General features: G+C 59.6%; 52 protein-coding genes (2 of these 52 cut by a window edge). 35 read left to right on the top strand and 17 right to left on the bottom strand.

Going from position 1 to position 57,671, the window contains the following annotated elements; translation table 11 throughout:
* The 7 genes from xylA to ACTJK7_RS16465 all read left to right on the top strand — a co-directional run.
* A protein-coding gene (gene xylA / locus ACTJK7_RS16495) for a xylose isomerase (protein WP_323151330.1) crosses the window boundary here: on the top strand, positions 1–760 show its 3' portion. The gene continues 557 nt to the left of window position 1, outside the view; 760 of the gene's 1,317 nt are visible here — the last part of the coding sequence; the start codon falls outside the window, past its left edge; its stop codon occupies positions 758–760.
* A 142-nt stretch (positions 761–902) separates the two neighbouring features.
* Positions 903–1,904 (top strand): D-xylose ABC transporter substrate-binding protein, encoded by a 1,002-nt coding sequence (gene xylF, locus ACTJK7_RS16490; RefSeq protein WP_323151329.1) that lies wholly within the window; start codon positions 903–905, stop codon positions 1,902–1,904.
* 78 nt (positions 1,905–1,982) lie between these two features.
* Positions 1,983–3,539 (top strand): D-xylose ABC transporter ATP-binding protein, encoded by a 1,557-nt coding sequence (xylG, locus tag ACTJK7_RS16485; protein WP_323151328.1) that lies wholly within the window; start codon positions 1,983–1,985, stop codon positions 3,537–3,539.
* Entirely contained in the window at positions 3,540–4,676 is a 1,137-nt protein-coding gene (locus ACTJK7_RS16480) for a sugar ABC transporter permease (RefSeq protein WP_323151327.1), read from the top strand.
* Between the two features lie 109 nt (positions 4,677–4,785).
* Complete coding sequence (locus ACTJK7_RS16475) at positions 4,786–5,775, top strand: zinc-dependent alcohol dehydrogenase family protein (protein ID WP_440780537.1); 990 nt, start codon at positions 4,786–4,788, stop codon at positions 5,773–5,775.
* A gap of 221 nt (positions 5,776–5,996) precedes the next feature.
* Complete coding sequence (locus ACTJK7_RS16470) at positions 5,997–6,260, top strand: hypothetical protein (RefSeq protein ID WP_108561443.1); 264 nt, start codon at positions 5,997–5,999, stop codon at positions 6,258–6,260.
* The gene (locus ACTJK7_RS16465; RefSeq protein WP_323151325.1) at positions 6,257–6,994 is read left to right on the top strand and encodes a Fic family protein; all 738 of its coding nucleotides are present in this window, start codon (positions 6,257–6,259) and stop codon (positions 6,992–6,994) included. Before ACTJK7_RS16470 ends, ACTJK7_RS16465 begins: the two co-directional genes overlap by 4 nt.
* 77 nt (positions 6,995–7,071) lie before the next feature.
* Here ACTJK7_RS16465 and ycaC read toward each other — a convergent pair whose 3' ends face one another.
* Positions 7,072–7,704, bottom strand: coding sequence for an isochorismate family cysteine hydrolase YcaC (ycaC, locus tag ACTJK7_RS16460; RefSeq protein ID WP_440780538.1), 633 nt, complete (start codon positions 7,702–7,704; stop codon positions 7,072–7,074).
* Positions 7,705–7,924: 220 nt separating this feature from the next.
* On the opposite strand from ycaC, the gene ACTJK7_RS16455 reads away from it, so the two are divergent.
* From ACTJK7_RS16455 to ACTJK7_RS16445, 3 genes are all read left to right on the top strand, one after another.
* Positions 7,925–9,526: a sensor domain-containing diguanylate cyclase gene (locus ACTJK7_RS16455; RefSeq protein ID WP_440780539.1), complete on the top strand. Its 1,602-nt coding sequence runs from the start codon at positions 7,925–7,927 to the stop codon at positions 9,524–9,526.
* A 121-nt stretch (positions 9,527–9,647) separates the two neighbouring features.
* A complete protein-coding gene (msrA, locus tag ACTJK7_RS16450; protein ID WP_064381985.1) occupies positions 9,648–10,154 on the top strand; it encodes a peptide-methionine (S)-S-oxide reductase MsrA in 507 nt (168 codons plus the stop codon).
* 88 nt (positions 10,155–10,242) lie between these two features.
* Positions 10,243–10,815 (top strand): eCIS core domain-containing protein, encoded by a 573-nt coding sequence (locus ACTJK7_RS16445; RefSeq protein ID WP_108561436.1) that lies wholly within the window; start codon positions 10,243–10,245, stop codon positions 10,813–10,815.
* 58 nt (positions 10,816–10,873) lie between these two features.
* On the opposite strand, the gene gabP is transcribed toward ACTJK7_RS16445, so the two are convergent.
* Positions 10,874–12,280, bottom strand: a complete 1,407-nt coding sequence (gabP, locus tag ACTJK7_RS16440; protein WP_108561434.1) for a GABA permease — start codon at positions 12,278–12,280, stop codon at positions 10,874–10,876.
* A gap of 382 nt (positions 12,281–12,662) precedes the next feature.
* Positions 12,663–13,589, bottom strand: coding sequence for a transcriptional regulator GcvA (locus ACTJK7_RS16435; RefSeq protein ID WP_064381988.1), 927 nt, complete (start codon positions 13,587–13,589; stop codon positions 12,663–12,665).
* A gap of 140 nt (positions 13,590–13,729) precedes the next feature.
* On the opposite strand from ACTJK7_RS16435, the gene ACTJK7_RS16430 reads away from it, so the two are divergent.
* From ACTJK7_RS16430 to ACTJK7_RS16405, 6 genes are all read left to right on the top strand, one after another.
* A complete protein-coding gene (locus ACTJK7_RS16430; RefSeq protein ID WP_218190062.1) occupies positions 13,730–15,022 on the top strand; it encodes an aminotransferase class I/II-fold pyridoxal phosphate-dependent enzyme in 1,293 nt (430 codons plus the stop codon).
* 26 nt (positions 15,023–15,048) lie between these two features.
* Complete coding sequence (locus ACTJK7_RS16425) at positions 15,049–15,921, top strand: TauD/TfdA dioxygenase family protein (protein WP_440780542.1); 873 nt, start codon at positions 15,049–15,051, stop codon at positions 15,919–15,921.
* Positions 15,918–16,952, top strand: a complete 1,035-nt coding sequence (locus ACTJK7_RS16420; RefSeq protein ID WP_084776995.1) for a hydroxyacid dehydrogenase — start codon at positions 15,918–15,920, stop codon at positions 16,950–16,952. Before ACTJK7_RS16425 ends, ACTJK7_RS16420 begins: the two co-directional genes overlap by 4 nt.
* A 15-nt stretch (positions 16,953–16,967) precedes the next feature.
* Positions 16,968–17,390: a DoxX family protein gene (locus ACTJK7_RS16415; protein ID WP_064381990.1), complete on the top strand. Its 423-nt coding sequence runs from the start codon at positions 16,968–16,970 to the stop codon at positions 17,388–17,390.
* A 96-nt stretch (positions 17,391–17,486) separates the two neighbouring features.
* Positions 17,487–18,965, top strand: coding sequence for a UbiD family decarboxylase (locus ACTJK7_RS16410; RefSeq protein ID WP_440780543.1), 1,479 nt, complete (start codon positions 17,487–17,489; stop codon positions 18,963–18,965).
* Positions 18,952–19,149 carry a flavoprotein gene (locus tag ACTJK7_RS16405; protein WP_440780544.1) on the top strand — a complete coding sequence of 66 codons (198 nt, stop codon included), beginning with the start codon at positions 18,952–18,954 and terminating at the stop codon, positions 19,147–19,149. The genes ACTJK7_RS16410 and ACTJK7_RS16405 overlap by 14 nt, the downstream gene beginning before the upstream one ends.
* A gap of 273 nt (positions 19,150–19,422) precedes the next feature.
* Here ACTJK7_RS16405 and ACTJK7_RS16400 read toward each other — a convergent pair whose 3' ends face one another.
* Positions 19,423–20,796: an MFS transporter gene (locus ACTJK7_RS16400; protein ID WP_440780546.1), complete on the bottom strand. Its 1,374-nt coding sequence runs from the start codon at positions 20,794–20,796 to the stop codon at positions 19,423–19,425.
* A 101-nt stretch (positions 20,797–20,897) separates the two neighbouring features.
* Here ACTJK7_RS16400 and ACTJK7_RS16395 point away from each other — a divergent pair, with 101 nt between their 5' ends.
* The 4 genes from ACTJK7_RS16395 (at position 20,898) to ACTJK7_RS16380 (ending at position 23,423) form a co-directional block, all read left to right on the top strand.
* Positions 20,898–21,824, top strand: a complete 927-nt coding sequence (locus tag ACTJK7_RS16395; protein ID WP_170928993.1) for a LysR family transcriptional regulator — start codon at positions 20,898–20,900, stop codon at positions 21,822–21,824.
* A gap of 156 nt (positions 21,825–21,980) precedes the next feature.
* Positions 21,981–22,592: a glutathione transferase GstA gene (gene gstA, locus ACTJK7_RS16390; protein WP_323151318.1), complete on the top strand. Its 612-nt coding sequence runs from the start codon at positions 21,981–21,983 to the stop codon at positions 22,590–22,592.
* A gap of 65 nt (positions 22,593–22,657) precedes the next feature.
* The gene (locus ACTJK7_RS16385; RefSeq protein WP_064381993.1) at positions 22,658–23,029 is read left to right on the top strand and encodes a Rid family hydrolase; all 372 of its coding nucleotides are present in this window, start codon (positions 22,658–22,660) and stop codon (positions 23,027–23,029) included.
* Positions 23,022–23,423, top strand: coding sequence for a nuclear transport factor 2 family protein (locus tag ACTJK7_RS16380; protein ID WP_139831627.1), 402 nt, complete (start codon positions 23,022–23,024; stop codon positions 23,421–23,423). The genes ACTJK7_RS16385 and ACTJK7_RS16380 overlap by 8 nt, the downstream gene beginning before the upstream one ends.
* A gap of 115 nt (positions 23,424–23,538) precedes the next feature.
* On the opposite strand, the gene ACTJK7_RS16375 is transcribed toward ACTJK7_RS16380, so the two are convergent.
* The gene (locus tag ACTJK7_RS16375) at positions 23,539–24,753 is read right to left on the bottom strand and encodes an aldose 1-epimerase family protein (protein ID WP_323151317.1); all 1,215 of its coding nucleotides are present in this window, start codon (positions 24,751–24,753) and stop codon (positions 23,539–23,541) included.
* 571 nt (positions 24,754–25,324) lie between these two features.
* On the opposite strand from ACTJK7_RS16375, the gene ACTJK7_RS16370 reads away from it, so the two are divergent.
* From ACTJK7_RS16370 to ACTJK7_RS16350, 5 genes are all read left to right on the top strand, one after another.
* Positions 25,325–25,687 carry a DUF6124 family protein gene (locus ACTJK7_RS16370; protein WP_074690741.1) on the top strand — a complete coding sequence of 121 codons (363 nt, stop codon included), beginning with the start codon at positions 25,325–25,327 and terminating at the stop codon, positions 25,685–25,687.
* Between the two features lie 159 nt (positions 25,688–25,846).
* Positions 25,847–26,302, top strand: coding sequence for a GNAT family acetyltransferase (locus ACTJK7_RS16365; RefSeq protein WP_440780547.1), 456 nt, complete (start codon positions 25,847–25,849; stop codon positions 26,300–26,302).
* 135 nt (positions 26,303–26,437) lie between these two features.
* Positions 26,438–26,938, top strand: a complete 501-nt coding sequence (locus ACTJK7_RS16360; protein WP_440819229.1) for a DUF3916 domain-containing protein — start codon at positions 26,438–26,440, stop codon at positions 26,936–26,938.
* A 185-nt stretch (positions 26,939–27,123) separates the two neighbouring features.
* The gene (locus ACTJK7_RS16355; RefSeq protein WP_440780549.1) at positions 27,124–27,702 is read left to right on the top strand and encodes a hypothetical protein; all 579 of its coding nucleotides are present in this window, start codon (positions 27,124–27,126) and stop codon (positions 27,700–27,702) included.
* A 149-nt stretch (positions 27,703–27,851) separates the two neighbouring features.
* Positions 27,852–28,928: a hypothetical protein gene (locus tag ACTJK7_RS16350; RefSeq protein ID WP_440780550.1), complete on the top strand. Its 1,077-nt coding sequence runs from the start codon at positions 27,852–27,854 to the stop codon at positions 28,926–28,928.
* Between the two features lie 168 nt (positions 28,929–29,096).
* On the opposite strand, the gene ACTJK7_RS16345 is transcribed toward ACTJK7_RS16350, so the two are convergent.
* Together ACTJK7_RS16345 and solA are read right to left on the bottom strand one after the other, a co-directional pair.
* Complete coding sequence (locus ACTJK7_RS16345; protein ID WP_440780552.1) at positions 29,097–30,308, bottom strand: glycosaminoglycan attachment site; 1,212 nt, start codon at positions 30,306–30,308, stop codon at positions 29,097–29,099.
* A 236-nt stretch (positions 30,309–30,544) separates the two neighbouring features.
* Positions 30,545–31,705, bottom strand: a complete 1,161-nt coding sequence (gene solA / locus ACTJK7_RS16340) for an N-methyl-L-tryptophan oxidase (protein ID WP_440780553.1) — start codon at positions 31,703–31,705, stop codon at positions 30,545–30,547.
* 193 nt (positions 31,706–31,898) lie between these two features.
* Here solA and ACTJK7_RS16335 point away from each other — a divergent pair, with 193 nt between their 5' ends.
* Positions 31,899–33,230 carry an amidohydrolase gene (locus ACTJK7_RS16335; RefSeq protein WP_440780554.1) on the top strand — a complete coding sequence of 444 codons (1,332 nt, stop codon included), beginning with the start codon at positions 31,899–31,901 and terminating at the stop codon, positions 33,228–33,230.
* A 35-nt stretch (positions 33,231–33,265) separates the two neighbouring features.
* Here the strand turns inward: ACTJK7_RS16335 and ACTJK7_RS16330 are convergent, their stop codons facing one another.
* The 4 genes from ACTJK7_RS16330 to ACTJK7_RS16315 form a co-directional block, all read right to left on the bottom strand.
* Positions 33,266–33,499 carry a DUF7683 domain-containing protein gene (locus ACTJK7_RS16330; RefSeq protein WP_064382000.1) on the bottom strand — a complete coding sequence of 78 codons (234 nt, stop codon included), beginning with the start codon at positions 33,497–33,499 and terminating at the stop codon, positions 33,266–33,268.
* A gap of 8 nt (positions 33,500–33,507) precedes the next feature.
* Positions 33,508–33,762, bottom strand: a complete 255-nt coding sequence (locus tag ACTJK7_RS16325) for a colicin E3-like toxin immunity protein (protein ID WP_064384113.1) — start codon at positions 33,760–33,762, stop codon at positions 33,508–33,510.
* An 8-nt stretch (positions 33,763–33,770) separates the two neighbouring features.
* Positions 33,771–34,997: an S-type pyocin domain-containing protein gene (locus ACTJK7_RS16320; protein ID WP_440780556.1), complete on the bottom strand. Its 1,227-nt coding sequence runs from the start codon at positions 34,995–34,997 to the stop codon at positions 33,771–33,773.
* A gap of 91 nt (positions 34,998–35,088) precedes the next feature.
* Positions 35,089–36,012 carry a LysR family transcriptional regulator gene (locus ACTJK7_RS16315; protein WP_440780558.1) on the bottom strand — a complete coding sequence of 308 codons (924 nt, stop codon included), beginning with the start codon at positions 36,010–36,012 and terminating at the stop codon, positions 35,089–35,091.
* Between the two features lie 105 nt (positions 36,013–36,117).
* Here ACTJK7_RS16315 and ACTJK7_RS16310 point away from each other — a divergent pair, with 105 nt between their 5' ends.
* From ACTJK7_RS16310 to ACTJK7_RS16295, 4 genes are all read left to right on the top strand, one after another.
* Positions 36,118–38,085, top strand: coding sequence for an alkyl/aryl-sulfatase (locus ACTJK7_RS16310; RefSeq protein WP_440780559.1), 1,968 nt, complete (start codon positions 36,118–36,120; stop codon positions 38,083–38,085).
* Positions 38,086–38,238: 153 nt separating this feature from the next.
* Entirely contained in the window at positions 38,239–38,877 is a 639-nt protein-coding gene (locus ACTJK7_RS16305; protein ID WP_064384114.1) for a response regulator transcription factor, read from the top strand.
* Positions 38,878–39,104: 227 nt separating this feature from the next.
* Complete coding sequence (locus ACTJK7_RS16300) at positions 39,105–39,359, top strand: transmembrane sensor/regulator PpyR (RefSeq protein ID WP_285355141.1); 255 nt, start codon at positions 39,105–39,107, stop codon at positions 39,357–39,359.
* Between the two features lie 82 nt (positions 39,360–39,441).
* Entirely contained in the window at positions 39,442–39,918 is a 477-nt protein-coding gene (locus tag ACTJK7_RS16295) for a phage infection protein (RefSeq protein WP_440780561.1), read from the top strand.
* Positions 39,919–39,934: 16 nt separating this feature from the next.
* Here ACTJK7_RS16295 and ACTJK7_RS16290 read toward each other — a convergent pair whose 3' ends face one another.
* On the bottom strand, positions 39,935–41,503 hold the full coding sequence (locus ACTJK7_RS16290) for a winged helix-turn-helix domain-containing tetratricopeptide repeat protein (protein ID WP_064382005.1): 1,569 nt from the start codon (positions 41,501–41,503) through the stop codon (positions 39,935–39,937).
* A 252-nt stretch (positions 41,504–41,755) separates the two neighbouring features.
* On the opposite strand from ACTJK7_RS16290, the gene ACTJK7_RS16285 reads away from it, so the two are divergent.
* From ACTJK7_RS16285 to ACTJK7_RS16265, 5 genes are all read left to right on the top strand, one after another.
* Entirely contained in the window at positions 41,756–42,511 is a 756-nt protein-coding gene (locus ACTJK7_RS16285) for an SDR family oxidoreductase (protein ID WP_085655403.1), read from the top strand.
* Between the two features lie 30 nt (positions 42,512–42,541).
* The gene (locus ACTJK7_RS16280) at positions 42,542–42,955 is read left to right on the top strand and encodes a cupin domain-containing protein (protein ID WP_064382007.1); all 414 of its coding nucleotides are present in this window, start codon (positions 42,542–42,544) and stop codon (positions 42,953–42,955) included.
* Positions 42,956–43,121: 166 nt separating this feature from the next.
* Entirely contained in the window at positions 43,122–43,637 is a 516-nt protein-coding gene (locus ACTJK7_RS16275) for a GNAT family N-acetyltransferase (RefSeq protein WP_064382008.1), read from the top strand.
* 37 nt (positions 43,638–43,674) lie between these two features.
* Positions 43,675–44,715, top strand: a complete 1,041-nt coding sequence (locus tag ACTJK7_RS16270) for a GSCFA domain-containing protein (protein ID WP_440780564.1) — start codon at positions 43,675–43,677, stop codon at positions 44,713–44,715.
* The gene (locus ACTJK7_RS16265; protein ID WP_440780565.1) at positions 44,684–45,373 is read left to right on the top strand and encodes a hypothetical protein; all 690 of its coding nucleotides are present in this window, start codon (positions 44,684–44,686) and stop codon (positions 45,371–45,373) included. The genes ACTJK7_RS16270 and ACTJK7_RS16265 overlap by 32 nt, the downstream gene beginning before the upstream one ends.
* 45 nt (positions 45,374–45,418) lie before the next feature.
* Here the strand turns inward: ACTJK7_RS16265 and ACTJK7_RS16260 are convergent, their stop codons facing one another.
* The 5 genes in view from ACTJK7_RS16260 to ACTJK7_RS16240 are tightly spaced (at most 15 nt apart) and all read right to left on the bottom strand, a layout consistent with a single transcriptional unit that may run on beyond the window.
* On the bottom strand, positions 45,419–46,288 hold the full coding sequence (locus ACTJK7_RS16260; RefSeq protein ID WP_440780566.1) for a TauD/TfdA dioxygenase family protein: 870 nt from the start codon (positions 46,286–46,288) through the stop codon (positions 45,419–45,421).
* 15 nt (positions 46,289–46,303) lie between these two features.
* On the bottom strand, positions 46,304–46,510 hold the full coding sequence (locus tag ACTJK7_RS16255; RefSeq protein WP_064595662.1) for an MbtH family protein: 207 nt from the start codon (positions 46,508–46,510) through the stop codon (positions 46,304–46,306).
* A complete protein-coding gene (locus ACTJK7_RS16250) occupies positions 46,503–47,192 on the bottom strand; it encodes a hypothetical protein (protein ID WP_440780567.1) in 690 nt (229 codons plus the stop codon). The genes ACTJK7_RS16255 and ACTJK7_RS16250 overlap by 8 nt, the downstream gene beginning before the upstream one ends.
* Positions 47,189–56,284 carry an amino acid adenylation domain-containing protein gene (locus ACTJK7_RS16245; RefSeq protein WP_440780568.1) on the bottom strand — a complete coding sequence of 3,032 codons (9,096 nt, stop codon included), beginning with the start codon at positions 56,282–56,284 and terminating at the stop codon, positions 47,189–47,191. The genes ACTJK7_RS16250 and ACTJK7_RS16245 overlap by 4 nt, the downstream gene beginning before the upstream one ends.
* A protein-coding gene (locus tag ACTJK7_RS16240; RefSeq protein WP_108561394.1) for a non-ribosomal peptide synthetase crosses the window boundary here: on the bottom strand, positions 56,284–57,671 show its end. It continues 2,725 nt past the right edge of the window; 1,388 of the gene's 4,113 nt are visible here — the last part of the coding sequence; its start codon lies off the right edge, out of view — the gene reads right to left on this strand; the stop codon is at positions 56,284–56,286. The genes ACTJK7_RS16245 and ACTJK7_RS16240 overlap by 1 nt, the downstream gene beginning before the upstream one ends.

Here is a 57,671-nt window from a genome sequence, read left to right as displayed (position 1 = left end):
GTGGGGCGGTCGCGAGGGTTACGAAACCCTGCTCAACACCGACTTGAAACGCGAGCGCGAACAACTGGGCCGCTTCATGCGCATGGTGGTCGAGCACAAGTACAAGATCGGTTTCAAAGGTGACCTGCTGATCGAGCCCAAACCGCAGGAACCGACCAAGCATCAGTACGATTACGACAGCGCCACCGTGTTCGGTTTTCTCCAGCAGTTCGGTCTGGAAAAGGAAATCAAGGTCAACATCGAGGCCAACCACGCCACTCTGGCCGGTCACAGTTTTCATCACGAGGTGGCGACGGCCGTCTCGCTGGGCATTTTCGGCAGCATCGATGCCAACCGGGGCGACCCGCAAAACGGTTGGGACACCGATCAATTCCCCAACAGCGTCGAGGAGATGACCCTGGTCACCTATGAAATCCTCAAGGCCGGCGGTTTCGGCAATGGCGGGTTCAACTTCGATTCCAAGGTGCGCCGCCAGAGCCTCGATGAGACCGATCTGTTCCACGGTCACGTCGGTGCCATGGACGTCCTCGCCCTGTCGCTCGAGCGGGCCGCCGCCATGGTCCAGAACGACCAGCTGCAACGGCTCAAGGACCAACGCTATGCCGGCTGGCAGCAGCCCTTCGGCCAGTCGGTGCTGGCGGGTGAGTTCAATCTCCAGTCCCTGGCCGAGCACGCCTTCGCCAACGAACTGAACCCGCAGGCCGTCAGCGGTCGGCAGGAAATGCTCGAAAACGTCGTCAACCGGTTTATCTATCGCTGATCGCCAAAGGGGACTGTGGGCGCTGTGACATTTGCGCGACAAATCTGTAGTCCGTTTCGCCGACTGATTCTCTACAGTTCCACCAGCCCGATATTCATCGTCAGGCCGTGTCTTTCAAACAAAAATAAAAGGACGCACCACCATGAAGAATGTAAAACGCACGCTGTTTGCCGGCGCCCTGGCGTTGCTTTCGCTGCCGGTTATGGCCGATGCTGCCCACCCGAAAATCGGTTTCTCCATTGATGACCTGCGGCTGGAACGCTGGTCACGGGACCGGGATTACTTCGTTGCCGCAGCGGAAAAAATGGACGCCAAGGTCTTCGTGCAGTCGGCCGATGCCAACGAACAGAAGCAGATTTCGCAAATCGAAAACCTGATTTCCCGTGGCGTCGATGTCATCGTCATCGTGCCCTTCAACGCTACCGTGCTGACCAATGCGGTGGCCGAAGCGAAGAAAGCCGGGATCAAGGTCGTGTCCTATGACCGTCTGATACTCAACGCCGATATCGACGCCTACATTTCCTTCGATAACGAAAAGGTCGGTGAAATGCAGGCCAGCGGCGTGCTGCACGCAGCGCCCAAGGGCAATTACTTCCTGCTGGGTGGCGCGCCCACCGACAACAACGCGAAAGTGTTGCGCGAAGGTCAGATGAAGGTGCTGCAACCGGCCATCGACAAGGGCGATATCAAGATCGTCGGCCAGCAATGGGTGAAGGAATGGAACCCGACCGAGGCGCTGAGCATTGTTGAAAACGCCCTGACCCGCAACAACAACAAAATCGATGGCATCGTCGCCTCCAACGACGCCACGGCCGGCGGCGCCATTCAGGCCCTGGCCGCTCAGCAATTGGCCGGCAAGGTGCCGATCTCCGGGCAGGACGCGGACCTCGCAGCGGTCAAGCGGGTGATCTCCGGCACTCAGACCATGACGGTGTACAAGCCGCTGAAACTGATTGCCTCCGAAGCCGCCAAACTCTCGGTGCAACTGGCGCGCAACGAGAAACCCGCCTACAGCTCGCAATACGACAACGGCAGCAAAAAAGTCGACACCATCCTGCTCACCCCGACCCCGCTGACCAAGGACAACATCGAGCTGCTGGAACAGGACGGCTTCTATACCAAGGCGCAGATCGCCGGACAGTGACACTCACTGAGTGATGCCCCCGCAGGCGTTCCGCTCCTGCGGGTTCATTCCCGTATCTGCCGCTTATGAGTCTCTGCCATGTCCGACTACCTGCTGCAAATGAACGGCATCGTCAAAACCTTCGGCGGTGTCAAAGCGCTCAACGGCATCGACCTCAAGGTCCGGCCGGGTGAGTGCGTCGGGCTGTGCGGCGAGAACGGCGCCGGCAAGTCCACGCTGATGAAAATCCTGTCGGCGGTCTACCCCCATGGCACCTGGGACGGTGAAATCCTCTGGGACGGTCAACCGCTCAAGGCGCAATCGATCAGCGAAACGGAGGCCGCCGGCATCGTCATCATTCACCAGGAACTGACGCTGGTTCCCGACCTCTCGGTGGCCGAAAACATTTTCATGGGTCATGAGCTGACGCTGCCGGGTGGGCGGATGAATTACCCGGCGATGATCCACCGCGCCGAAGCCCTGATGCGCGAACTGAAAGTGCCGGACATGAACGTGTCGCTGCCGGTTTCGCAGTACGGCGGCGGGTATCAGCAACTGGTGGAAATTGCCAAGGCCCTGAACAAGCAGGCACGCCTGCTGATCCTCGACGAGCCGTCATCAGCCCTGACCCGTTCGGAAATCGAGGTGTTGCTGGACATCATCCGCGACCTCAAGGCCAAGGGTGTCGCCTGCGTCTACATCTCCCACAAGCTCGATGAAGTGGCCGCCGTGTGTGACACCATTTCGGTGATCCGCGACGGTCAACACATCGCCACGACCGCCATGGCGGATATGGATATTCCACAGATCATCACCCAGATGGTCGGTCGGGAAATGAGCAGCCTCTACCCCACCGAACCCCACGATATCGGCGAGGTGATTTTCGAGGCGCGCCACATCACCTGCTACGACGTCGACAACCCCAGACGCAAACGGGTCGACGACGTTTCGTTCAGCCTCAGACGCGGGGAAATCCTCGGCATCGCCGGGCTGGTCGGTGCAGGCCGCACGGAGCTTGTGACCGCGCTGTTCGGCGCCTACCCCGGTCGCCACGAAGGCGAAGTCTGGCTGGACGGCCAACTCATCGACACCTGCACGCCGCTCAAATCAATCCGCGCCGGCGTGTGCCTGGTACCCGAAGACCGCAAGCGTCAGGGGATCATTCCCGACCTGGGTGTCGGCCAGAACATCACCCTGGCGGTGCTGGACAGTTTCTCGAAACTGACCCGCATCGACGCCGAAGCCGAACTGGGCAGCATTGATCGGGAAATTTCGCGCCTGCACCTCAAGACAGCGAGCCCGTTCCTGCCGATCACCAGCCTGTCCGGGGGCAATCAACAAAAAGCCGTGTTGGCGAAGATGCTGCTGACCCGGCCCCGGGTGCTGATTCTCGACGAGCCGACCCGAGGGGTGGACGTCGGCGCCAAGTACGAGATCTACAAGTTGATGGGGATGCTGGCCGCCGAAGGCGTGTCGATCATCATGGTGTCTTCGGAACTGGCCGAGGTGCTCGGCGTTTCCGACCGCGTCCTGGTGATCGGCGAAGGCCGGTTGCAGGGCGATTTCATCAACCGCGAACTCACTCAGGAACAGGTGCTCGCCGCCGCACTCAGCCAGCCTGACAGCCATAACAATAAAGCTCGGAAATCCGCGTAAATGAATCAGGTCAAACAACTCTTCACCCGCTACAAGATGCTCGCACTGGTGTTTGCCGTGGCGCTGATCTGGCTGTTCTTCAGCTGGCAGACCGAGGGCGGATTCCTGACACCACGCAACCTCTCCAACCTGCTGCGCCAGATGTCCATCACCGGGATCCTCGCCTGCGGCATGGTGCTGGTGATCATCAGCGGCGAGATCGATCTGTCCGTCGGCTCCTTGCTGGGCCTGCTCGGTGGCGTAGCAGCCATTCTCGACGTTGTCTATCACATACCGCTGCTGGCGAACCTGAGCCTTGTGGTGGTGTGCGGACTGCTGATCGGCCTCGCCAATGGCTACATGGCGGCGTACCTGCGCATTCCGTCATTCATCGTGGGGCTTGGGGGGATGCTGGCTTTTCGGGGGATTTTGCTGGGGATCACCGGCGGCACGACCATTGCGCCGGTGTCGCCGGAACTCGTCTACATTGGCCAGGGTTATCTGCCACATGCGATCGGTGCCGGTCTGGGCGTCCTGCTGTTCGCACTGACGTTGTTCCTGACCTGGAAACAACGGCGCAATCGCGCCCTTCACGGCCTCGCGGCACACTCAATGGTGCGAGACGTGGCACGGGTGTTGTTGATCGGCGCGGTACTGGCCGGTTTTGTCCAGACCCTCAACAGCTATGACGGCATTCCCGTGCCGGTCCTGCTTCTGCTGATCCTGCTGGGCGGCTTCAGCTACGTGACCAGCCAGACCGTGTTCGGCCGACGCGTCTATTCCGTGGGCAGCAACATGGAAGCGACGCGCCTGTCCGGTATCAATGTGCAGGCCGTGAAGCTGTGGATTTTCGGAATCATGGGCGTGATGTGCGCCCTCGCCGGCGTGGTCAACACCGCGCGCCTGGCCGCCGGCTCACCCTCGGCCGGCAGCATGGGCGAACTCGACGCCATCGCCGCCTGCTTCATCGGCGGCACCTCGATGCGCGGCGGTTCCGGCACAGTCTACGGCGCCCTCCTCGGCGCCCTGGTCATCACCAGCCTGGACAACGGCATGTCCATGCTCGACGTCGACAGCTACTGGCAGATGATCGTCAAGGGCAGCATTCTGGTGTTGGCGGTTTGGGTGGATGTGAGTACGCGGACTGGGCGGCGGTGACAGGCTGCTGCCATCCCAGGACTTTATCCGGAGCGGGCCAAAGCCTAAATTGGCGTCCATGGCACCGGCCTACGCCAGTGCAATTTCATCGATAACCGAGGAAGTACAGATGGCACGCATTGTCAGGATTCATGAATACGGTGACGCGAGCGTCCTCAAACTGGAAAACGTCGACGTCCCGGCGCCCGCAGCAGACGAAGTGCAGATCGAGGTCAAAGCCTTTGGCCTGAATCGCGCCGAAGTGATGTTCCGCAACCATGCCTATCTACAGGAAGCGGAGTTTCCCAGTCGTCTCGGCTACGAAGCTGCAGGCGTGGTGGTCGCGGTTGGCGCCAACGCCAGCGAGTTCAAGATCGGTGATGCCGTCAGTATGATTCCGCCGCTGGACATCGCGCGCTGGGGCACTTACGGCGAACTGGCCAACATACCCGCCCACCTCACCGTCAAGCACCCGCAGAACCTGTCGTTTGAACAAGCGGCAGCATCCTGGATGCAATACGTCACCGCGTGGGGTGCGCTGGTCGAACAGGCCAAATTGCACAAGGACGATTTCGTGATCGTCACCGCCGCCTCCAGCAGCGTCGGCCTGGCAGCTTTCCAGATCGCCAAAATGGTCGGCGCCACCTCGATTGCCGTCACCCGCACCCGTGCCAAGAAACAGGCCTTGCTCGACGCCGGCGCGGCGCACGTGATCGTCAGCGACGAAGAAGACATGGTTGCAGCGGTCATGGCGCTGACCGACGGCAAAGGCGCGCGAGTGGTGTTCGATCCGGTGGGCGGCCCGTCGTTCGAACCGCTGACCCAAAGCATGGCCCGGGGCGGCATCCTGCTGGAGTACGGCGCCCTGAGCCCGGAGCCGACGCCATTCCCGCTGTTCACCGTGCTCGGCAAATGCCTGACCCTCAAGGGTTACCTCTACACGGAGATCGTCTCCGACCCGGCCATCCTGGCGCGCGCCAAGACTTTCATCGGCGACGGGCTGGCATCGGGCGCGCTGCAACCGATCATTGCCAGGACATTTGCCCTGGATGATATTCAGCAAGCGCATCGCTTTCTTGAAGCCAATCAGCAGGTCGGGAAGATTGTCGTCACGGTTTGAGGTGACGAGTCGCCTGCTCTGCTGTTTGCGGTAGAAACGACGAAAGACGAAAGCCTGCTTTTTTCAAGGCAGGCTTTCGTCTATTAGTAAGCATTAGTTTTTGGTTGGCTGCGAGCTGCGTAGCCGTTCATCAGACTGTGGCAGTTCGGAATGCGCCGGCTGGAAAACCTGCGGAACCAGCGTCATGCTATGCTCAGAGCAAGTGAACAAGGGCTTTAAAAATGACTAAACCAGCCACTGACAGTGTCGCAACCGAGGTTCGTCGGCTTGCCAAGGCGCATCATGTTACCGCAGACCGTGACAGCATGAGCTGCATGGCGGTTACCATCACTCGTCTGGCAGGAGATCTAGTTGAGCTGGACGGCGTTGAGCAGTTGCTCGTCAATCTCAAAAAGAAAGGTGTGCTGAACAAATCCGAAATCATGTCGTTTCAAGGACGCTACCTTGAGGAAAAAAGGCGTTCGAAAAAGAAGCTTAGTGCATGATATTTGACCCTTTCGGCGATTTCGAAACAGCGGGCTATCTTCAAAACTCGCTCAAGCTCAAAGACCCCACTGAAGTAAAAGAGTCCGAGCATCTCGCCTTTGAAGCGAGTATCGAAGACGCTCTGGCCTATCTGGCAAAGAAAAAAACCATCGATTTCAAATCCGTTCTTAAGACTCATGAAATCCTGTTTTCAGGTTTTTATCCCTGGGCGGGAAAAGACAGGAACGAACTGGTGCCCCACCTCGCTGTTTTCAAGGGCTCGAAAGAAGATCCTCACCACACCGTCTTTGAACGTCCCGACCTCATTAAAAGGTCCGTCGAGTACGCTCTTGAACTTGCAGCAAACAAGAAACGCTTCAGAGATCGTCCAGGGGAAGTGATGGGGCAGCTCGCCTCTGCTCACCCGTTTCTGGATGGCAATGGCCGCACAATACTGCTTGTGTACATGGAACTGTGCTATCGGACGAGGTTTGCCATCGATTGGTCAGAAACCAACAAGGACGAATATCTCCGCGCACTCAGCAATGAAATTCAAGATCCATTCAAAGGGCATCTCGACACCTACCTGTTACCTTTCGTCATCGACATCTCCAGCCGTGACGAATGGCCGGAAATGATCGGCGGCATAAAAGGATTGGATGGTCTGGACAAGGAAGGCATTACGTATGGGAGCCTTGACGACCCAGAGGTTCAGCAGCTCTATAAAACCTATAGAGCTCAGCCAATCGAATGACGAACGCGCCCGGAATAACGCAATAAAAAAGAAAGCCTGCTTTTTTCAAAGCAGGCTTTCGTCCATCCGGCATCCGGTTATTTCTGATGCGCCGTCAGCGCGGCATAGCCGTTCATCAAGTTGCGGTAGTTCGAGATGCGCTGGGACAGCAGGTTGCCGAGGCCTTCGATGTCGTTGCGCCAGTCGCGGTGCAGTTCGCAGGCCACCGAGAACCAGTTCATCATCTGTGCGCCGGCCTGGGTCATGCGATTCCACGCGGCTTGCTGCACGGTGGTGTTGAAGGTGCCGGAGGCGTCGGTCACCACGAACACGTCAAATCCTTCCGCCAGCGCCGACAGGGTCGGGAACGCTACGCACACGTCGGTCACGACACCGGCAATGATGATCTGCTTGCGGCCAGTGGCCTTGATCGCCTTGACGAAGTCTTCGTTGTCCCAGGCGTTGATCTGGCCTGGGCGGGTGATGTACGGCGCGTCCGGGAACATTTCCTTGAGTTCCGGCACCAGGGGGCCGTTCGGGCCTTGTTCGAAACTGGTGGTGAGGATGGTCGGCAATTCGAAGAACTTGGCCAGATCGGCCAGCGCCAGTACGTTGTTCTTGAACTCGTTTGGCGAGAAGTCCTGAACCAGAGAAATCAGGCCGGTCTGGTGGTCGACCAGCAGAACTACGGCGTCGTCTTTGTTCAGGCGGTTGTAGGTTGGAGTGCTCATGTGTGAATCCCTTTTTAGTTGTGGAAGTGCGTTTGCGTTCAAGATGGGCACAGATTACTGACTCGTCTTAAAGCGATAAATCGTCTGAAAAGCGTTTAACCGTCAACCCAAAGCGGACAATCAACTCAAACTGCCAGGCAGTTCACACAGCCGGCCCGACCTTCGCGCCTATCCTTGTCATAATGTTCGCCCGCTCAGAACGACCTCCAGGGAAATGTTGATGCCCGGACGCAATACGCAAGCGCCCACTCCAGATCAAGCACCGCGCGCACCCCGCCAAGGCGTGAACGCCGGCTCGACCTTTCGGCTGACCGTCAGTTTCATGCTGATGGTGGTTGTGGCCTTTCTGGCGGTCGAGAGCTGGCGGACGTGGCGCGACTATCGCTCGGTCTTTGCTTCCGCGCGTGATTCGGTGACCAACCTCGCCCGCGCCACGGCGCAACACGCCGAGGACACCATCCGCCAGGTCGATGTGCTGACCGCCGGGCTGGCCGAGCGTGTCGAGGGCGATGGGCTGCAGAACCTCGATGTGGCGCGGATTCACAAACTGCTCATTCAGCAATCGAAAATCATGCCGCAGCTGCACGGCCTGTTCATTTACGGTCCGGACGGCCATTGGATCGTGACCGACAAGGAGGTCACGCCCGAGACGGCCAACAACGCCGACCGCGATTATTTTCAGTACCACCGCACCCATGAAGACCGAGGTGTGCGCATCGGCCAGGTGGTGGAAAGCCGTTCCACCCATGACCTGATCATTCCGATCTCGCGGCGTTTGAACAACCCCGACGGCTCGTTCGCCGGCGTGTTGCTGGGGACGGTCAAGGTCAGTTATTTCGTCGACTATTACGGTGACTTCCGCATCGATGACAAAGGCGCGCTGGTGCTGGCAATGCGCGACGGCACGATCCTTGTGCGCCGGCCGTTCATTGCCTCGGTGGTCGGAAAAAGTCTGGCGAACAGCGAGATCTTCAAGACCTACCTGCCCAACGCCAACCAGGGCATTGTCCAGATCAGGGCGGTGGTCGACGACACCGAACGCCTTTACGGCTATCGCGCCCTGACTACCTACCCGCTGGTGGTCGAGGCCGGTTTGTCCCGTGACTCCATCATTGCGCCGTGGCGCCAGGATCTGCTGAAAAACGGTTTCGTGCTGGTGTTCCTGATTCTGGTGCTGGCCTGTTTCGGGCTCATCGTGCTGAGCCAGTTGCGTCAGCGGATGGCAATGGAGCGGGAGATCCGTTCCGCGCACAAAACGATGCGCGACATGGCGCTGACCGACAGCCTCACCGGCCTGGGCAACCGCCGGCGCCTGGACGCGGCGCTGACGGACGAGATTCGTCTGGCACGCCGTCAGGGTTCGCCGCTGTCGTTGATCATGCTCGATGTCGACTACTTCAAGCGCTACAACGACCAGTACGGCCATGCCGCTGGCGACGACTGCCTGATCGCGGTCGGCGACGGTATCCGCAAAGCGGTCAAGCGGCCCTCGGATCTGGCCGTGCGCTACGGCGGCGAGGAATTCACCGTGCTGCTGCCCAACACCGACAGCGCCGGGGCGATTCAGGTGGCTGAAGACATTCTGCAGACCATTCGTTCGCTGGAGATTGAACATGCCGCGCACCCGCTGGGGTATGTCACCGCGAGTGCCGGGATCACCACCCGCTATCCGGTAGACGAGACGGTGACCCCGGCCAGTTTGCTCAAGTCGGCGGACACTTGTCTCTATCAGGCGAAACAGCAAGGCAGGAATCGCTGGTGTTCGGCGCAGGCTTCCCGGCAAATCCAGCCGATTGCGGCGATGCCGCGCATGGATCGCTGAGTGCAATGACCACCAGCCAACTCCACGCTTCACGATTTATTTACCGAATCAACCTTGGAATCAGCCCACACTCCCTCATATCAAGGAACATCTGCGACCCATTCGAGAGGAAGGACATGCCATGACCACTCAAACCGAAACTGCAATCCTCGCCGGCGGCTGCTTCTGGGGCATGCAGGATCTGTTGCGCCGCTACCCCGGCGTGCTGCAGACGCGGGTCGGTTACACCGGCGGCGATGTGCCGAACGCCACCTACCGCAATCATGGCAACCACGCCGAGGCCATCGAAATCGTCTTTGACCCCACCGTGATCAGCTATCGGCAGATCCTCGAGTTCTTCTTCCAGATCCACGACCCCAGCACGCCCAACCGCCAGGGCAACGACCTCGGTCCGAGCTATCGTTCGGCGATCTATTACCTGAACGAGCAGCAACGTGATATCGCCGAAGACACTGCGGCCGATGTCGACGCATCGGGCCTGTGGCCAGGTCGTGTGGTCACCGAAATCGAACCGGCGGGGCCGTTCTGGGAGGCGGAACCGGAGCATCAGGATTACCTCGAGCGCATTCCGAATGGCTACACCTGCCACTTCATTCGCCCGAACTGGAAGCTGCCGAAACGCGGTTGAGGTCCAATGGGGTCGGTGCGCAACGCGTTGTTTGTCGCGTTGTGCCTGATCCCTTTCTCTGGTGCGGCCTTACGATCGAAAAGCGCCCATGCCCTCCACGCTCATCAGCCTCGTCACCTGGCTTGCCCTTGTAGCACCGGCCCAGGCCGCCCCATGCCCTGCCGGCGAAAAACAAGTGTGTCTCGACAGCTGCATTTGCCTGCCGGACCCGGTGCGCCTGTCTGAAGACCTCTTGCGGCTCGCAACACCCGCTCTGGCGATGGCCTTGACCCAGGCCCGCGCTGAAGCCGCCAGCACCGACATCAAACCGATTCCGCCGCACATTCGGGAGCAACTGCTGCGCTGGTATGACCCTGGCGTCCTCGATGCCGTGCACTACAAAATCACCGACGACGGCCAATACAACGCCGCCACGGCCATTCTTCAAAACCCGGATGTCGGTGCAGTGACGCTGATCGACATCATCCTGTTCCGCGACGCTGAAACCGCAGAACACAACGTCGCGCTCTGGGCCCACGAACTGAAGCATGTGCAGCAGTTTCAGGAATGGGGCGTCGATGGGTTCGCTCAGCGGTATACACAGGATTTCAATGCGGTCGAGGCACCGGCCTATGCGATACAGGGCGAAGTCAGACGTTGGCTGCGAGCCGAAGCCCGGTGATCGGACATCCCCCGCGCCCAAGCCGGGGCCAGCCCCACCGTTCAAGCATCAGAAAAACCTAGGCCTTGCCCGCCGCGACCGCCGCCCTCGCCTGCCCATGCTGGCGCGTGGTCACCAGCCCGATAAAGGAAATCGCCAGCGCCAGGCCGATAGTGGATGTCACTTCCAGACGATGCTCGGGCGTCACCATCATCACCGCGAGCGCGGCGCAGATGAACGCAATCACCAGCCACGTCAGCCACGGAAACAGCCACATGCGAAACGTCAGTTCGACGTTCTGCCGACGCAACATCCGGCGCATGCGCAATTGCGAGATCGCGATCACCAGATACACCAGCAACGCAATCGCGCCGGAGCTGGCGAGTAGAAACTGGAACAACCCGGCCGGCATGAAATAGCTGAACAGCGTCACCCCGGCACCGATCACGGTGCTGGCAATCACCGCCGCCCTCGGCACGCCCGCAGCGGAGGTCACTTTCAGCGGTTGCGGGGCATCGCCGCGTCGGCCCAGCGAGAACAGCATCCGCGAGGAAATGTAGATCGAGGAATTCATGCAACTGGCCACCGCGATCAGCACGACCACATCGACCAGAAACTTGGCGTGGGGAATGTTCATCAGCTCCAGCGCGCGCTGGTAAGAGCCGACGGACGCCAGCAGCGGATCGTTCCAGGGCACCACGGAAATCACCACGAAAATCGACAGCAGATAAAACACGCCGATGCGCCAGATCACCGAACGCGTCGCCTTGGCGATGTTCTGCGCCGGGTTGCTCGATTCGGCGGCCGCGATGGTCACCGCTTCGGTCCCGATAAAACTGAACATGATGGTGATAAAGGCCCCGACCACCGCCGACAAACCATTGGGCGCAAAACCGCCGTGCTCTTCCATCAACCGGCTCAAACCGCTGGCCTCACGCTCCGGAATCCAGCCCATCAACACCGCAAAACCCAGGCCGATGAACCCAATGATCGCCACCACTTTGGCCATCGCAAACCAGAACTCGAACTCGCCGTATTTGGACACGCTGAACAGGTTGGTCACCACCAGCAAAATGATCGACAACAATGCGAACAGCCACGCATCGACCTGAGGAAACCATTGGTTCAAGACATGCCCGGCGGCCAGCGCTTCAATCGGAATGACCAGCACCCAGAACCACCAATACAACCAACCGATGGTGAACCCCGCCCAGCGCCCCATGGCCTGATCGGCGTAGGTAGAAAACGATCCCGTGTCCGGATGGGCCACGGCCATTTCACCGAGCATGCGCATGACCAGCACGACCAGCAGACCGGAGAAGAGATAAGCGAGCAAGACGGCCGGGCCGGCGGCGGCAATGGCGTGGCCGGAGCCGACAAACAGCCCCGCACCGATGATGCCGGCAATGGAAAGCATGGTGACATGACGCGGCTTGAAGCCCTGCGCCAACTGACCGTTCGAGTCCTTCGAGTTCAAGCTATTCATTGTTTTTGTTGTTCTCTGGTGATCGACGTTTGGGCGTACTGACGACGTGTCAGGCGATCATCATTTCTTCCTGTTGCCCTGCTCCAGAGCGGCGCACCTCAAGCGCTGCAGCGTTACAACTCGGTCAGACAACGACGCAGGGCGATGAAATGATGCGTCACCTTACGTGCCTGGCGTTGATCGCAAATAGCCTGGGAGCGGCATGGGGGCGTCTGATTTCGACATGGTGAATCCCGAGGGTGAATCCCGGCACATTCAGCCAGACTCACCCAATGCTCGAGGCGCGCCAGTCGCCGATTGTTGCGGGACAGTCGAAGTGCTGCGTTGAACATCGCGTGGAAGAGATGCAACAGCGCAACGGCCAATCAATTTGCACACGCCTTTATGCGTGAACTGATTCGATCGCTGCAGATCCAGCGCCTTGTACAAGATCAATCAGCCAGGTCCGGAACGCCACGACTTTCTTCGAGTTGGCGATTTCCAGCGGTGTCACCAGATAAAAGCCCAGATCGGATTTCAGTTTCAGGTTGAATGGCGCCACTAATTTCCCGGCCTTCAAATCGTCATCGACATAGGTCGATCGACCAATACAGACCCCTAATCCGTCGATGGCAGCCTGTACCGCCATCATCGCCAGATCGAACGTCAGCCGAGTGCCCTCAGCCAGCTTCTTCGGCTGACCCGCAGCACTCAACCACATGTTCCAGTCATTGCTGGTCATCCCGCTGACCTGCAATAACTTGTGATTGGCCAGGTCAACGGGGTTCTTCAGGGCCATGGGGCCGGTCAGCAGCTTGGGGCTGCACACCGGAAAGATTTCGTCTGACATCAGCCAGTCCGCCCGCAACCCTTTCCAGTCGCCGAAGCCGTAGCGGATGGCGGCGTCTATGCCGCCCTTGCGGAAGTCGACGAGATCGGTCGAAGCGGTCACACGCACGTCAATATTGGGAAACGCCTCCTGAAAAGACGCCAGACGCGGCAACAACCATTTGGAGGCAAGAGAAACCAGAGTACTGATGGTCAATGCGCTGTTGTTGGTCGATTCCAGCAGCATTTCCGTGGAGTAACGCAACTCATGAAAAGCCGAGCGGATTCCGGGCAGATACGCATGACCTTCGGTAGTCAGCGCCAGACCATCCTTGAGCCGCAGAAACAGGCGAACGCCGAGCTCATCTTCAAGTCGGCGGATCTGATGGCTGATGGCCGTCTGCGTGACATTCAACTCTTCGGCGGCCTTGGTGAAACTCATGTGGCGCGCAGCAGATTCAAACGCTTTCAATCCATTGAGAGAGGGAATTCTGGCGACCATAAGACTTCGTTATGCTCATGAGATTTTGTCATAAGGTATCACCCAAGAAGTCCTTTGCAAAATGTTTCAGCGGTCGGGGATTCTAGTGCTGTTTTCAAGCCACAACGGCTTGAAACAACCACTCAAAGGATGAGATCGCCGTGAATAAGACAGTTGAAATCAACAACAGCGCCGACGAAAAAACACCACAACTCAAAGCGCGCAATGCCTCGAGAATGGCTGAAATCAGCCGCCCGCATTTCGATGCTGCGTATGAAAAAGGCTTGATGGGGGTTTCCTGCCGCGTACTGGACAACCGCCGTATCGAAATCGCCACCAGCGGCAGGGAAGTCATCGATTACACCCGCTGTGGGTACCTCAACCTGGACGCTCACCCGAAAGTCCTCGCAGCTGCCAGGGCCTCGATGGATGAAACCCCGTCGACGCACTTTTCGGTGGCCCGCACTCGTCTCACCGCAGAGCCACTGATGCGTCTGGAAGAAACCCTCGCCAAATTGTTCGATGTAAACGGCGTGGTGGTTTTCCCGACTGTGGCTGCCGCCAACATGGGCGCCCTGCCCCTGCTGGCCGCCGGGCTGTTCACGGGCGGTGAAAAGCCGCTGATCGCGTTCGACCGCTTTGCCCACGTGACTCTGCAATATCACATTCCGGTCCTGCGCGAAGAGACTGAAGTCATCGTCATCGAGCACAACGACCTCGACCACCTGGAGCGTTTGTGCAAAAGCGGGCGCAAGGTTGCCTACGTCGGCGACGGCGCTTACTCGATGGGCGGCGCTGCGCCGGTCCGCGAATTGCGCGCGCTGCAGGACAAATACGGTCTGTTCGTCTATCTGGACGACGCCCACGGCATTTCGGTGGTGGGTCAGCACGGTGAAGGTTTTGTCCGCTCGCAACTCGACGGTCTGGACGAGAACACCATCGTCGCCGCATCGCTGGGCAAGGGCTACGGCGCAGCGGGCGGTCTGTTGATGTTGGGCACCCGACATATCGAGAATTCGATTCGTCGCTATGCGCCGACCTACGGATTCTCCTGCGCACCCAACATGGCGGCCGTGGGCGCGGCACTGGCTTCGGCGGAAATTCATGCCACACCTGAACTGCATAAACTGCAACGCGCGCTGCGCAACAACATGCAGCTGTTCGACAACCTGATCCCTACGGAAACCAGCGGCAGTGAACTGCCGATCCGTATCGTGCGCATCGGTAACGAAGAAGAAGCCATCGCCAAAGGCGAATACCTGCTGCAACAGGGCCACTACACGTCTGTCGTGTTCTTCCCGACCGTACCGCGCGGTCAGGCAGCGTTGCGCATGTCGGTCACCTGCGCTCACAACCCGGCCGATATTCTCGACCTGAGCCTGATGCTCAAAAGCAGCGATTCATCGCAAGTCAGCCCTGGTGTTGGCCAGGTCCAGCCCGCGCTGGCTGTTTGACCGACGTCGTGCAGGAGACTTTCAACGTGAAACGAACGGATCTGGCGGACACCTTTGTCACCGCGGTGACGAATTTCGATATCAATACAGCGTCCCTGAATGAGATTCGTGCCATTCAGGAACTTGTCTACGAACGCAAAGTGGTGGCGTTGAAAAATCAGAGGTTGACCCGGGACGGTTATCAACAGTTCGCCGCGTGCTTCGGGGAACTTGAGCAGTTCAAGCTCAAGAGTTACCACGACCCTGACTACCCGAACATTCTGGTGATCAATAACCGTAATGGCGAAGGTGCGGTAGGTGCACGCAAGCTCGGCAACATGTGGCACAGCGACTCCAGCTATTTGGCCAAACCACTGCCACTGACCATGCTGCACGCACAACAACTGCCCGAAACGGGTGGCGATACGTTGTTCGTGGATATGCAATCGGTGTATGACGATTTGCCGAAGGACCTGTACGAGCGTGTCAGGAATCGTCAGGCAGTACACGATGTGCGCTGGACTTACAAAGTCAAGGAAGACGATGTCGGGGAGTCGATACAGGAAATTTTCGCACGCCTCGAGCAGACATTCCCCGCCAGCACTCACCCGACGGTGGCTGTACACCCGCGCACTCAGCGGGAAAGTCTTTACGTCAACCCGGGTTATACCGTGAATATCAACGGCTATTCGCAAGAACAGAGCAAGGCATTGCTCGACGAGCTGTTCGAGTTCGCGCTGACCCCAGAGCGGATCTTCAACTATCAGTGGGAGCCACACGACTTGCTGATATGGGATAACCGCTCCGTCTTGCATTGCGCGACCGAACTGCCGCGAGAAGCTCGGCGGGTGATGTTTCGCATTGGTGTCAACGACGGTGAGTTCTTTGCCGGGAAAGCGTTACAGGAGCAGGTCGCATGAGCCGCAAACGCGTTTTGATCGCTCACATTCTGGGTGACGAAGGCAAGCAGATGTTGCGCAAGCGTGACGATATCGAAGTGGTGGAGTTCGAGAATACGATCCCGCAGAGCCAGTTCCACGCCTTGCTCGAGAGTTTCGACGCTGTCCATGGAGTGATCCTCGGCCTGACCCGGTTCGGCGCCGCCGAGTTGCAGCGGGCACCAGGCTTGCAAGTCGTGTCGCGAATCGGCGTAGGTTTCGATGCGGTCGATATCCCGGTGATGACCGAGGCAGCCATTGCGGTGATGGTCTGTGCCAACGCCAACCACCGGGCAGTGGCCGAGCATACGCTTGGGTTCATGCTGTCGCTGGCCAAACGTACCGAGGCACTCACCCACCTGGTGCGCAGCGGCAACTGGCATCGGCGCTACGAGTACCTGCCGAGTGAACTGGAAGGTCGCGAAGCGCTGTTGATCGGATGTGGTCGAATTGGTGCTCGTGTCGCCACGCTTCTTCTGGCACTGGGCATGCGGGTCAAGGTGTATGACCCGTACCTTGCACCGCAACAGTTGCCTCCCGGTGCGCAACCGGTTGCCGTTCTGGAACATGCGTTGGCGGAGGCCGACTACGTCAGCCTGCATTGTCCGAAGACCGATGAAACGATCGGTTTGCTGTCCGCCGAACGGCTGGCCCTGATGAAACCTCAGGCATACGTGATCAACACCGCCCGTGGCGGCATTGTCGACGAGCAGGCGCTCTATCAGGCATTGCTGGAAAAACGTCTGGCCGGTGCCGCGCTGGATGTGTTCCTGCCAGAACCGCCGGTGCATGGCAGCGGTTTGCCGAGTCTCGACAACGTCATCTGCTCGCCGCACCTGGCGGGGGTCTCCCGCGAGGCGGTCAGCCGTATGGCGAAATTGGCGGCGGGCAACGTTCTCGACGTGTTCGACGCACAACCAAACCCCGAAAACGCAGTGAACCCTCAAGTGTTCGATCGTGCGTTTCACCTGCCCGATCCAGAGTCGGCCAGCACGATCCCTTATCCAATCTGACTTGTGAGCAATGGAATGTACCTACGCTATCAGCTATTCGACGACCAGCGCGACGCGATGATCCTCATCGCACGGATCATGATTCTGATCCTGTACGGATACTTCGGCTTCACCTACGTCACCGATCATGGAAGCTTTGTCAGCTACCTGAAATCAGTGGACGCCCCGATACCCGAGTTCACTGCCATCGTCGCCACCATCATCGAGTTCTTCGGTGGTCTGGCGCTGTTGTTCGGTTTCTGGACTCGGCCGATCGCGGCGATCTTCGTGGTGTACACCATCGGGACCGGAATCATCGGCCATGCGTTCTGGAACAGCACCAATCCGGTCGATCATCACACGTTGTTCGTGCACTTCTTCAAGAATGTGAGCATCGCCGGCGGCTTCCTTTTCCTCTGCCTTCTGGGGCCTGGAAAGTACTCGATCGACAAACGTTGATCTCCTGACGACGGGCGCATCCATGCGCCCGTCGTTTTTCCATTTCAGTCCCTGCGGATAATGAAAATGAACGAATTGATTGAACCGGTTGCCGACTTGCGCGACTGGCTGGCACGAGCCGGGAAAATCGGCGAATTGCAGACCGTCTCCTCCGTTGTCGATCCAATCGAAGAAATGAGCGCCATCACTTATCTGGTGGCCCGCCAGAGTCACTCCCCCGCTGTGCTGTTCGACCAGGAAGATTCACCACTGGGCCTGCGCCACCTGTGGAATATCTTCGGCCCGAGCGTGGCCCGCACCGCGATTACTCTCGAAGAGGCGCCGGATACACCGACGATGGAGCTGATCCGTCGTACAAAGGACAAGCTCAAACACAGCCTGGCCCCACTGGAAATCAACGCCGAAAGCGCGCCGATCTACCAGAACACACTCACTGGCAATGACATTGACCTCACCCGCCTTCCGATCCCCAGGCACTGGCCTCGAGATGGCGGTGCGTACGCCGGGACCGCGGACGCGGTATTCACCCGGGATCAGGCATCGGGTTACCTGAATGTCGGCACTTATCGCATGATGATTCAGGGGCCACGGGAAGTCGGTCTGTCGCTGGCACCGGGCAAGGATGCTCTGCGTCACATTCATCAGGCTTGGGCCAAGGGCGAGGCGTTGCCCGTTGCAGCGGCGTGGGGGGTCGATCCCTTGATGATGGTGGTGGGGTCGCAATCCTTGCCGCCAGGCGTCAGCGAATATGACTTTGCCGGCGGCATCAAAGGAAAGCCCATCGAAGTGGTACGGGCAAAACATTCCGATTTATTGATTCCCGCCGCCGCGGAGATCGTCATTGAAGGCCTGATCCGTCCCGGCTCGACGCGTGAGGAAGGGCCTTTCGGTGAGTTCACCGGTTACTACGGCTACAAAGACATCGATTGCCCACTGATCGAAGTCACTGCCCTGCACTACCGCAACCGACCGATTCTGACCAATGCATTGATGGCCGATTTTCCGTCGAACGAGCAAAGTGCGTTTTTCTCCACCATTCGCTCGGCCAAGATCTGGAGCGACCTCGACAAGCTCGGCATCCAGGGCATACAGGGGGTGTATTGTCCGCCCGCTGCCGCCGGAGCATTCGGCATGATCGTCATCAGTCTTGAACAGAAATACGCCGGGCACGCTGCGCAAGCATTGGCACTTGCCGGCCAGGTACCCGGCGGCGCCTACATAACCAAGTGGATAGTCGCCGTGGATGAGGATGTCGATCCCACCGACATGAACCAGGTGCTATGGGCGATGGCCACGCGCGCAACCCCCAGTGATGACATCGATATCCTGCGCAACACCCGCGGCTCACCGCTGGATCCGGCACAAAATCCACCAGAGAAACGCTTCTTTGGCTCCAAGGCGCTGATCAACGCTTGCAAGGATTACCGCAATATTCGCAACTTCCCGATGCGTACCCTGTTGCGCCCCTCGGTCTATGCGCGAGTGCGTGAACGCTGGTCCGATCTGGGTCTGCCCGGTGAAGCTCCATCGGTCAGCGCATTCGACAATACGGTGGATACCCATGAGCAGCCCTGAACGACGCATCGTCGTCGGCATCAGCGGCAGCCTGCTCAGTCGCGCCGCCGATGTAACCCTCAAAGAGCGCCGGCCACTGGTTCTGATGGTTCGGGAAACACCGTTGCACGTGGGCCATCTGCGCAGCATGACGCAGGTCTGTGAAATGGGCGGCATCGTGATGCCGCCGGTACCGGTGTTTTAGGCTCAACCGCAATCGATCCAGGACATGGTCGATCACACGGTCGGCCGCATGCTCGACCTGTTGGGGCTGGATTGCGGGACGGTACGTCGCTGGGCTTGAACTCCATTGTTGGCTGCATCTTCGGCAAGCGCACATCAACGTCTTGACGAATCGCTCTTTCACAACCCGAACCGCTACATGACCGTGGCATTTACCTGCCCGCGCCAATGGGCGCTGGCAGGCGAATGCCGCATCACTTCTTCAAAACCTCACCGGCAAGCTTCGGCGCGCCGGTCAGCATTCACTGACTACATCGACTTCATCGGTGTAGAGCCGCATCACGGTCAGCACAGCCGCAGCCACGAACGACAGCGCAATGATCGACAGCGCGCCGGTGGCGTGTCCCGATCCTTCCAGGGCCGCGCCGAGCAAGGCAATCCCCGTCACCCCGCCGGATTGGCGCGCTGCGTTGAGCACGCCGGAACCGACGCCGACCTTGCCATTGGGCACGCTCGCCAGACAGGCACCGACGATCACCGGCAAGGTCGCACCACCAAGACCGATCAACAGACCGCCAGACACCAGGCACACAGGATCAAGGCCGAACAACGCGAGCAATGCTGCGCCAAGCGCACCGCACAACATGCCTGCTGCACCCACGGTGCGAGCACCGAACACGTTGGACAATCGCCCTGAAACACTGGCCATGACCCCCGTCGCAATGGTCATCGGAATCATCGCTACGCCAATCTCGACAGGCGTGCGGCCCTGGCCCTGCAACGCGAACGGCAGCGCGAACAGACTGCCGTAGTACGCCAGCGTTTGCAGAAATCCGGCGCCGATCGCCGCAGAAAATGTTCTGGATCGAAACAGACTCAGCGGCAGCATCGGCTCGCGCTGCACCCGCTGGGAATAGATAAATGCCAGCCCCGCGATCACTGCCACCAGCAAAGTCGCGATGACCCAAGGGTGCCTCCAGCCCCAAACCGGGCCTTCAATCAACGCAAAGATCAACGACACCAGAGCCAGCGCCGAAAGCAACTGTCCGGTCCAGTCAATGGAACGGGGCTGAACGGTAATGACACTTCTGCGCAGTGCAAAACAAGCCAGGGCAATCAGGCAGAACGGTACGTTCAGATAAAAGATCGAGCGCCAGTCGACCAGCTGTATCAGCATGCCGCCCAACAACGGGCCACTCACCAGCGCGAGTGCCGAGATACCGCCCCACAAGGCGACTGCCCTGGCCCGCGCTTCGGGATCGGGGTAGGCCTCGACCAGCAAGGCCATGGAACTGGGCAACATCAACGCCGCGCCAATACCTTGCACGGCGCGCGCGGCAATCAACGCCACCACACCATCAGCCGATCCGCAGGCTATCGATGCCCCCGTGAATATCATCAAGGCACACAGGAACACTTTTCTGGCCCCCAGACGATCGCTCAGCGCACCGGCGGACAGGAGCAGGCTGGCAAATACCAGCGTGTAGGCGCCGGCAATCCATTGCAGCCGGTCCATCCCCGTTGCCAGGTCCTGACCAATGCCTGGCAGCGCAACATTCAGCGCTGTGACATCCAGCGCGACCATGAACGAGCTCAACGCCACGCCCAGTAAAACGGGCGCCGTTGAGGCAGGTCCGCCCACCAGATCCATCGACAGGGTTTTGCCCACTTTCCAACACCTCCCTTTGCGTTAAGGAGGTGATCCTGAGGTGGCGCGCACACTTCGTAAAATTAATTCTCTATTACCCGAACATAAGAGGAACTACTGAGATGATGAACCTGATGCATTGGCGACTGCTGGTCGCCGTGGCTGACGCCGAAAACGTTTCCCGCGCCGCCGAGCGCTATGGCATCACCCAGTCAGGCGCCAGCCAGGCCCTGACGCAAATGGAGGAAGCGCTGGGAGTCAAAGTATTCGTGCGCGATCGACGGCAGACGACCGCGACCGCCATCGGCCAGCAGATCATTGATCGCGCCCGCCGCATGCTCAGCGAATTCGAATCGATCCAGAACCTGGTGGATGCATCACGCGGCTGTCATTTGGGACGGATCAAACTCGCAAGTTTCCCTTCGGTATTCGCCAATCTCCTGCCGCCGCTTTTGCAAAGTTTCAGTCGGCTGCACCCGGGCATCGAAATCGTTTCACTCGAAGGCACTGACGAAGAAGTCGAACAGTGGCTGGCCAACAGCAGCATCGACCTCGGCGTTGTGATGAACCCCTGCCCGTCCCGAGGTGCGCTGTTGCTGGGACGCGACTCGTGGGTGGCGGTGGTGCCTGCGACCCATGACCTGGCACGCAAGTCCTCAGCCAGCACGGTCGCGCTCAGCGACCTGGTGGAAGAACCCTTCATCCTGGCGACCGGTGGCTGCCACCTCAACGGTCAGACGCTGGTCGAGCGAGAAAACCTCACCCTTAAAGACATCAAGATCACCGTGCGTGACTGGACCACGGCGTTTGCGCTGATCAGCGAAGGCATGGGCATTTCCATCGTGCCGGCCTCGACATTGCCCGTGGATCGCCGCGGCATCCGAGTCTTTGAACTGAGCAAACCGATCTACCGGGAATTCGGACTGGTGTGTTCCGCGGCCGGTGAACGCACGCCCTCCGCGCAGGCATTTCTCAATGAAATCCGCAAGTCGACATTGGGCAGTGACATCCCGATGACGGTTCGCAGTATTGAAGCGAAAGTCGCCTGAATGGACATAAGACGACCTAATGATGGGCACATAAGATCGTAATTTTACGGATCGGCGATATGACACCAATATGTCTGGAACAAGGTTCACAGCCGTTTCTGGCGTGATACGGCAACACGTTCGGGTACGCGTTGCCCTCTTATCAAGGAGATACTCATGAAACTGTACTTCGCTCCCATGACCTGCTCACTGTCACCGCACATCGTGTTGCGGGAGTTGGGCCTGCCTTTCGAGCTGATCCGCGTCAACAACAAGACCAAAGCCACGGCAGATGGCCGTGACTTCCGCGACATCAATCCCAAGGGCTACGTCGCTGCACTGGTGCTGGATAACGGCCAGGTGCTGACCGAAGGCCCCGCCATCGTCCAGTATCTCGCCGACCTGGTTCCCGGCAACTCACTGGCACCGGCCAATGGCACCTGGGAGCGCACACGCCTGCAGGAATTGCTGAACTTCATCACCTCGGAAATCCATGGTGGCAGCGCTCCGTTGTTCAACTCGGACATCCCCGAGCCGGTAAAGGAAATTTTCCGTCAGAAACTGTTCAAACGCCTCGATTACCTGAACAGAGGCCTGGTGCAGCATGACTATCTGCTGGGCACTTTCAGTCTCGCCGATGCTTATCTGTTCACTGTTCTTAAATGGTTGCCGTTCTTCAACATCGATATCAATACCTGGCCAGAACTGGCCTCGTTCATGGAGCGTATCGAAGCACGTCCAAGCGTACAGGCGGCCATTGCCGCAGAAGAAGCAACACAGCCGGTTTAAACATGGACGATAGAAGCTGGTCGATACCAGCTTCTGCCTCACTTCAATCTGGATGAAGACCCACTATGCAGACAATTGAACGCGTCCCAAGCGGCCACGCAGGACGTAGCCGTTCCTGCGCCTACGCCGATATCGTTTACACAGTCGCCACCAGCGCAGACACGTCGCTGGATATCGTCGGACAGACTCATCAGGCCCTCGCCACGCTGAGCGCCAGCCTTGAAGGTCTTGGCTCGCATACCTCGCGCATGCTCAGCGCCCAGGTACTGCTGGCGGACATGGCCGACAAACCCGAAGTGGATGAAATCTGGGCAAAATGGATCGGTGACAATCCGCAGCATTGGCCCCAGCGCGCCTGCTACGGTGTTGATCTTGGCGGCAGACTGCTGATTGAAATAATCGTCACGGCAGCGCGAGGAGCAACAGATGATGCCTAACGATCAAATCGATCTGGTCATCCGAACCTGCGAAGCACAACGCAGCGCCGCGATGCTCGGTGGGCACCTGGATATCTTCAGCTATTTGTTCCATCCGGATCTGACCTACATTCATTCCAGCGGCGTCGTCGACAACCTGAAAACCTATCTGGATAAATGTCGCTCCCGTGAGTTCATTTATCACGCCCTTGACCATCAGATCGACAAAGTGACAAGGGTTGGCGAGTTGGCCATCGCGCTAGGTGAAATGACCACCACTGTCACCTCCGGTGGCGTACGAAAATATCTTCACAATCGCACGCTCACCGCCTGGCAGAAAACCGACGAGCAGTGGCAACTGCTGGTCTATCAAGCGACACCTTTGCAACCGGCAGTGGTGCTGGAAGCCGGCTGAGTGGCGAATCAAGCACTTTGACTCGCAAGAAAGCTGAACCCGCTCTCTTGATCAAATACAAAAGGGGATTGATTTATTCAGGAAAAATAAATCAGTCCCCCATTTTTGGCCGGTGTCAGCCCTTGGTCAGATCAACCAACGGCGTTTGCCGCACCTCGGTCTCCCGCCCGCCCTGAATGTCGCTCACCTGCTTCAAGGCCTTCTCCACCGCTGCCTTATCTGCCAACAAGCTGTAGCTGATGCGGAACTGTTTGTGTTCCTTCGGCCCGATGGTGGGCACCAGGTTCAGTGGCCGCTGATAACGGCGGTTGTAGGAAAAACTCGTCCCCGGCTCCAGCCCGGTGACATAACCCTGACCTTGGGTATCGGTGTTCTTCCACAGGGAAAACACCGGCAATGTCTGCGTATTGAAGCCAACCGAAACGCCCAGGCTGCCAGCCTTGTTATGCAACACGGTTAACGTATCGCCCTTGGCATCGGCATACGGCACGACGTTGTAAACCGTTTCGTCGTAGTCCTTGGTCGGTGCGCGGTAGGTTTGCCATTCAGCCAAATCGCCCTTCGCTTTGTCGTTGAACGGCGACACCTGTTTCACCGGCGCGGCGAAACGAGCGCCCTGCTCCAGGAACGGGGTGCTGAAGTTGCTGTGGTACAGCGCCTGATATTCCTTCGGATAGTCACCGTTGTTGGTCAGGGTGTCGTTAAGGGCGAACACTACGCTGCCGGGTTCGGTGACCAGTTCGGTGGCGACGGAGAAGTCGACTTTCTTGAACGCCTGCTCTTTCAGTTCACCGCGCAGGGTGATGGCGTACGGTGGCGTTTCATCGATGTGCAGGGTGACTTTGTTCGCAGGAATGTTGGCGGCCCGGCCGTGCAGGGTCAGCAGTTCGCCGTTGTCGACGCCGGGGTGGCCGACCCATTCGTATCCGCAGCGGGTCACCAGTTCATTGAAGCCTTCCAGCCAGCCCAGACCACCGCGGCCATTGAGTTCGATGAAGGACGGATTGACCACCTCCTTGACCGGCGAATCCCAGCCCATGCGCACATTACCGACTGAGGCCTGCAAGACGTTCATTCCCCGCGTCGGCACCACCGAGAGTTTCATCGTGCCGTTATCGATGTCGACAATGCTGACGCCTTCCTGCCGACCGCCATGCAAGGTGCGCAGGCTGACGCTGAAAGGTTTGTCGGTTTTCACGCCGAGTTGCTGGCTGGTGATCTGCCAGTTCTGCGCGGCTTTGTCGGTGTCGAGCAGAACGTAATCCCAGGCCATGGCGTGGGAGGCAGCGGACAGTGCGCTGAGGGCAACAACGAGTTTGAGCGGGGTCATGGGAGCAGCCTTTCTTGGAGTTGTGCCGTTTTTATAAACCTGCTGAAACGTTTCATCAAGCTTAAAAAGCGACGAGTGCTGGTAGGTGCCCAGAAAGAATGGGGACGGAGGAAAAATGAAATCGATGTGGTCGCGTTATCCCGCAGACGGGAGTCCGCTTTTATTCAGGAGCTGCGTAGGGCGTCTGATTTCGACATGGCGAGGTCGACGTGTTTAAGCGTTTTTCGAAGGGTGTTTAGAAACGCCCGGCATTACTTCCCCACGGCTACAGCGTCTTGCGTCATTGCCTACGACTACGCCAGAATCCGCCGGCTTGTGCGTCTGGGGTGCGGGTTTTATCGTTTCCGGGTCACTGAAAAACAGTGATCGGGTTTGGTAGCCCGGATTACCTGTCGCATCGCAACGCCGGATTGCAGGGACTCTTTCGTCCGCTGTTTTATGGTGGCCATGCGTAGGGCGTCTTCGGACGCGCCGGGTATCCAGGTGACCGGTCTACCAACCTCCGTATGGCCACCACCCTCGTTTGGTAGCGAGGCTGATGGCTCCACTTTCTCACCCTGGAGTTACATCTATGTTCAAACCAACACCGAACCCACCGGAAACCGATCCGGTTTCTCCCTACAAATTTCCGGATTCACGGACCCTGAACGAAGCGGCCGAACGCGCGCTCGACCATTACCTCACCCCACAACAACGCATCATGGGCAGCCACCACAAACACGACCCCATGTACATGGCCAACCCGGCGTACAACACCGAATCACTCCTGGCCAACGCCAGCGAATCATTGGGATCGGCCAGTGAAATGCTCAATAACTTTGCGGCCACGCTAGAACCGGCTCATCGCAAGACTGCGATAGGGATTGCGCAGTTGGTGATGTTGAGTGAGTTGGCGGTGAATCAGGCGTTGGATCATGTTGAGGTTAAGAGCTAAACCCCTGCCCTCTATAGCGTCCGATAGTACGCATCGACAGAGGGAATGAGCGTTGCCTGTAGCTGCCATGGTAAATGGCAGCTATTGGCCAAAAAGAGACAGTGGACATTACCCACGCCAAGGCGCTAGCGTCAGCCCCTTCAATGTGAGAGCTACAACATGGACGCTATTGCCGACTACTCAAATGAACACCATCGCCGTTGCGTCGTGGAACTCTGGGAAACCGTTTTCGGCTACGAAACCGCGCACAACACTCCCAGCCTCGCTATCGACAAAAAACTGGCCGCAGCGGATGGCCTTTTCTTTGTTGCCCTGTCAGGAAATGAAGTTGTTGGCACCGTTCTCGCCGGATACGACGGCCATCGTGGATGGTTGTATTCGGTGGCGGTGCACCCGTCGCATCGCAGAAAAGGCATAGGGATGAACCTCGTCCGTCATGCAGAGGAGGCGTTGACGGCGCGAGGGTGCATGAAAATCAATCTGCAAATCGTCAGCTCAAATGAAAGTGTCAAAGCCTTTTATGAATCTCTGGGCTATTCGACCGACCCCCGCATCAGCATGGGGAAGAAGATCGAGTCGAATATAGTGGTGCCTGAAGAGAAGTCCTATCGGTAAACGCCCGGTCAATTCGCCTTGACTTAAGTTCCGGGAGAGAATGGCGCTGACGCAGGCGTGAGCAGTGGCCATTTTTTCTCGTCCCCATTTTTTGCTCTAGCCGTTAGCTTCATTACACCCCATAAGGACATGCCCTTGCGAAGATTGCGCCTCAGTAACAAAAAACTCCGAAACATCCCCCGCCATCTCCGTGCACTGGAATACTGGGCCTCGACTTTCAGCGGCGAGTTCCATCCTCGCTTCGATGAGCACGAGCGCTACTCAAACTGGAAAATCCCGGTAATCAATACCCTCGTTCAAGGTCCACAAGCGCGTATCGAAGTGCAGGCCTTCTGTGTTCAGCAGTTGCTCGAAGCAGCAGCCCACCTCTCCCGCGCAGCGGATCGCAGTCAAGGCTACTACCGCGTCGCCTGTTTATTGACTTGGCCTTGGTTACACCAGAGTGAGGTGACTGTGTTCTATGACCGTGAGTACTACATGAGCTTTCTGGGGCAGCAGAACTCGCTTGCTCCGATACACTTGAGCGACAGGCTGGCCTTGGATGTGCCCGAGCAATTCATTGAGCATGGGCATGACGTAACCCAAGAGGATGATGAAGTCGAAGTTCAGTGGTGGTGTATTGGGGAGCGTGCGTGATCAACGGGTGAGCTGTGTTATAGGGCAGCCTTTTTTTCTCTAGGCAGATTGGCATGATTTGCGACAGTCGATTTTGCGCTGCTCTCTGACCGTCTAGACTTCAAACCCTGCTGGTCAAATCGGTGAGATACCCCACCATCTGACTCAGCGCTTTCATATGGCCATTATTGAACAGGTACGTGTGCATGAGTCTTCTTGAAACGTATGGAAAAGAGATCTTTGCGCTGATCGTAGCTGCGGTTCCTTGGCTGCTTGATCGATTCAAAGGAAAGGCCCGTCTTCAGTATTCTCAGTCACACAGCCATAATTTTTTAGTGCAACAGCCACTTTTTAATCCTGACGGGGAGCTAATTCGTGAGGTGCAAACGGCAAACACAAAATCGTTCATAGTGCACAACGCTGGTCGCGAAACGTCGACAAAGGTCGAAATCGTCTTCAATTGGAAACCGATCTGTAATATTTTGCCTTTGAGGCATCACATCGAACACGTGATGCCTGACAACCGATATGCCATTGTATTTGATAGCCTCTCTCCAAAGGAAAGCATAAGTATCCACATCTTGGCCGTTAATGGAGAGCTACCGATACTCATGACGGTTCGAAGCGACCAATCCGTTGCTGAGTATGTTGACACGCACCCTATGCAAGTGGTTAGCAGGTTTAAAATCCGCGTCTTTACCGCCATGTTCTATATAGGAATTTTCACCTGCGTTTATACATTGCTACTCGGCGTACAAAAACTAGGTCTAATACCTGCTTCCTAGGCAGACTTAATTACCGCAATTTTTTCATGGGCCGCGAAATATAAAAACAAACAACAAAAAAACTGGGGCGAATTTATTTTTCGAGAAAACAAATCGCTCGATATTTCTAAACTTATATTTTTTACTTGGATGAATTAGAGGGTAGGACTATGGAACCTATGGTTGAGCCATATTTTTCAGATAATTTAAGAAGAGCAATTTTCGAACATGCATCCACTCGGATCAAGACAGTTATCGATGGCCTTCGCGAAGATGAAGACGAAAAAAATCGATACCTATTAAACTTTATTGGCGCCACTTTCCATCATATAAAATCTTATCCCGACCTCTTTGATGAAAGATGCCCTGAAAATATAAAAAACATGGGAGATAGATATGTGGAGGGCGCAAACCACCTAGTACTGAGTGACGTGTCGGACGTAGAGTATATGTTTTCAACGTCATATCGTTTTCTAATCGAGTACCAACTAGGAAGCACCGACGCATTGTCAGGCGACTTATTAGGCCTGATCGCCCGAATATATGACTACGAATATAATGGAAGTACATTCTCCCAGCTAAAATATGCCGAACATCAAATGCTGATCGACATCACCAAGCGATACATCCACCATCCAAACATGACAGCATTAAAAGCTTTGCCCGCACAGCTTGAGCAGGTTGATCTTGAGCGAAAAAGGATAGTGAAAGATATTGGCGAGCGGGAAATTAGAGTTAACGCTTTGAAGGATAAGCTAGACACTTATAAAAACGCCTTTAATTTCTTTGGTTTGTATGACGGCTTCAGCAAGCTTCGAGCTGCCAAAGGTACTGAAGGCATTATAGGGCTATCCGTATTAATTTTTTTGGCACTGCTAATGGTGCTACCGTTTATTGTCAAATTTTACATCGCTTTCACCCCTGGTGCGCGACCAGAACTTGATACTCAGTTTTACTTAGCGATTATAGGTTTCGAAGTCGTAATGGCATACTTTTTTAGAGTAGCGCTACAGAATTACAAATCAGTAAAAGCTCAGTTAATTCAGATTGATCTTCGCATGACCCTTTGTCAATTTGTGCAGGATTATGCCGTATACGCCAAAGAAGTAAGCAAGGATAGCCCTCAGTTACTAGATCGATTTGATCAAATAGTTTTTAGTGGGATAGTAAACGATGAAGGGGCTATCCCTTCCACATTTGATGGATTAGAACACCTTGCAAACCTGATCTCCAAAGTGAAAAAATAGATAAATCGGCCGATATATCTTGCCAAAGAATTCAGAAAAAGTGGGCTGATTTATTTCAGATAAAATAATTCAGCCCTATTTTTTGCACTATTTTAACAAAACAACCCCATCGCCATTTACAAAGTTCTCCATCAAGCCGAAATGCATCCGAAGAGGTACAAATTCGCGTCAGCGGCCCAGTGGTAATTCTCCCTCTTCAAAAGTAGCACTAGACATGATCTGTCGATACATCAAAAAGTCATCGGGACAGATAATTTCGTATTCGCCGTTCTCTTTCAACCAGAACTGAGCCACCCTTTCATGGTGAAAAACTGACGCATCAAGAGGATTCTTTGCGTAAGGATTATGAAATATATATAAGCCATCAAGAAGATGTTCTTCGTATTGATTCGACGGTTGCTGTCGACGTTCAGGATGGATACTTCCTTCGACGGGATGCAACGTAGTGAAAATTGCCGAGATCTCTGTGTTTTTTGCGAGAGCCCTGATCTTCCCCCACGTGGCGACCGGCGAAAAAATGATTGCACTTATATCTGCATAGCTATCGTCTAGAAAAATGCCCATCGGAACCGTACTACCATTGGGCTTGATCGCGCCCTGGACATGGTACTGTCCCAAATGTTGCCTCCCATCCTTCTCGTAAATGTCGGACTCATCAATGTAATGGCCGTAGAGCGCGGCCAAGATCGGCCGGTTTACCGCCATGTGGGCATATGGGCGGTCAAACGCGGCTAAGCCAATAACGAACGGCAAGTCTTGAGACTGGGGTAATTTAGAGTAGCGACTCTTGTATTTTTCGTGCTTTGCCGAAATGCTGTTGCAGAGCCTCAGTGCTGCTTCGTGGTTTAGCTGTCCGAAATCTTTCGGTATTGCTTCCAGGGCATCAAATCCAAAAGCTGGTTGCCCGTTGACGGCAGGTTTGGCGATTGTCGCTTCGATGGTCAAAGGAGTCGGGCCGGTGACGACAAAATCTGGTGCGTCGAAACTCATATCTATAATGAAGCCTAGCTCCTTCAAAACAGCATGCAGATACAACTCCCACATCGCTGCTTCGAATGTGAGTTGAAATTCGTCTACAAACTTTCCATCACGATCCGTGAATCCCTCGGCCCAATTATTGATCACCTCCCGCTCTGGCGCATGACGGTCCCTCGATATAAGCGTAAATATCGGATGGAGACGATCCTTGCTGAACTTTGCCTCGAAAAGATTGAGCATTTGTAATAAGACTCCGATGAGCGAAGGCACGGTGAGGATCGCATTGTAGACCAGATCATCTGCGGGACGCGCCTTACCAAGAACCATGGGGGGGAATAAAAGCGATCGAAGACCATCTTTTGTTGGTGGAAAGAGCATATTTAAGGAGAGATTTACTTTCATAATATACGCGGCCCAGATGGGCCCTTTTGGAATCCTGACCACGCCCTTCTCATCTCCTAACGAACCATCAACAACCGTAACGCCTTCGCTCCTCGCAGCTTAAGCATAGATGAGGCGAAGCACTTCAATGATCGAATGACAATCGAGTATCCGAACCATGCGATCAGGGCCAAACACCCCACGGGGTCCAGCGATTGCGCTGGCCAGATACGCTAAAAGTTTTACCTTTCTCTTCTTCACGTCTCAAACCGCCCCACCGAAAACAACGAAAGATCCAGCTCACTCTCCCCCCGCAAACACCACTGCGCAAACGCCTCCCCCAGCGCCGCCGAGTGTTTGAACCCATGCCCGGAGCATGCCGACACCACCAACGTATGCTGCAACCGTGGATGCTCATCAATGATGAAATGCCGATCCGGCGTGACGGTGTAGGCGCAAACCGCTGACTTCACCACGCGATCCGTCAGCCCGGCAATGCGCCCCTGCACCTGCTGTTCGTACATCTCGCGTTCTTCCTCGGCCGAGACTGTGCGATCCAGAGTTTCAGGCGTGGATGCGCTGTGATATTGCGCCGTAGCCACTTTCAAACTGCCCTCCCCCGGCAATGCGGGAAAACCGTAGAAATCGTGGTCCGGGCCGTGGGTGAAGATGAACGTGGGTGAGTGGCCGACCAGTCCTGCGTCGGGCTCGGTTTCGAACCAGAACAGCTTTTGCCGATAGACGCTGAGCAGTCTGTAGAACGGTGCGCCCAGTAGGCCGCCCGCCCAGTTGCCGGCGGTGACCACCAGTTTGTCCGCCCGCACGGTGCGCTGGTCGGTGGTGACGGTGACGCCCTGTTCGTCCGAGTTGATGTGGGTCACGGTCTCGCCCTTGTACAGCGTGGCGCCGTGTTGTTCGGCGAGCCTGAGTTGCACGTCGATGCAGCGTTCGGGCCGTACAAAACCGCCCTCGGGTTCGAAGTAGCCAATGGCGTCGTCGCGCACCTGGGCGAACTGCGGGAAGCGCTGGCGGATCTGGGCAGCGTCGAGGACTTCGTGTTCGATGCCGTAGGTCTGTGCCAGGGCGATGGTGCGCAGGGTGAAGTCGGTTTCGTCGGCGGGATCGAAGTCGGGGCTGGAGGTCAGCACCAGCAGGCCGGTCTGTTCGAACAGGGACTCGCCCGACAGCGCTTCCAGTTCGCGCCAGATGCGGTGGGAGTTGCGCACGATGGGCACGTATTGCGCGCCCTCGCCCACGGACAGCCGGGTGATGCGGGTGTCGCCATGGCTGGAGCCGAATGTGTGCGGCGGGTGGTGGCGGTCGATGCCGACCACGTTGACCCCGGCCTTCGCCAGTTGATACACCGTGGCCGCGCCCATGGCGCCGAGGCCGATGACCAGTGCTTCGCATCGTTCCATGATTGATTTCCGCTCAGGCAAAAGAGCCACAGTGAAGCGGATCAAGCGATGGAAAACAATCCGCTCAAAGCCGCGCTCGGGCAAAAACGCGAAAAACCAAAAGCCGTGCGATTACCGGCCAGACTCGTTTGTCCCGCCTTGCATCGCGGCATACCCTCTGACGCCAATAAAAACCATAAGAGAGAGTCCCGCCTTGATCCGTTTCTGCAAAACCACACTCTGTCTCGCCATTCTGTCCTCGTTCGTTGCCACTGCCAGCCATGCCGCCGATGCGCCCTGGGTCGATGGCGCCGTGAGCGCGGTCAATCAGGAAGTCATCGATCTGCGCCACACGATTCATCAGCATCCAGAGCTGGGCAATCTTGAATTCAAGACCGCCGCGCTGGTGGCCGAACGGCTCAAAGCATCGAACATTGAAGTGCGCACCGGGGTCGGCAAGACGGGTGTTGTGGGTGTTCTGAAAGGCGGAATGCCGGGGCCGGTCGTGGCGTTGCGCGCCGACATGGACGCCTTGCCGGTCAAGGAGATGACGAACCTGCCGTTCGCCAGTCAGGCCACCAGCACGCGGCTCGGCAAGAGCGTGCCGGTGATGCACGCCTGCGGGCACGACACCCACACCGCCATGTTGCTGGGCGCCGCGAAGGTGCTGGCCGAGCATCGCGATCAGGTGCGCGGGACGGTGGTGTTTCTGTTTCAGCCGGCTGAAGAAGGCGCGGCCGATGTCGATGAATTCCAGACCGACACCCTGATCGGTGCACAGGCGATGATCCGCGATGGCGCGCTCGATTCGCCCAAGGTGGAAGCGGTGTTCGGGGTGCATGTGATGGCGGGTTATCCGACCGGGCATCTGTTCTACAAATCCGGAACCGTGCTCAACAGCAGCGACTCGTTCCGCATCACGGTCAAGGGCCAGCAGACTCACGGCTCGGCGCCCTGGAGCGGGGTCGATCCGATTGTTGCCAGCCAAGGCATCATCAGCGGTTTGCAGACGCTGGTCAGTCGGCGCGTCGACCTGACCCAGGGCATGGGCGTGATCAGCGTCGGTACGATCAACGGCGGTTCGGCGGCCAACATCATTCCCGAGACCGTGGAAATGACCGGGACCATCCGCACCAACAACGCCGACATCCGCGACACGATCCTGAAAAAGATGCCGCCGCTGGTGAACAGCATCGCCAGCGCCTACGAGACCCAGGCCAATCTGCTGCTGGTGAACAATGCCCCGGTAACCACCAACGATCCGGCCCTGACCGAAGCCATGATCCCGGCTCTCGAACTGGCAGCACCGGGCAAGGTCGAGCGCCTGCCCGCCTCCCTGTCGCCGAGCGAAGACTTCTCCTACTACGCGCGCAAGGTGCCGGGGCTGTTCGTGTTCCTCGGCGCAACGCCGGAAGGCCAGGACATGAGCAAGGCGCCGAACAACCACAGCCCCTACTTCACCGCCGATGACGCGACACTGGCCACCGGGGTGAAGGCGCATGTGCAGTTTGTGCTGAATTATCCGGGGCGGGGTCAGCGGGGCTGATTGTTCCTGTTAAGGATCAATTGGCAAAGGGCCGTTTAATTAACGTTGCAGCTCAGTTGGAAGAGATAAGTCGGATCGAAGACCGTCCTTCCCAATAGCTTCTCCAAGGCGGCGATCTGATCACTCGTCAGATCGTAGCCTTCCCAACCTTGCTGTTCTGTTGTCCATCCCATAACGGCGGCGATCTGGTCGTCGCATCCTCCGGGAAGCTGCGCCTCGAACACCAGAAGCTCCGTTTTTTGATCGAAGGCTTCGATTCTGTAGATCATAAGGTCAGTTACCAGACGTCGCTGTAGTCAAACGAGATTTGATAGTTGTAAGCCGTAAGGAAAATATTGTGTTGAAAGTAAGGTTGGATAATAGGCGTCCAATTTTCGACTACATTGAAGCCGCCATTATTTATGTTGTTTTCCACTGGGATGCCCAAGGCATTCAAAACGGTTTCATCGTCGCCTAAATCCTTGGAGTACTCTTCGCCCTCGCATAGTTGAGTGTGCTTGTCATACCACTCCAGTCTCAGCTTTAGTCCCATCATCAACCTCACAAGTATTTTTTTCTGATGCTTCTTTCATCTTTCGGATCCCCGCGTCGTTCTCCTGTAAAAGGGTCAAACGCTCCTAGGTGAGTTCCGTCACTTGCACGATAAACTTCCAACTCTCCGTGCCTTGAGTCCCACTCATAAATTCTCCTGCCTTTTGCATCCTTCCACCGTTCCCGAAGTCCGCCGCCTCCCTGTATAGGGTTCATTTTCTGTGCTTTTTTCAAACCGGGAAAAGCAGTAATTTCTTCTGCTTCTGGAGGTTTATGATAGCTATGCCCCTCTGACGGTAAGCCTTTACGTGAGGTGTTGACTACGATGTACAGCGGCCGAACCCCGGAATTCGCCGGAAACACCAAAATGAAATCCCGATACTCCGGCGGATAAACCGGATTCACCAGAATCCCGTCCGCCGCTTTCGTCGGCGGATACACCCAGATATGCGGCGCCTGCGGAGCAGCCTCCAGTGCAGGAATACCGAGGATGTCGGCCCCGTCTACAGCTGGCGTCCAGATCAGCTCAACACCGTCACCGAGGTCTGCAACAAACCGGCTATCGCGTGCAGTGAACTGCACAACATCAACCATCTCCCAATCGCGGTTCTTGCCGGTATAGAAGCCGTAACCCTTCAGGCTCCCGTCGGCCTGCTGTTCAACGCGCAAGCGCACGCGGGTTCGGGCCTGTTTGAGGGCGAGCAACTGGTCTTCGGTATAGAGCGCGCTATCGCCCAGGTTCGAGGGCATGAACATCGCCAGCAAACCGAGCAGCGGGGTCGCGACAGCAGCAGAGGCCATCGCGGGCAATGCCTTGAACGCCTCACCGGCAAGAGCAAAAGTGCCCAGCCCCGCAGGAATGGCAGTGCCGCTGATTTTCTTGAGTTCAACCCCACCGCTGTCATCGGCCTCACGGCCACCGAGCAAAATCAGCTCGCCGTAATCCTTCAGGCTGTCTATCGGCACCATCCCCGAAGGATTCGAGTAATCGATGATCGCGTCCGGCAGCTTGCACGACTTGGCGAATACGCAGCCCGCGCGCACCGGCTCAGGCTTGTTCGCCGCGACCTCTCGACTGCGCTCGAAGGCGTCCTGCCGCGCCAGCATGGCGTCGTACTTGTCTTGTCGGTCTTGCTGATCGGCCAGTTCGGTAGCCGTCGAATAGCGGTAGGAGACGTGATGCCCGTCTCCCGCCGGTGGGTTGGGAACCCGGGGAATGTCCTTTTGACCAGCCACTGATTGTCCTTTCGTTCATGCATCGACAACCCCTCGAAAGGGGCTGCACGACGTTAACGAAGCAGGAAAATCGTGGCTGTAGGACGCGTCTTTAAAGACGTGGGGATTGTTCGACGTGAACGGATTGCATCTCGGCAACGACCGCCTCGATCACACACAGAGCCGTCGGCGACAGGCTTCTACCCTGCAAACTCACCACGCCAATTTCCGAATGAAACCCCGGCCTGTCGACAACATGAAGCTCGATCAAACGCCCCGCCCGAATATCTTCAGCCACAGCGCCATGAATGACGCCGAGGATGGTGTCGGTTGAGCCAGCGACGGTCTTGAGCAACGCCACGTCATCGCACTCCAGCACGATGGGCAGCGCCTGGCGGGTGGAGATGCCGAGGGTTCGGGCGGTCTCGAGCTTCACCACTTCCGGCAGGCGCGTTGTGGCGATGCCGTAGCCTTCCAGTTCGCCCATCGTCACTTTATGCCCGGCCAGCGGATGCTCCGGCCGTACGAAGAAACCCGCCGAGACCTGGCCCAGCGAACGGATCAGCAGGTCGGATTCCGCCGTGAAATTGCGGATATCGGCAACAAAGAATTCGATCGCCTCAGCGCGCAGCCGCGCTTCGAGAATCTGCCAGTTGTTCACTTCCACGCGCAGGGTGACTGCCGGGTGATCCAAACGCAGTCGCGGCACCACTTGATGCATCAGCATGGCCGCCGGGAACGGGCCGACGCCAAACGCCAGGCTGCCCAGTTGGCGATCGCTGTAGAGCGCCATGTCCCGCTCCAGCGAACGGGCATCGAACAGCAGCCGTCGCGCCCGCTCGATCAGAAACTCCCCCGCTGGCGTCGGGCGGACGTCGCCGGTGTCGCGATCAAACAGGCGCTGTCCGGTTTCGCTCTCCAGCGCCTGAATGCTGCGGCTCAGGGCCGGCTGGCTGAGGTGCACGCGTTCGGCGGCCCTACCGAAATGGCGTTCATCGGCCAGCGCGAGAAGGTGTGACAGTCGTTTGAGGTCCATTCGCCCGATGCTAGCGACGCATTATCCGGATGTAAACAATGCATTGGATACATCGCCGCCCTCCCCCTAGGCTGGAGCGCACTCGACCCTCGGAGAACAACAAGAATGAAACCGACCCTCTACACGATCCTCGCCCTGACGCTGGTGTCCCTCGCCGGCTGCGACAAAAAGCCCAGCCTCGCAGCCGGCGACGCCACGCCCGCCACAGCAGCGGTGATCCAGGCGTCGATCAAGGGCCTGGACCTCAGCGACAACCGCGACATGGAAGATGCCCAGCGCGGTTTCATCGCCCGGCCCACCGGCAAGATCCTCGGCGCTGACGGCAATGTCCTGATCGATTTCGATGCGTACCGTTTCGTCGAAGGCCAGGCACCGGCCACCGTCAACCCGAGCCTGTGGCGGCACGCGATGCTCAATGCGCAGATCGGTCTGTTCAAGGTCCGCGATGGGATTTACCAGTTGCGCGGTTTCGACATCGCCAACATGACGCTGATCGACGGGCAGACCGGCTGGATCGTGGTCGACCCGCTGACCTCCCGTGAATCTGCCGCCGCAGCGCTGGCCTTCGCCCGCGAGCATCTGGGCAACAAGCCCGTCACCGCGATCATTTTCACCCACGACCATGCCGACCATTTCGGCGGTGTGCTGGGCATCACCTCAAGCAGCGAAGTGGCCCAGCGCAACATTCCCATCGTCGCGCCCGCCGGCTTCATGGAGGAAGCCACCAGTGAAAACATCCTGGCGGGCCCGGCGATGGCACGGCGGTCGATGTATCAGTTCGGCAAGAACCTGACGCCGGGCGCCACCGGCATCGTCGACACCGGGCTGGGCAAAAACGTCGCCTACGGCAGCATGGGCATCCTGCCGCCAACGCAGATCATCGACCAGCCGATCCAGCCGCTGGAACTCGACGGCGTCAGCTTCGTATTCCACAACATGCCCGGCGCGGAAGCCCCGGCCGAGCTGACCTTTTCGATCCCCGCGCTCAAGGCATACGGCGGTGCGGAGCTGCTGACGCAGACCATGCACAACCTGCTGCCGATCCGTGGCGCCAAGGTCCGCGATGCGCTGCGCTGGTCCGACTACATGCAAATCGCCCTCGACGAGCTGGGCGACACCGAGGTCTATTTCGGTCAGCACAACTGGCCGATTTGGGGCAACGAGCGGATCCGCGAATTCATCACCAAACACCGCGACGTCTACAAATACCTGCACGACCAGACCGTGCGCCTGATGAACGCCGGCTACCCCCCCAACGAGATCGCCGACAAGATCCAGCTGCCGGATTCGCTGGCGTCGTACTTCGGCACTCGCGGCTATTACGGCGACCTGCGCCACAACGTCAAGGCGATCTACCAGCTGTACCTGGGCGCCTACGACGGCAACCCCGCCCACTTGAATCCGCTGGTGCCCAAAGAATCGGCAAAGCGCTACGTCGAATTGATGGGAGGCAACGCCAAAGTGGTCGAAGCCGCGCGCGTGGCCTACGACAAGGGCGAATACCGCTGGGTCGCCGAACTGCTGGACCAGGCCGTGCTCGCCAAACCCGACGACACCGCCGCCAAGGAACTGCTGGCCCGCGCCTACGAACAGATGGGCTATCAGGCGGAATCGGCGACCTGGCGCAACAGCTACCTGACGGCCGCCATGGAGCTGCGCAACGGCCCGCCGGCCAAGGGCGTCAAACGTTCCGACCTGATCGAGCTGATGAAGCAGACGCCCACCGAACGTTTCCTCGAAGCCATGGCCGCGAGCCTCGACGGGCCGGCGGCGGATGGCAAGAACTGGACGTTCAATCTGGTGCTGACCGATACCAATGAATCGTTCGTGCTATGGGTCGAGAACGCCGTGCTGCACTACCGAAAAGGCCCGACGGCGGCGAACGCCAACGCAACGCTGACCGTCACCAAGGACCTGTTCGTCCAACTGCTGGGCGGCACCGCCGGACTCAAGGAAACGCTAACTTCCGATGATCTGAAAGTGGATGGCAGCAAGGTCGATCTGGTGAGATTTCTGGGGCTGCTGGAAAAGGCGCCGGGGAATTTTGCGATCGTCGCCAGGGCAGGAAGCTGACCCGCCGAGGCCATCGACTGAAGGAACACGCGGTCGATGGCCTCTGGACGGTTACCCAAGAAAAATCCAATGAAAACCGGAGGCTCGGGCAAAGCTTTCCATTGGATTGTTCAGCATCCTGCGCAACCCGATCGCCGCGAAGCCATCCAGCGTATGGACGTAGAACCTGCACCCGAGCGAAACCTCGAATCCATCGTTTTCATCATTGATGATGACGCTCCTCTGCGTGAGGCGCTTGGCAGCCTGCTACGCTCCATCGGCCTGCGGGTCGAGCTGTTCGGATCGGTCGCCGACTTCATGCAATACCAGCGACCTGACCTGCCCAGTTGCCTGGTGCTGGATGTGCGATTGCAAGGCACCAGCGGGCTGGTCTTTCAGCAGGCGCTCGCCGACGCCAACATCCATTTGCCAATCATTTTCATGACCGGGTACGGCGACATCGCCATGACCGTTCGCGCCATGAAAGCCGGTGCCGTCGATTTCCTGGAAAAACCGTTTCGCGAGCAGGCCATGATCGACGCCGTGGTCGCCGCGCATACGCGGGACAGGTCGCGCCGCGAGTGCGAACGCCGCCATCATGAATTGCGCACACGCCATGGGACACTCACGATCAGAGAGCAAGCGGTGATGGCGCTGGCCGTCTCGGGTCTGATAAACAAGCAGATCGCCAGTGCCATCGGCCTGAGCGAGATCACCGTGAAGATTCACCGCAGCCAGGCCATGCGCAAGATGCGCGCGCAGTCGTTTGCCGATCTGGTTCGAATGGCAGAAAGTCTGGGTATCAACCATTAGATTTAACGCCCAAATGCGGCGCACATTACTAGTCGTTTATATACGTTGGTATGACTTCTCCATACGCTGGCAGGATAAAACCAAACTTATGCAACATGGTTGATCCCTACCGCCAACAGTAAAATCCCTCCATCAAATGCGATGGCCGGCAAAGTTATTGACTTCGCGATTTCCTCGCGCGCCGACACTTATCGATCCACTCATTGACTCAGGGATGACTGATCAACATGTATGACTTTTTTGAAGACTCGTACCGCGTGCTGAAGTTGTCCCACGTGTTGCTGGTCGGTGGCCTGGGCATGTTGATGGTGGGGATTTTCCTGGCTTATGTGTTTGATGATCACTTGAACTTGCCCACGCTGGTCGGCGCGCACGGGATGACGATCCTCGGGCCGACCGCGATCAAGCTGGGCTACGTCATGCGCTTGATTGCGTACAACCGTATTCGCCTGGCAGCACAGGAACATGGAGTTTCCCATTAGAAGTATTCGATTGAATTCAAACCTGTCTGGTTGCAACCGGAAGTTCATTAACGAAGTCCCACTACGACTCAGGATGATCACGATGAAAACTATTGGATTGGTATTACCCGTCGCCATTGTTTCAGCCACCTGGATAGTTGCCACTCATGCATTCGGGGCAAGCTGCCTGCCTGATATGCCGGTTGCCAACAGACAGGAAACCAGTGCTCCGGATTCAGAAACTTCATCAGTGCAACAGCACCGGGCCAGAAAGGCGCCGACCCAGATTGCCGAAGGGGGTTCGGATCGGCTGATGGAGCGTCGTGTTGCCGAAGGCGGATCCGATCGTTTGATGGAGCGTCGCGTTGCCGAAGGCGGATCCGATCGTTTGATGGAGCGTCGCGTTGCCGAAGGCGGCTCTGATCGCCTGATCGAACGCCGTGTTGCCGAAGGCGGCTCCGATCGCCTGATCGAACGCCGCGTGGCCGAAGGCGGATCTGATCGCCTGATCGAACGCCGCGTGGCCAGCAATCAGTACGATGCCGCGATGAACATGCAAATGCATTTTTCGATGGATTGATTGGCCGGCTGAGCCCTTACTCCGGCAACCCCGCCAACCGCAAACCTTCGGCAAACCGGGCAACGTCTTCAGGCCGTTGAATGGGCAGCCACGCGCTCAGGCTGGACACCCGCAACGTCGGGTCCAGCTGACGCAGCCGTTCCATGGCCTGCCCGGCTTTGTCGGCTCGCCCATTGAGCGCGTGGCTCGCGGCGATCAGGGCCGCCGCTACCAGCAGACTGGGCAGGTTTCCCTGCGCTTTCTCGGCCCAGGAAACCGAACATTCGAAGCGATCGGCGAAGAAGTGCGCCAGCGCCATCCCGACCTGCATGCGGAACATTTCCGGATCCAGCGGGCTCAGGCGCACGGCGTGTTCGAGGTTGGCGATGGCGGCCTCGGTTTCACCACCCAAGGCGCGCAGGATGCCACCCAGATACCAGGCCGGCGCCAGATTGGGGTTGAGCAATCGAGCCCGATCCAGCAAAGCAATGCCACAATCGACATCCCCGGTCAGATGGGCCAGGGCATGACCGCAGCGGGTCAGCGCCACGGCGTCATCGCGCCCCAGCTCCACGCCCATGCGCGCGAGCCGTGCACCTTCGGCGATTTCCCGGGGCCGGTCGGTCATCCAGCCGTTGAGCTTGCGCCAGAAATGGCACCACGCCGCCATGCCGTATGCCGAGGCGAATTCCGGATCCAGCTCGATTGCCCGGTAGAACAGCGCCAGCGCCTGTTCGATCGCCTCTCGGGTGCCGATGTGCAGTTTGGCCGTGCCCCGCAGGTAGTAATCGTAGGCATCGAGGCTGTCGGTGGGCTTGCGTTTGGCCCGCTCGATTTCCGCGCGCTCCAGCTGCGGCGCGATGGCGCCCACAACGCTCTCGGCCACTTGATCCTGGAGTTCGAAAATATCGTCGAGCAGGCCTTCGAAGCGCTCGGCCCACAGGTGCGTGCCGCTGCACGCATCAATCAACTGGCCGGTGATGCGGATCTTGTTGCCGCTCTTGCGCACGCTGCCTTCCAGCACGTAACGCACACCCAGTTCCTGACCGACGCCTCGCGCATCCACCGCCCTGCCCTTGTAGGTGAAACTGGAGTTGCGGGCGATGACGAACAGCCAGCGCAGGCGCGACAACGCGGTGATGATGTCTTCGACGATGCCGTCGGCGAAATAGTCCTGCTCGGGGTCTCCACTGAGGTTCTGGAAGGGCAGGACGGTGATCGAAGGTTTTTCCGGCAGGACAAGTGTCGTGGCCACTTCGGGTTTCGCAGGCGCTTCCGGTGCATTGACGGGGCTGTCGCACGGGCTGATTTCGCCGACGAAGCGATAGCCCTTGCGCGGCACCGTACGCACCAGGCGCTGCTGCTCACCGGTGTCGCCGATGGCCTTGCGCACAGCGTTGATGTGGCTGGTGATGGTTGATTCGGAAACGATCCGGCCACTCCATACGGCGCTCAACAGTTCGTCCTTGCTCACCACCCGCTCGCGGTTGCTGACCAATAGCAGCAGCAAGTCGAAGACCTGCGGCCCGACAGTCACGACTTGCCCGCGCAAGGTCAGTTCCCGGCGCTGCTGATCGAGCACGTAGTCTTCAAACACGAATTGCACGGTGGCTGTTCTCTGGTCTGGCGCCCCCCGACGCCGTGTCCGGGCAGGCGATTGTTTTGCGCTCGATCATACGGCAGACCTCCGGCCGTCGCACCGGTCTGCACACTGGTCTACGCATCTGCCGACGGATTGGCCTGTCTGGACAAAAAACCAAGGCAAATCCAAGGTCATCACAAGGATTTGCCAGAGCGTCACAGGCAAGCTCAACCCACATCGACAGCAACGGTTGCCGTCGGCCAGTGGAGAGATGCCATGAAGATCGTCGTTATCGGAGGCACCGGCCTCATCGGATCGAAACTTGTGAACAATCTGCGCGAACGCGGCCACGATGCACTCGCCGCCTCCCCCAACACCGGCGTCAACAGCATCACCCGCGAAGGCCTGGCCGATGCGATGAACGGCGCACAGGTAGTAATCGACGTATCCAACGCGCCGTCGTGGGAAGATCAGGCCGTACTCGACTTCTTCGAGACCTCCACCCGTAACCTGCTTGCCGCCGAAGCCGCCGCCGGGGTTCGCCATCACGTGGCGCTGTCGATCGTCGGCAGTGAGCGCCTGCCCGCCAACGGTTATTTCCGCGCCAAGGTCGCGCAGGAGAACCTGATCAAGGCATCGGGCATTCCGTACAGCCTGCTGCGGGCCACGCAGTTCTTCGAATTCGTCGGCGGCATTGCCCAATCCGCTACCGTCGGCGACGAAGTGCGCCTGTCGCCGGCATTGATCCAGCCCATGGCCTCTGACGATGTGGCCGCTGCACTCACCGACGTGGCACTGGCCGCGCCGATCAACGGCACGCAGGAAATTGCCGGCCCCGAAGCCATGCCCCTCGACGAGTTGGTCCGGCGTTTTTTCCGCGCTACCGACGACACCCGCAAAGTGATCCCGGACGTCCACGCCCTTTACTTCGGCGATGTGCTTGACGACCAGTCGCTCACACCCGGCAGCAGCAACCCGCGCCTGGGTCCAACGCGCTTTGAAGACTGGCTGGCGAAATCGACCCAGCGCTGAAACACCCCACCTGTTTGAAGGAGTATCGCCATGTTCAGCCGAATCCTGCTGGCCGCCACGTTTGCGGCCGTTTCGATTTCATCCGCCTCGGCCGCCGAGCCGCAGGCAGGCAAGGTCACCGTGGTGTTCGACCGCGCCCTGCCCAACGTCCCCGGTAAATCCATGCGGGGCGTGCTGGTGGAATACGCACCCGGTGGTTCTTCGCCGGCGCACTTTCATCCGAAGTCCGCGTTCATCTACGCCACGGTGCTTGAGGGCGCCGTACGCAGCAAGGTCGGTGACGGGCCGGAGAAGGTTTACAAGGCCGGGGAAAATTTCGTCGAACAACCGGGCGACTTCCACGCGGTGAGCGCCAATGCCAGCACCACCGAACCATCACGTCTGCTGGCAGTGTTCGTGCTCGACAGCAACGAGACCGACCTGGTCAAACCGGTCAAGCCGTAACCGATCCATTCGCCGATCCACCTTCGGCAGCCCGGCTGCCGGGGGCCACCGCTTATGGAGGCAATCAGGGTCGGCTTTGCAAACCATGCCCGATCAAAACATTGATCTTTCGCCCCACACCCAGTAAAAAACCGTCTTCCCTTCCCACCCTTGCAAGGAGCAGCGGATGCTCGAGCTCACCACGCAACGCCTGGATCTGCGCACGATGGTCGAATCCGACTGGCCGCTGTTTCTCCGGCTGCATTCCGAGCCGCAAACCATGCAATACGTGTTCGGTGAAATCGCCGAGGAACAGGTGCGCAAAGGCTTCGAACACAGGCTTCCGGCCTGGGGGCCGCAGTCGGATCACTGGTTATGTCTGGTGGTGACCGACAGGGCCAGTGGGCAGGAACTGGGCGTGACCGGATTCCGCATCCTGTCGCCGGGGCATGCCGAGGTGGGTTGCCTGCTGTTGCCCGAGCATCAGGGCAAAGGCTTTGGCACCGAGTCGCGGCAGGCGATCATCGACTATGCCGCCGCCATCGGCTTGGACTCGTTGGAGTCGACCGTGACCGACGGTAATATCGCCTCCTGCAAGGTCTTGGAGAAATGCGGTTTTGTATTCGAGCGCCGCGTGCCGCAGGCCTATCAGATTGGAGATCGGTGGTTTGACGACCTGATCTACCGCTATCAAATCAGTTGACCCCGTTTTATCAGCGACCGCCAAGGAGGCCCTCGTCGTGAATCCTTATCAATGCCTGCCACCCCGCGCTTTCTGGCGCACCGCCGTGGCCGACAAGCCCGCGCTGGACATCGATCAACTGTGGACACCGCAATTCGAGATCGGCAACAAGGACGCCATCGTCACCGCTGGCTCGTGTTTCGCCCAGCACATCGGTCGGGCTCTGGTGGAACGCGGCATGAACTGGCTGGATGCGGAACCGGCCCCGGCCGAATTGCCCGAAGCCGACTGGAAGGCCCATAACTACGGGGTGTTCTCGTTCCGCACCGGCAACCTGTACACCCCGGCGATGCTGTGCCAGTGGCTGGAATGGGCGCTGGGTGTGAGCCTGCCACCCGACGAAACCTGGGCCCATGAAGGGCGTTTCTTCGACCCGTTCCGCCCCGCCGTGGAGTCCGACGGTTTTGCCAGCGAGGACGCGCTGTTCGCCTCGCGCGAAGCCACCCTCGACGCCATTCGCACCGCCCTGCGCCGGGCCAAAGTGTTCGTGTTTACCCTCGGCCTGACCGAAGCCTGGCAGAACCGCCAGACCGGTCTGGTGTACCCCGTGTGCCCCGGCACCGTGCGTGGCACTTTCGATCCGCAGCTGCACCGCTTCTGCAACTTCGGCTTCATGGACACTTATGGCGACATGGTGCGGGCGCTGGAGTTGATGCGTTCGATCAACCCGCAACTGCGCCTGCTGCTCACGGTGTCACCGGTGCCCCTGACGGCGACGGCCACGGGCGAACATGTGCTGAGCGCCACCACCTATTCCAAATCGGTCCTGCGCGCCGTCGCCGGGCAGCTGTGTGAAGACCTGCACGACGTCGACTATTTCCCCTCTTACGAAATCATCACCGGCACACCGTTCAAGGGCGCCTTCTACCAGCCCAACCAGCGGGAAGTCACGCCCGAAGGCGTGGCGTTCGTCATGCAGCAGTTTTTCGCCGGGCTCGATGCGGTTCAACCGCTGCACGCGCCGGCCAGCGTTCCCTCCACCTGCGTGTCCAGCGAGGAGCTTGTCTGTGAAGACGCCGTGCTCGATTACTACGCCTAGGTTTCTGCTGCTGGGCGACTCCCATGCCGGGGTCATCGGCAAGGCAGCGCAGGCCCGCGAGTTGCCGTTCAGCGGCGGCCCGCTGGGCACCGGCCGGGATTTCGCGGTGGATTTTTTCAGCCTGACCCGCCATGACGTGGTGTTTCGCGAGGCCGAGATGGAACGTCTGTATCGCCAGGCTCTGGCGCCTTTTGAAGTGCCGCAACTGGCGAAGGTCGGGGTGCCGCTGGTGAGTACCATTGGCCTGAGCCTGCACTACCTCGCCACCGCGCCGAACTGGACCTGCTACCAGACACCGGACGGCGAATTCGACGAAGGTTTTCTCGCAGGTCCCCTGTTCGAATCCATCGTCGACACCCTGTCCCGGCCTGCGCTGGCATTCTATGAACAGGCCCGGGCGATGAACCTCAAGGTGTTCGCCGTATTGCCGCCGCAGCGGGTGCCGGAGTTGTCCGATTCGCGGGTGTTCATGGCGGCGCAGGCGCTGCTGATCGAGCGCCTGCGAGGGCTCGGCATCGAGCTGATCGACGTGCGCGCGGCGGCGAATGATGAGCAGGGTTTTCAGCGTTCGGCGTATTGCGAAGTGGATGACCCGCTGCACGGGAATCTGGCGTTCGGCGAGCTGATCGTCGAGCAACTGCTCAAACAAGGAATTTAGACACGGACCTGTGGGAGCGAGCTTGCTCGCTCCCACAGGGGGTCATCACGCCTTGGGCTGCGTCCCCAGAATCGTTACCCGCTCGCCATACCGCGAGTGCGGGAAATAATCCCAGACCGCATGGTGCTGGGTGCAGCGGTTATCCCAGAACACCAGGCTGTTCGGCGTCCAGCGCACGCGGCAGCTGAGGACCGGTTCGCGGGCCACCAGATCAAACAGCATGTTCAACAGCACCTGGCTTTCACCGCCGGACAACTGGACGATGTGCGACGTGAACCCGGAATTGACGAACAGCGATTTGCGCCCGGTTTCCGGGTGGCGAACCACCACCGGGTGTTCGGTTTTCGGCAGGTTGGCCGGCGCCTCATAACCCTTCCATGGGATCGCGCCGTCGTGGATCGCCGTCAATTCGCCGAGAAACTGCTGCATCGTCGGCGAGAGCATTTCCAGCGCCAGGTGCATGTTGGCGAACAACGTATCGCCGCCCGTGCCGATGGCCGGGGTTTCCTTGACGTACAGCATCGAGCCCATGGACGGCGCCAGATCGGCGGTGCCGTCGGTGTGCCAGGTTTCGCCGGCGACGTAGCGCGATTGCGCATTGGCGCGGATCACCACCAACTCCGGGTCATCGCCGTCGATGTCTTCCACCGGCAGCGCCCGCAGCTCACCGAACAGCCGGCCAAACGCCTTGTGCTCGTCCACCGTCAGGTGCTGATCGCGGAACACCACCACGTGGTTCTCCAGAAAGGCCCGGCGGATTTCCCCGAGCTGCTCGTCGCTCAGCGGCTGTGAGAGATCGACGCCACCGATCTCGGCTCCGATGATCGGCGTGATCCGCTCGACCGTGATGTGCTGATACGGCGCACGCCGTTCGGCGGCGATGCGCTCGATTGCCTTGAGTGCCAACTGATCCATGTTCCCTTACCTTTTTTATTGGAACGACACCGATGACTGCTCACGCAGCGAGCGCGGGCGCATGTCGATCCAGTGCTCGTTGATGTAATCCAGACAGACCTGGCGCTCACCGCGCATCCCCGCCTCGCTCCAACCGCTGGCCATCGGCTTGCCCGCCGGCCACAGGGAATACTGGCCCTGGGCGTTGATCACCACATCGAATTGCAGGTGTGCGTCATTCATGTCGTTCTCCTGTTGAACGGGATTGCAGCGTGGCCAGACTCCGGTCGAGCCCGGCGGCGAGATGGTTGAGTGCGGCATGCCGCTGTTCGTCGCTTGAAGCGCAGGCCCCGGCGTAAACCCGCACGGACGCCGCGCAGACCTGCGTGCAGGTGTCTGCATCGTCGTCCGCGAAGGCCCGGGCCGACACTTCGGCGTTGGCGCTGGCATGAGCCTGGGCAAACGCCGTGGCGGCGGCTTCGGTATTCAGTTGCGCGTAATACTCGGCGAACGCCTCGGCGTCGCCAAAGTGCTCGGCAATCATGGCGCTGTTGGCCGGTGCCAGGCCGTAAGTCAGCGCACTGGCGTGGGCCTTGGCGTAAGCCGCGTCGTAGGCGTAGGCCTTGCGATACAGCGCCAGCAACACCGGTTTGAGCCTGGCCCGCCACTCGCCCTGACGCCCGAGCACGCCGAGCGCCGCCCGCTGATGCAGGCTTTGCAACGCGAGCAGCGACTGCCGATGCTCCGGCAAGGCTTCGCCGAGCATCGGCAGGACCACGTCGGCCTGCCAGAGATGAAACAGCCGCAGCGGCACGGGACCCTCGCCATTGTCTATCCGCTTGCGCAGGTCGTCGGCCTGTCCGGTTTCGCACAGCACTTGCACTAAATTCAGCAGCCATCGCGGCATCGAGATCGGTTCACTCATGGCGATGGCTCATCCGTACCGATGACTTCGGCCAGCAACCGCGCCCAGCGGCCCGCCACGATGCCGTAGTGATCGGTGTCCAGGGTTTGCCAGCTGCGCAACTGCGGCAGCAAGGCCTGCCAGTTGCGTTGCAGGTCGTCCGGGTTCCATGCGTTGCCCAGCCCGTAAGGATTGGCGTGCCCGGCGCTGAACAGCCGCACCACTGTGGTCGCCAATGCTGGCGGCTGGAAGTCGATCATGCTGGTCATGTTGTTGCGGCAGCACACCGTCAGCCGCTGCAGATACGCTTGGCGTTCTTCGCCCATGCCCTGCCCTTCGACCGCCGGCCAGCGCTGGGCAAACTCGCGCTGGAACACCTGCTCGATGGTCTGCTCATCAATGCCGGCCAGTTCCGCACCGGCATTCGGCGCGGGCGGGTCGATCAGGTACAACAACGGTTGCCTGAACCCGTCAGCCTGGGCCTGATGACACAGTGCTTGCGTCACCCATGCTCCGAATGACCAGCCGGCCAGACGCCAAGTGCTGCCGTGCGGAAGATGCTCCTTGATCGCCTCCAGATACCAGCGTGCACGTTCTTCCACGCTGACGTTCGGCAACTGCGGCAGGCGTAGCGCCGGATCGCCGATCACGCAAACGCCCAGCTCCGCCGGCAGCGCCGAGACCAGTTCCCGATAGGCCTGAACATCGCCACCCACCGGGTGGATCAGGTACAGCCAGTCGCGCCCGGCACCGGCATGCCATTGATCGATCCGCACCGCGTCGTGCCAGCCGCGAGGTGCAGCGGGGGGCGCCTCTTCAACCGTGGCGGTCGATAGCAGCCCCAGCACCTCGTTCAGGCTGACCTTGTGGCTGAATTGCGACAGCTGAAACACCTCACCGGTGGCCGCTTGCAGTTCGTCGATCAGGTCGAGCAGCGTCAGCGAATCCGCGCCCAGGTCGTACAGCGAATCGTCGTCCTCCAGCTCGGCCACACCGAGCCACTTGCACAGGCACTCACGCAGGCGCGCCGACAGATCCAGGCCCTTCGAAGCCTCGACCACTACGGCCACAGCACCATGGCGAACCGGATAAAACCGCCGCGCCGTGTCGATGCCGGTGGTGGAGATCAGCAGCTGCGGCAACTGCGTCGCCATCGCCAGATCGAACACCCGGCAGCCCTCTTCGGCCGACAGACCAACCGTCAGATGCTCCTGATGCGCGGCGTCGCCGCCGTTGCTGGTGGTGGCCATGCCGATGTCGCGCCAGATGTCCCAGTTGATCCCCAAACGCAGGCACGTGTCGGCCGGGTTCGGGCGATAGTGGGTGAAGCCGTCGAGTACCCCGCTGGCCGCCGCGTAATCCAGATGCCCCGCGCCGCCGAACAGCGCCGACATTGACGAGCAGTACAGGACAAAACCCGGCTTCAGGTGCTCGATCAAGGCTTCGACCGCCAGCATGCCGCGAGTCTTGGCGGCCATCGCCTCGGCCATTTGCCGGGCATCGCGGTGGCGAATCAAGCTGCCCGCACCGACACCCGCCGCATGAATCACGCCGCTAAGGCGACCGTAACGCACCGCCAGTTGATCGAGGATCTGCGGCCAGCGCGGCAGGTCGGCGATGTCCGCTTTGATGCAGTCGATCCGCGACGCATACGCCGACAGTGACTCAGGCAATTGCCCCTGACGCGAGAGCAACACCACCCGGCGTGCAGGCGCCTGCAACAGGTGTTCGCACAAGGTCCGGCCGATGCCGCCGCTGCCGCCCAGCACCAGGAACGTACCGTCTTCCGGCAGAAGCCCTGATGGCGTCGCCGGGCCGGTCAATGGCTGAGGCAGCAAGCGTGGCTGCCACAGGTATCCGTCGCGCGCCGCCATTCGCCGAGGCAGTGAGGCCGGATCGGCAAGCAACGCTGCCAACTCGCCGGCCTGCGCTTCGAGGCGTGACGACGGCAAATCCAGCCAGTGACAACGTACCGGGTATTCCTGCGGCACCACTTCGGTGATGCCGGCCAGCGCCGCCAGCTCGGGCCGTCGCACCTCGCCATCCACCGGACACGCCTGCCACGACATCAACCACAACCGCAGCCGTGTCGTGCGCGGGGTCTGCCCCCAGGCCTGCATCAATGCACTGACCGTATCCAGGCAGGCCCACTGCGCCAGATCCAGCGATTGCTCGTTTACCTCGCCCGACACCGCCAGCGGCAAGGCATGCAGCCAGTCGAGTTGGCCAAGGTCTGGTTCTGCAGCTTCGGCGAGCAAACGGTTCAGGGCTTTAGTGTCCAGCGGATCAAGTTCGAAACGGTCCGGGCTCAAGCGCTTGAAGCCATTGCCCGCGCGCACTTGAATCACGCGTCGATAGACAGTGTGCAGGCTCGCCAGCAACGTCGAGTCCGGCGTTTCATGGCTGCACAGAATCAGCACCTCACGGGATTGCGCCGTCGCTGTCGCGCTCAGGCGTCGGGTGCGCACCCATTGTCGTTGGTGAAACCAGTCCGCCAGCGGTTGTCGCGCAAGGGCTGGCGCTTCAGGTTCAGCAGCCACAGGCGTCTGGAAACGATAGGTCTGAAGATCGAACGATGACGGCGGCAAATCCCACGGCGGCGGTGCCGAGCGCTGCGGCCATTGGATATTCGCGCCTTCGTACCAGGCGTCCAGCAGATCCTGCGGCGATTGATCACGCGAGATCAACTGCGCACTTGAGACCGTGACCTCTTTGATCGCTGTTGGCTGCAACGGAATGTCGTCACCCGGCCGGCAGACCATCGCGAAGCGCCAGCGCAATTGCCGGCGACCTGACTGCAAGTGCCGCAGCAACGCGGTGTGCTGCTCAGGATTGGTTTGCAAATATTCACGAATCACCGCGATGTCACGCAGCAACTCCGCTCGGCTGTGAGCCGAAATCATCAGCAACGGCAGCGTTTCCTCGACCCCTTCCTGAGCCTTGGGCGCAGCACCAACGATGACATGCGCATTGGTCCCGCCAATCCCGAAACTGCTGACACCGGCCAATCGTCGCCGCCCTTGCGGCCATGGCCGGGACGTGGTCGGCACATAGAACGGCGAATGCTGCAGATCGATCTGCGGGTTGATCCGGCCAAAACCGAGGTTCGGCGGCAGCACGCCATGGAACACCGCGAGGCTGGCGCGAATCAGCCCGACCACCCCCGCCGCCGCGCCCAAATGACCGATCTGGCTTTTTACCGAAGCCAGCGCGCAACTGCCGGCCGGCGCATCGCCAAAAGCCTTGGTCAACGCCGAGACTTCGATCGGATCGCCGAGCAAGGTGCCGGTGCCGTGGGCCTCGATGTAGCCGATGTCGGCACCAGTCAAACCGGCCCGGTTCAAGGCATCGCGGATGACCGCGCTCTGCCCCGCCACCGACGGCGCGGTGTAACTCATCTTGGCCCGACCGTCGTTGTTCAACGCCGAGCCTTCGAGAAGCGCGTAGATCCGGTCGCCATCGGCCCGCGCCTTGGCCAGCGGTTTGAGCACCACCACCCCGTAGCCACTGGCGCCGAGGGTGCCGCTGGCGTCGTCGCTGAATGGACGACACAGACCATCGGCGGAAAAAATATGCTGCGAGCGATGCCGGTAGCCCTCGGTCAGGGTCGGGTCGATCAGCACTCCGGCCGCGAGCATCACGTCGCTGTCGCCCTGACGCAGCATCGAACTGGCCAGGTGCACGGCGATCAGCGAACTGCCGCAAGCGGCCTGCACGCTCAGGGCCGGGCCGTTGAGGTCCAGGTGATACGCGGCCTTGGTCGCCAGAAAATCCTTGTCGTGGTGCAGCGCCAGTTGGAAGCCATCCGGCAGATCGTCGTCGGCGGTCTCGCGCAGCATTTGCTGGAAGTACGTGGTTTCGCCGCAACTGGCGATCAGACCGATGCGCGGACCGTCCGCCGACGGAACGATGGCCGCGTGTTGCAGGGCCTGCACGCAGGCCATCAGCAGATGCCGCTGTTGCGGATCCATCAGGCGCGCTTCCTGGCGGCTGATGCCGAAGTACTCGGGATCGAAATCGAGCATGCCCGCCAGTTGACTGCGGGCGCCGACCAGGCCCTCTTCGGCGGCAAAGTGCTCGATGCCCAGCCCATTGCCTTGCACCATCGCCCAGAACTCGGACAGGTTCTGCGCTCCGGCCACATTGACCGCCATGCCGATGATCGCCATCGGCTGGTGACCTGCATCGGTTTGCCGGACACGCTCCACGGCTGCGACCGGCGCCGTCGACAGATGCGCCGCCAGACGCCGCACCGTGACGTGTTCGAACAGGTCGGCCATTGTCACCTTGTACGGCAGTTCTTCGGCGTAACGGCCATGCAAACGCATGAGGCCAAGGCTGGTGGCGCCGGCCTCGAAGAAGGTCTGTTCCGGCTCGATATCACGGCCGATCACAGCCTGGAACAACTCGCTGAGTTGCCGTTCAAGTGCGCTCAATTGAACAACCGGTGCTGGCGTGCTGCGCCGCTCCAACGCCTCGCCCAGATTCGGCAAAGCCTTGCGGTCGATCTTGCCGCTGGGGGTGCGTGGCCAGCGGTCGAGCCGTCGGTATTCATCGATTCGCACATGGGCCGGCAGCCGCCGCGCGACCTGACGATCCAGCTCGCCGGATGTCGCAGGTTGGCCATCGAGTTGCAGCCAGGCAACCAGCCGTGGCGGATCGGCCTGCACCGCCACCACCGCGTTGACCACCTCTGGCACCTGCATCAGCTCCGCCTCGATCTGCCCCAGTTCCAGCCGATGGCCGCTGAGTTTGATCTGCTGATCGTCACGCCCCAGGTAATGCAGGCAGCCTTGGGCATCGGCCCACGCCAGATCGCCGGTGCGGTAGTACAAACAGCCGTCCGCCAGCTCGACAAACCGCGCGGTATTCATTGCAGGGTCTGCCAGATAGCAGCGAGCAACCATCGGCCCGGCCACCAGCAGATAGCCACGACTGCCGATCGGCACCGGGCGGTCGTGCTCATCCACCAGCAGCAACCGCGCATTGCCAACGGCATGGCCGATCGGCGCGCGCAACGGCCAGTCCCGCGCCATGGACGGCAGACGCAGGGCGCTGACCACATGGGTTTCCGTCGGGCCGTAGTGGTTGAACAACGAGGCGTGCGGCATGCCGCCGAACCAGTTGCGCAGCGCCTCGGTGCAGAGCAGTTGCTCGCCGGCCGTGATCACCTCACGCAACGCCGACGGGAAAATGCCCCTGGTCACGGCGGTTTGCGCCAAATGCTGCAAGGCCACGTAGGGCAGGAACAGGCGCTCGATCCGCGCCTCGACCATGTAATCCAGCAACGCCTCGGCATCCTGACGCCAGCGCGGCGTGATCAGGTGATAACAACCGCCGCCGCACAGGGTGCTGAAAATTTCCTGGAACGACACGTCGAACGACAGCATCGAGAACTGCAGGGTCACCGCTTTCGCCGGCAACTGCCCTTCGGTGCGCTGCCATTGCAGCAGGTTGCACAGGGTGCGTTCCGACACTTGCACACCTTTGGGCGTGCCGGTCGATCCGGAAGTGAACAGCGTGTACAACGGCCGTTCGCCAGCGTGGCGAGGACGCTCGAACGTTCCGGCATCGGCGCGCAGATCAACCCGATGGGTGGCGAATCGTCCGGCGTTCAGGTCATCCAGTGCAGCCTTGGTCGCGTCGCTGAACAGCACACAAAGCGGCTGCGCCTGCTCCAGCACCTGACGCTGAATCGCCACCGGGTAAGCAGGGTCCAGCGGCACGGCCGTCAGGTTGAGTTTGGCCAGCGCCAGCAAGGCGACGATGTGCTCCACCGAGGCATCGAGAAACAGCACGACATGCAACGGCGCGTTCCCGGCCGGCAACGGATGGCGCTCGATCAGGGTGGCCGCCAGAGCATCGGCCAGCGCATTCAGCTCGCTGTAGGTGAGACGGTGCTGGCCTTGAACCAGCGCGACCGCCTCCGGCGTGCAAAGCACTTGATGCTCGAACCCGTCCGCCAATGTTTTGAACGGAAGCGCGATCTGCGGACCTTCGCTGGCCGGTGGCAGGCTGCTTCGATACGGACCGAGCAAATCGTTGAGATTGGCCGTCGGGGTTTCCAGCAACAGATCCAGGCCTCGGCGAAACAGTGCGGTCACCGCCCGCATCTGTTCGGCATCGAAATAGCTGCACTGATATTCCCACCAGCATTCCAACTGCGAACCGCTGCCCACCATCAACAACGTCAGCGGGCACTTGGCGTGCAACTGCTCGTTGAACTCCAGCGTGGCGCGCAGGCTGGAATCGGTCAGCGCCGCGTAATCGGTGTTTTCCAGCACAAACATGAAATCGAACAGCGACGGGCTCGACGACAGCCGCAGGTCTTCCACCAGATCCGCCAGCGCCACGTCCTGCAACGCCAGCACCTCGCGCACCGTGGCGGTCTGCTTGCGCAATTGCTCGCTCAGGGGCCATGCGTTTTCAACGACGGTAGGGATCAGCACGGTGTTGGCAAACATGCCAACGGTGTCTTCGAACTCCGCCAGCGGCCGGTTGGACACCGGGCTGGCGATCCGTGGCCGCTCGCACCCGGTCAGGGCGTACAGGCTCCAGACGAAGACACTGAACAGCACTTCGAAACGGGTCAGCCGTTGTTGCGTGCAAAAGCGTTCGAGGGCGGCGCTGCGCACTGTGCCCAAGGGCTCGCGGTGCAACCGGGCGTCCGGGCTGATTTCGCGCATTGGCGTCAATGCAGGCGACGGTTCTTCCTGACGGCGATGCAGCTCGGCGAGGGCGCGGCGCTGGTCGCGATAATGCGGATCGACGCTCCACTGGCGCTGCCACTGGCCAAACTCCAGCGTCGTCAATCGGGCGGCTGGTTGCGGGCTGTCGTGGCCTTGCAGGACATCGGTGTAAAGCTGCGTCAGGTCCTCGAACAGCAGGTTCACCGACCAGCCATCGACGATGATGTGATGCAGATTCAGCAACAGCCGGCAGCTGCCATCGGCGAACGGCAACAGCCAGGCCTGAAACAGGTTCGGCGTGGTCAGGTCGAACGGCGCGGAGAAGACCAGCTCGGCGAAGGCCTGCCAGTTGTTCTCAGTGAAATGCCCGACCGCGAAGGTGCGACAGGCCGGACCCTGCTCGGTGATTACTTGATCGAGTCCGTCGGCACCCGCCGCGAATGAAGTGCGCAATCCCGGATGACGCTGCACCAGACGCCCCAAAGCCTCGGCCAGTGCCGCAACGTCGACACCTGCCGCCAGATGCAGAATCAACGGCACGCTGTAGGTGGTCGAGGTCGGCGAGCGTTGTTGCAACAGCCACAGCCGGCGCTGCTCGGCGGTGGCCGGCAGACGTTTGGCGCTGCTGATCGGAGGCGCAGGTGGGTAGATCGACTCGCGGTTCGTTTCACTGATCAGTTGTGAGGCCAACGACAAGAACGACTCGTTGAGCAACGTATCGATCGCGATCTCGCGCTGCCAGCGGACACGGATCGCCGAACGCAGGCGCATGGCCTTGAGCGAATCGCCGCCGCTGCCCAACCAGTCATCTTGCGCATTCAGGGCCGGTTGACCGAGCAACGAACGGGCCTGGCTCAGCAACCAGTCCAGCGCCGGTGAAACGCTTTCGTTATCCGTAGCTGCCAGGACTGGGTGCCACGGACTCAACCCTTGGGCCAGCAAGCCGTCACGGTCGATCTTGCCATTGGCCGTCAGCGGCAAGCGCTCCAGCAGAAACAACTGATGCGGCCGCATATACGGCGCCAGTTGTGCCCGCAGATGGTTTTCGAAGGCGTGATAGTCCAGATCCCCGCGCGGCACGATGAACGCCAGCAACTGATGATCTTCAGCCGCCTGACGCCGGGTGCAGACGTACACCTGCGCCACGCCCGGATACTCCAGCATCCGTTGCTCCACCTCCCCCGGCTCGATCCGGAAACCGCGAATCTTCACCTGCCGGTCGACGCGCCCCAGGTACTCGATCAAGCCTTCGGCGTTGCGCCGGACCAGATCGCCGGTGCGGTAATGCACCTGCGCACCACCGTCGAGCTCGGGCAATCGCACGAACTGGCGGGCGGTTTCTTCAGGCCGGTTGCGATAGCCACGGGCGACACCGCTGCCACTCAAATACAGCTCGCCCACCTCGCCCGCCGGCACCGGACGCTGCTGCTCATCCAGCACCACCACGCCAGTGTCCGGCAACGGTCGGCCAATCGGCGCCGAGTCGCCGGCAAAGTCGCGGCTGATCGGCCAGCACAAGGCAAACGTGGTGCATTCGGTGGGGCCGTAGACGTTGAAAATCCGGCAGCGGCTCTCAGGATTGGCCCGATACCATCCGCGCACGGCGGCAGCGCTGATCTGCTCACCGCCGATCAGCACCTGACGCACGCTGGAAAAGCACGAGGGCCACTCGGCAATCAACGTATTGAACAGCGACACCGTCATGAACAGATTGTCGACCTGCGTCCGCTCCAGCACGTCCGCCAGTCGACGCGCATCCAGCACGTCCTCGTCGGCGATCATCACGCAGCAACCGCCATTGAGCAGCGGCGCCCACAGTTCGAAACTGCACGCATCGAACGCCGGGTTGGACAGGCAGGCAAACCGGTCCGTCGGGCGAATCTCGATATAACCGTTGGTGTGCGCCAGCCGCAGCAAGCCGCGCTCGCCCACCTCGACCGCTTTCGGCGTGCCGGTGGTGCCCGAGGTGTAGAACAGGAACGCCACCTCGGCGAAGTCTTCGGCCAGCGTTTGCGGCGGAGCGTCCGGCTGATCGAGCAAAGCCTCGACGCTGGTTTGCCACAGTGAAGGCGACCACAGCGGTTCTTCATCCAGGGTAATCAGGCCGACACACGCCGCATCCGCCAGCATCAGTTCCCGGCGTTTGCGTGGGCTGGCGCGATCCAGCGGCACCACCACCGCGCCGACTTTCAGGGCGCCGATAATCGCTGCCAGCCACTGCCAGCAGCGCGGCATGCACAACGCCAGCGACTGACCAGGCTCGACGCCGCGCGCCAGCAACCCTCGGGCGATGCGTTCGCTGGCGCTGTCCAGTTCGGCGTAAGTCAGCGTGACCGATTGATCGATCACCGCCGAGGCTTGCGGATTACCCGCCACTTGCTCGGCAAAACGTGCGAGCAACGGCATGTCTTTGGACGCACTCATCATTTCGCCTCCTGCGCGTCGAAGCGTTGCAGCTCCCGACGGATGATTTGCGAGACCCGGTGGATTTCCGCGCTTTCGAGCATGTCCCAGTGCCCGCCGCTGACCAGTTTCGCCAGATAACCGCTGCCAGCGCGGCGTCGCCAGAAGCCGCGCAGCCCATGCAATTGATGGCGGCTGAAATCTTCCCGGGCCTGGATCAGCACCACGCGACCGGCGCGCGGTGCGCACTCATAGGCGGCCATGGCCAGTCGGTTGTGGTTGTAGATGTTGAAATAGCGTTCGACCTGCGCGTCCTCGATGCCGGGGTACATGCCGTTGAAGCGCACCAGTTTGTCGCGGAACTCGGCCATGTCCACGGTGCCGATCTGCTCGCGGAAACCCGGATCGTCGCTGCCCTGGGTGTCGAGCAGCACCACCGTCACCTGACGATGCCCGGCCGCCGCCAATCGCCGCGCCATTTCATAGGCCACCAGACCACCGAACGACAGCCCGGTGAGGATCAAAGGTTGCTGCGTCAGCGGTTCGATCTGGCGCAAGTAAGCCTCGGCCATCGCTTCGACCGTCGGCTCGGTGCTCTCCCCCGGATTCAGTCCCGGCGATTGCACCCCGTACACGCCGGCTTCATCCGGCAGCACCTTGGCCAGCGACAGATAACAGAACGCCGTACCGCCCGCCGGATGAATGCACACCACGTTGTGCTGGCCGCTGCCGCGACGGAATTCGATCAGGTTGCTCTGGGCCAGCGCCGGATTGGCCCCGACCCGCAGCCAGCCGCCCAGCGCTTCGATGGTCGGGTAGCTGAGCACCACGCGCACCGGCACTTCGACCGCGAACTGCTGGCTGATTTCATGGGCCATTTTGATAGCAGCAATGGAGGTGCCGCCGACATTGAAGAAGTTGTCGCGAATGCCGATCTGCGGCGCCAGCAACAGGCTTTTCCAGATCTGGTACAGCGCCAGCTCGATGTGATCGCGCGGGCTGCTCAGGTTGACCTGACGATTGACCAATTCCTCGTCCACCAATGCCGTCAGCGCAGTGCGATCGACCTTGCCATTTGCGGTCAGAGGCAGCGCGTCGAGCCACAGATAGCTGCCGGGGATTACGGCTCTGGGCAGGGTTGTCGCCAGATGGGCGTGCACCGCTGCTTCGTCAACGGGTTCGGCCAGCACGCAACAGGCCACCAATCGTTGATCCTGCGCCGCTTCGCCGACCATCAGCACCACGGCGCTGCGGATGCCGGGAAATGCTTCGAGCCGGGCTTCGATTTCACCCAGCTCCAGACGCACGCCGCGCAGCTTGACCTGAAAATCGTTGCGACCGAGAAATTCCAGCTGACCGTCCGGGCGGTAGCGCGCCAGATCGCCACTGCGATAGAGCCGATCACCTG

This window comes from Pseudomonas sp. 22085, from assembly GCF_052045815.1.
GTDB lineage: Bacteria > Pseudomonadota > Gammaproteobacteria > Pseudomonadales > Pseudomonadaceae > Aquipseudomonas > Aquipseudomonas glycinae.
The sequence above is the reverse complement of the archived record's forward strand: the minus strand, read 5'-3'. Positions and strand labels throughout refer to the sequence as shown.

Coding starts and splice junctions, on each gene's coding strand:
- ACTJK7_RS16325 (WP_064384113.1), bottom strand. CDS start 33,762: ATGGGACTAAAGCTGAGACTGGAGTGGTATGACAAGCACACTCAACTA.
- msrA (WP_064381985.1), top strand. CDS start 9,648: ATGACCACTCAAACCGAAACTGCAATCCTCGCCGGCGGCTGCTTCTGG.
- ACTJK7_RS16250 (WP_440780567.1), bottom strand. CDS start 47,192: ATGAGTGAACCGATCTCGATGCCGCGATGGCTGCTGAATTTAGTGCAA.
- ACTJK7_RS16365 (WP_440780547.1), top strand. CDS start 25,847: ATGGACGCTATTGCCGACTACTCAAATGAACACCATCGCCGTTGCGTC.
- ACTJK7_RS16255 (WP_064595662.1), bottom strand. CDS start 46,510: ATGAATGACGCACACCTGCAATTCGATGTGGTGATCAACGCCCAGGGC.
- ycaC (WP_440780538.1), bottom strand. CDS start 7,704: ATGAGCACTCCAACCTACAACCGCCTGAACAAAGACGACGCCGTAGTT.
- ACTJK7_RS16370 (WP_074690741.1), top strand. CDS start 25,325: ATGTTCAAACCAACACCGAACCCACCGGAAACCGATCCGGTTTCTCCC.
- gabP (WP_108561434.1), bottom strand. CDS start 12,280: ATGAATAGCTTGAACTCGAAGGACTCGAACGGTCAGTTGGCGCAGGGC.
- xylG (WP_323151328.1), top strand. CDS start 1,983: ATGTCCGACTACCTGCTGCAAATGAACGGCATCGTCAAAACCTTCGGC.
- ACTJK7_RS16355 (WP_440780549.1), top strand. CDS start 27,124: ATGAGTCTTCTTGAAACGTATGGAAAAGAGATCTTTGCGCTGATCGTA.
- ACTJK7_RS16330 (WP_064382000.1), bottom strand. CDS start 33,499: ATGATCTACAGAATCGAAGCCTTCGATCAAAAAACGGAGCTTCTGGTG.
- ACTJK7_RS16470 (WP_108561443.1), top strand. CDS start 5,997: ATGACTAAACCAGCCACTGACAGTGTCGCAACCGAGGTTCGTCGGCTT.
- solA (WP_440780553.1), bottom strand. CDS start 31,705: ATGGAACGATGCGAAGCACTGGTCATCGGCCTCGGCGCCATGGGCGCG.
- ACTJK7_RS16465 (WP_323151325.1), top strand. CDS start 6,257: ATGATATTTGACCCTTTCGGCGATTTCGAAACAGCGGGCTATCTTCAA.
- gstA (WP_323151318.1), top strand. CDS start 21,981: ATGAAACTGTACTTCGCTCCCATGACCTGCTCACTGTCACCGCACATC.
- ACTJK7_RS16285 (WP_085655403.1), top strand. CDS start 41,756: ATGAAGATCGTCGTTATCGGAGGCACCGGCCTCATCGGATCGAAACTT.
- ACTJK7_RS16380 (WP_139831627.1), top strand. CDS start 23,022: ATGCCTAACGATCAAATCGATCTGGTCATCCGAACCTGCGAAGCACAA.
- ACTJK7_RS16300 (WP_285355141.1), top strand. CDS start 39,105: ATGTATGACTTTTTTGAAGACTCGTACCGCGTGCTGAAGTTGTCCCAC.
- ACTJK7_RS16395 (WP_170928993.1), top strand. CDS start 20,898: ATGATGAACCTGATGCATTGGCGACTGCTGGTCGCCGTGGCTGACGCC.
- ACTJK7_RS16405 (WP_440780544.1), top strand. CDS start 18,952: ATGAGCAGCCCTGAACGACGCATCGTCGTCGGCATCAGCGGCAGCCTG.
- ACTJK7_RS16295 (WP_440780561.1), top strand. CDS start 39,442: ATGAAAACTATTGGATTGGTATTACCCGTCGCCATTGTTTCAGCCACC.
- ACTJK7_RS16350 (WP_440780550.1), top strand. CDS start 27,852: ATGGAACCTATGGTTGAGCCATATTTTTCAGATAATTTAAGAAGAGCA.
- ACTJK7_RS16375 (WP_323151317.1), bottom strand. CDS start 24,753: ATGACCCCGCTCAAACTCGTTGTTGCCCTCAGCGCACTGTCCGCTGCC.
- ACTJK7_RS16445 (WP_108561436.1), top strand. CDS start 10,243: ATGCCCTCCACGCTCATCAGCCTCGTCACCTGGCTTGCCCTTGTAGCA.
- ACTJK7_RS16385 (WP_064381993.1), top strand. CDS start 22,658: ATGCAGACAATTGAACGCGTCCCAAGCGGCCACGCAGGACGTAGCCGT.
- ACTJK7_RS16415 (WP_064381990.1), top strand. CDS start 16,968: ATGTACCTACGCTATCAGCTATTCGACGACCAGCGCGACGCGATGATC.
- ACTJK7_RS16455 (WP_440780539.1), top strand. CDS start 7,925: ATGCCCGGACGCAATACGCAAGCGCCCACTCCAGATCAAGCACCGCGC.
- xylF (WP_323151329.1), top strand. CDS start 903: ATGAAGAATGTAAAACGCACGCTGTTTGCCGGCGCCCTGGCGTTGCTT.
- ACTJK7_RS16310 (WP_440780559.1), top strand. CDS start 36,118: ATGAAACCGACCCTCTACACGATCCTCGCCCTGACGCTGGTGTCCCTC.
- ACTJK7_RS16345 (WP_440780552.1), bottom strand. CDS start 30,308: ATGAAAGTAAATCTCTCCTTAAATATGCTCTTTCCACCAACAAAAGAT.
- ACTJK7_RS16475 (WP_440780537.1), top strand. CDS start 4,786: ATGGCACGCATTGTCAGGATTCATGAATACGGTGACGCGAGCGTCCTC.
- ACTJK7_RS16435 (WP_064381988.1), bottom strand. CDS start 13,589: ATGGTCGCCAGAATTCCCTCTCTCAATGGATTGAAAGCGTTTGAATCT.
- ACTJK7_RS16275 (WP_064382008.1), top strand. CDS start 43,122: ATGCTCGAGCTCACCACGCAACGCCTGGATCTGCGCACGATGGTCGAA.
- ACTJK7_RS16280 (WP_064382007.1), top strand. CDS start 42,542: ATGTTCAGCCGAATCCTGCTGGCCGCCACGTTTGCGGCCGTTTCGATT.
- ACTJK7_RS16305 (WP_064384114.1), top strand. CDS start 38,239: ATGGACGTAGAACCTGCACCCGAGCGAAACCTCGAATCCATCGTTTTC.
- ACTJK7_RS16315 (WP_440780558.1), bottom strand. CDS start 36,012: ATGGACCTCAAACGACTGTCACACCTTCTCGCGCTGGCCGATGAACGC.
- ACTJK7_RS16245 (WP_440780568.1), bottom strand. CDS start 56,284: ATGAGTGCGTCCAAAGACATGCCGTTGCTCGCACGTTTTGCCGAGCAA.
- ACTJK7_RS16260 (WP_440780566.1), bottom strand. CDS start 46,288: ATGGATCAGTTGGCACTCAAGGCAATCGAGCGCATCGCCGCCGAACGG.
- ACTJK7_RS16480 (WP_323151327.1), top strand. CDS start 3,540: ATGAATCAGGTCAAACAACTCTTCACCCGCTACAAGATGCTCGCACTG.
- ACTJK7_RS16420 (WP_084776995.1), top strand. CDS start 15,918: ATGAGCCGCAAACGCGTTTTGATCGCTCACATTCTGGGTGACGAAGGC.